Origin of the sequence: Shinella sp. HY16 (assembly GCF_028534175.1) — a bacterium.
Taxonomy (GTDB): Bacteria; Pseudomonadota; Alphaproteobacteria; order Rhizobiales; family Rhizobiaceae; genus Shinella.
Genome location: NZ_JAHYXL010000002.1, coordinates 619,572 through 675,934, shown reverse-complemented (window position 1 = coordinate 675,934; position 56,363 = coordinate 619,572). Strand labels below are relative to the sequence as shown.

At 64.3% G+C, this 56,363-nt stretch carries 53 protein-coding genes and 2 pseudogenes (2 of these 55 cut by a window edge); 44 read left to right on the top strand and 11 right to left on the bottom strand.

Annotated elements, in window-relative coordinates; translation table 11 throughout:
• The 6 genes in view from K0P03_RS23610 to K0P03_RS23585 are tightly spaced (at most 9 nt apart) and all read left to right on the top strand, a layout consistent with a single transcriptional unit that may run on beyond the window.
• Positions 1–428: the 3' portion of an ABC transporter ATP-binding protein gene (locus tag K0P03_RS23610; protein WP_023516973.1), read on the top strand. The gene continues 292 nt to the left of window position 1, outside the view; 428 of the gene's 720 nt are visible here — the last part of the coding sequence; the start codon falls outside the window, past its left edge; the stop codon is at positions 426–428.
• Complete coding sequence (locus tag K0P03_RS23605; protein ID WP_272790767.1) at positions 425–1,144, top strand: ABC transporter ATP-binding protein; 720 nt, start codon at positions 425–427, stop codon at positions 1,142–1,144. Before K0P03_RS23610 ends, K0P03_RS23605 begins: the two co-directional genes overlap by 4 nt.
• Complete coding sequence (locus K0P03_RS23600) at positions 1,131–1,994, top strand: branched-chain amino acid ABC transporter permease (protein WP_023516975.1); 864 nt, start codon at positions 1,131–1,133, stop codon at positions 1,992–1,994. The genes K0P03_RS23605 and K0P03_RS23600 overlap by 14 nt, the downstream gene beginning before the upstream one ends.
• A gap of 9 nt (positions 1,995–2,003) precedes the next feature.
• Positions 2,004–3,086, top strand: a complete 1,083-nt coding sequence (locus K0P03_RS23595) for a branched-chain amino acid ABC transporter permease (RefSeq protein WP_023516976.1) — start codon at positions 2,004–2,006, stop codon at positions 3,084–3,086.
• The gene (locus K0P03_RS23590) at positions 3,079–4,833 is read left to right on the top strand and encodes an FAD-dependent oxidoreductase (protein WP_130517545.1); all 1,755 of its coding nucleotides are present in this window, start codon (positions 3,079–3,081) and stop codon (positions 4,831–4,833) included. The genes K0P03_RS23595 and K0P03_RS23590 overlap by 8 nt, the downstream gene beginning before the upstream one ends.
• A gap of 8 nt (positions 4,834–4,841) precedes the next feature.
• The gene (locus K0P03_RS23585; RefSeq protein WP_023516978.1) at positions 4,842–5,741 is read left to right on the top strand and encodes an intradiol ring-cleavage dioxygenase; all 900 of its coding nucleotides are present in this window, start codon (positions 4,842–4,844) and stop codon (positions 5,739–5,741) included.
• Positions 5,742–5,853: 112 nt separating this feature from the next.
• Here K0P03_RS23585 and K0P03_RS23580 read toward each other — a convergent pair whose 3' ends face one another.
• Entirely contained in the window at positions 5,854–6,753 is a 900-nt protein-coding gene (locus K0P03_RS23580; RefSeq protein ID WP_023516979.1) for a LysR family transcriptional regulator, read from the bottom strand.
• A gap of 156 nt (positions 6,754–6,909) precedes the next feature.
• On the opposite strand from K0P03_RS23580, the gene K0P03_RS23575 reads away from it, so the two are divergent.
• Positions 6,910–7,599, top strand: coding sequence for a hydrolase (locus tag K0P03_RS23575; RefSeq protein ID WP_023516099.1), 690 nt, complete (start codon positions 6,910–6,912; stop codon positions 7,597–7,599).
• Between the two features lie 90 nt (positions 7,600–7,689).
• On the opposite strand, the gene K0P03_RS23570 is transcribed toward K0P03_RS23575, so the two are convergent.
• Complete coding sequence (locus K0P03_RS23570) at positions 7,690–8,106, bottom strand: MarR family winged helix-turn-helix transcriptional regulator (protein WP_023516098.1); 417 nt, start codon at positions 8,104–8,106, stop codon at positions 7,690–7,692.
• Positions 8,107–8,385: 279 nt separating this feature from the next.
• Between K0P03_RS23570 and K0P03_RS23565 the strand changes: the two genes are divergently transcribed.
• The 9 genes from K0P03_RS23565 to K0P03_RS23525 all read left to right on the top strand — a co-directional run bounded on the left by K0P03_RS23565 (position 8,386) and on the right by K0P03_RS23525 (position 17,544).
• Positions 8,386–9,456 carry a substrate-binding domain-containing protein gene (locus tag K0P03_RS23565; RefSeq protein ID WP_245462190.1) on the top strand — a complete coding sequence of 357 codons (1,071 nt, stop codon included), beginning with the start codon at positions 8,386–8,388 and terminating at the stop codon, positions 9,454–9,456.
• Between the two features lie 306 nt (positions 9,457–9,762).
• Positions 9,763–10,980, top strand: a complete 1,218-nt coding sequence (locus K0P03_RS23560) for an urea ABC transporter substrate-binding protein (RefSeq protein ID WP_023513740.1) — start codon at positions 9,763–9,765, stop codon at positions 10,978–10,980.
• Between the two features lie 65 nt (positions 10,981–11,045).
• On the top strand, positions 11,046–11,912 hold the full coding sequence (locus K0P03_RS23555; RefSeq protein ID WP_023513739.1) for a branched-chain amino acid ABC transporter permease: 867 nt from the start codon (positions 11,046–11,048) through the stop codon (positions 11,910–11,912).
• Positions 11,909–12,946: an ABC transporter permease subunit gene (locus K0P03_RS23550; protein WP_023513738.1), complete on the top strand. Its 1,038-nt coding sequence runs from the start codon at positions 11,909–11,911 to the stop codon at positions 12,944–12,946. Before K0P03_RS23555 ends, K0P03_RS23550 begins: the two co-directional genes overlap by 4 nt.
• Positions 12,943–13,665, top strand: a complete 723-nt coding sequence (locus tag K0P03_RS23545; protein WP_024269888.1) for an ABC transporter ATP-binding protein — start codon at positions 12,943–12,945, stop codon at positions 13,663–13,665. Before K0P03_RS23550 ends, K0P03_RS23545 begins: the two co-directional genes overlap by 4 nt.
• Positions 13,658–14,368: an ABC transporter ATP-binding protein gene (locus K0P03_RS23540; RefSeq protein WP_023513537.1), complete on the top strand. Its 711-nt coding sequence runs from the start codon at positions 13,658–13,660 to the stop codon at positions 14,366–14,368. The genes K0P03_RS23545 and K0P03_RS23540 overlap by 8 nt, the downstream gene beginning before the upstream one ends.
• Before the next feature lie 30 nt (positions 14,369–14,398).
• Positions 14,399–14,698: a putative quinol monooxygenase gene (locus tag K0P03_RS23535; protein ID WP_023513538.1), complete on the top strand. Its 300-nt coding sequence runs from the start codon at positions 14,399–14,401 to the stop codon at positions 14,696–14,698.
• A gap of 25 nt (positions 14,699–14,723) precedes the next feature.
• Complete coding sequence (locus tag K0P03_RS23530; RefSeq protein ID WP_023513539.1) at positions 14,724–16,223, top strand: aldehyde dehydrogenase family protein; 1,500 nt, start codon at positions 14,724–14,726, stop codon at positions 16,221–16,223.
• Between the two features lie 70 nt (positions 16,224–16,293).
• Entirely contained in the window at positions 16,294–17,544 is a 1,251-nt protein-coding gene (locus tag K0P03_RS23525) for a M20 family metallo-hydrolase (protein WP_272790766.1), read from the top strand.
• Positions 17,545–17,605: 61 nt separating this feature from the next.
• Here the strand turns inward: K0P03_RS23525 and K0P03_RS23520 are convergent, their stop codons facing one another.
• On the bottom strand, positions 17,606–18,580 hold the full coding sequence (locus K0P03_RS23520) for a phosphotriesterase family protein (protein WP_130517567.1): 975 nt from the start codon (positions 18,578–18,580) through the stop codon (positions 17,606–17,608).
• 159 nt (positions 18,581–18,739) lie between these two features.
• Here K0P03_RS23520 and K0P03_RS23515 point away from each other — a divergent pair, with 159 nt between their 5' ends.
• The 9 genes from K0P03_RS23515 (at position 18,740) to K0P03_RS23475 (ending at position 29,023) form a co-directional block, all read left to right on the top strand.
• Positions 18,740–19,654 (top strand): phosphotriesterase family protein, encoded by a 915-nt coding sequence (locus K0P03_RS23515; protein ID WP_023516392.1) that lies wholly within the window; start codon positions 18,740–18,742, stop codon positions 19,652–19,654.
• Between the two features lie 24 nt (positions 19,655–19,678).
• Entirely contained in the window at positions 19,679–20,407 is a 729-nt protein-coding gene (locus tag K0P03_RS23510) for a creatininase family protein (protein WP_130517569.1), read from the top strand.
• 44 nt (positions 20,408–20,451) lie between these two features.
• Positions 20,452–21,318: a MurR/RpiR family transcriptional regulator gene (locus K0P03_RS23505; RefSeq protein WP_023517521.1), complete on the top strand. Its 867-nt coding sequence runs from the start codon at positions 20,452–20,454 to the stop codon at positions 21,316–21,318.
• Positions 21,319–21,495: 177 nt separating this feature from the next.
• Positions 21,496–22,572 carry an ABC transporter substrate-binding protein gene (locus K0P03_RS23500; protein WP_023513249.1) on the top strand — a complete coding sequence of 359 codons (1,077 nt, stop codon included), beginning with the start codon at positions 21,496–21,498 and terminating at the stop codon, positions 22,570–22,572.
• A gap of 69 nt (positions 22,573–22,641) precedes the next feature.
• The gene (locus tag K0P03_RS23495) at positions 22,642–24,147 is read left to right on the top strand and encodes a sugar ABC transporter ATP-binding protein (RefSeq protein WP_272790765.1); all 1,506 of its coding nucleotides are present in this window, start codon (positions 22,642–22,644) and stop codon (positions 24,145–24,147) included.
• Positions 24,144–25,124 (top strand): ABC transporter permease, encoded by a 981-nt coding sequence (locus tag K0P03_RS23490; RefSeq protein ID WP_272790764.1) that lies wholly within the window; start codon positions 24,144–24,146, stop codon positions 25,122–25,124. The genes K0P03_RS23495 and K0P03_RS23490 overlap by 4 nt, the downstream gene beginning before the upstream one ends.
• A 5-nt stretch (positions 25,125–25,129) precedes the next feature.
• On the top strand, positions 25,130–26,050 hold the full coding sequence (locus K0P03_RS23485; RefSeq protein ID WP_272791097.1) for an ABC transporter permease: 921 nt from the start codon (positions 25,130–25,132) through the stop codon (positions 26,048–26,050).
• Positions 26,040–27,515, top strand: coding sequence for a xylulokinase (locus tag K0P03_RS23480; RefSeq protein WP_272790763.1), 1,476 nt, complete (start codon positions 26,040–26,042; stop codon positions 27,513–27,515). Before K0P03_RS23485 ends, K0P03_RS23480 begins: the two co-directional genes overlap by 11 nt.
• Complete coding sequence (locus K0P03_RS23475) at positions 27,512–29,023, top strand: FGGY-family carbohydrate kinase (RefSeq protein ID WP_272790762.1); 1,512 nt, start codon at positions 27,512–27,514, stop codon at positions 29,021–29,023. Before K0P03_RS23480 ends, K0P03_RS23475 begins: the two co-directional genes overlap by 4 nt.
• Before the next feature lie 18 nt (positions 29,024–29,041).
• Here the strand turns inward: K0P03_RS23475 and K0P03_RS23470 are convergent, their stop codons facing one another.
• On the bottom strand, positions 29,042–29,446 hold the full coding sequence (locus K0P03_RS23470; RefSeq protein WP_023513255.1) for a VOC family protein: 405 nt from the start codon (positions 29,444–29,446) through the stop codon (positions 29,042–29,044).
• Between the two features lie 218 nt (positions 29,447–29,664).
• On the opposite strand from K0P03_RS23470, the gene K0P03_RS23465 reads away from it, so the two are divergent.
• From K0P03_RS23465 to K0P03_RS23445, 5 genes are all read left to right on the top strand, one after another.
• Positions 29,665–30,768 carry an efflux RND transporter periplasmic adaptor subunit gene (locus tag K0P03_RS23465; RefSeq protein WP_272790761.1) on the top strand — a complete coding sequence of 368 codons (1,104 nt, stop codon included), beginning with the start codon at positions 29,665–29,667 and terminating at the stop codon, positions 30,766–30,768.
• Positions 30,765–31,466: an ABC transporter ATP-binding protein gene (locus K0P03_RS23460; protein WP_272790760.1), complete on the top strand. Its 702-nt coding sequence runs from the start codon at positions 30,765–30,767 to the stop codon at positions 31,464–31,466. Before K0P03_RS23465 ends, K0P03_RS23460 begins: the two co-directional genes overlap by 4 nt.
• Positions 31,466–32,608 carry an ABC transporter permease gene (locus K0P03_RS23455; RefSeq protein WP_272790759.1) on the top strand — a complete coding sequence of 381 codons (1,143 nt, stop codon included), beginning with the start codon at positions 31,466–31,468 and terminating at the stop codon, positions 32,606–32,608. Before K0P03_RS23460 ends, K0P03_RS23455 begins: the two co-directional genes overlap by 1 nt.
• A 5-nt stretch (positions 32,609–32,613) precedes the next feature.
• A complete protein-coding gene (locus tag K0P03_RS23450; RefSeq protein ID WP_272790758.1) occupies positions 32,614–33,825 on the top strand; it encodes an ABC transporter permease in 1,212 nt (403 codons plus the stop codon).
• A 224-nt stretch (positions 33,826–34,049) separates the two neighbouring features.
• The gene (locus K0P03_RS23445; RefSeq protein WP_272790757.1) at positions 34,050–34,943 is read left to right on the top strand and encodes a helix-turn-helix domain-containing protein; all 894 of its coding nucleotides are present in this window, start codon (positions 34,050–34,052) and stop codon (positions 34,941–34,943) included.
• Between the two features lie 3 nt (positions 34,944–34,946).
• On the opposite strand, the gene K0P03_RS23440 is transcribed toward K0P03_RS23445, so the two are convergent.
• Entirely contained in the window at positions 34,947–37,079 is a 2,133-nt protein-coding gene (locus tag K0P03_RS23440; RefSeq protein WP_272790756.1) for a TonB-dependent siderophore receptor, read from the bottom strand.
• Between the two features lie 287 nt (positions 37,080–37,366).
• On the opposite strand from K0P03_RS23440, the pseudogene K0P03_RS23435 reads away from it, so the two are divergent.
• The 5 genes and pseudogenes from K0P03_RS23435 to K0P03_RS23415 all read left to right on the top strand — a co-directional run bounded on the left by K0P03_RS23435 (position 37,367) and on the right by K0P03_RS23415 (position 42,313).
• Positions 37,367–38,359, top strand: a pseudogene (locus tag K0P03_RS23435) (iron-siderophore ABC transporter substrate-binding protein).
• Positions 38,356–39,396 carry a FecCD family ABC transporter permease gene (locus tag K0P03_RS23430; protein WP_272790755.1) on the top strand — a complete coding sequence of 347 codons (1,041 nt, stop codon included), beginning with the start codon at positions 38,356–38,358 and terminating at the stop codon, positions 39,394–39,396. The pseudogene K0P03_RS23435 and the gene K0P03_RS23430 overlap by 4 nt, the downstream one beginning before the upstream one ends.
• 2 nt (positions 39,397–39,398) lie before the next feature.
• Positions 39,399–40,433, top strand: a complete 1,035-nt coding sequence (locus K0P03_RS23425; protein WP_272790753.1) for a FecCD family ABC transporter permease — start codon at positions 39,399–39,401, stop codon at positions 40,431–40,433.
• Positions 40,430–41,251 carry an ABC transporter ATP-binding protein gene (locus K0P03_RS23420; RefSeq protein WP_023515878.1) on the top strand — a complete coding sequence of 274 codons (822 nt, stop codon included), beginning with the start codon at positions 40,430–40,432 and terminating at the stop codon, positions 41,249–41,251. Before K0P03_RS23425 ends, K0P03_RS23420 begins: the two co-directional genes overlap by 4 nt.
• Positions 41,248–42,313: pseudogene (locus tag K0P03_RS23415) on the top strand (DUF2218 domain-containing protein). The gene K0P03_RS23420 and the pseudogene K0P03_RS23415 overlap by 4 nt, the downstream one beginning before the upstream one ends.
• Before the next feature lie 162 nt (positions 42,314–42,475).
• On the opposite strand, the gene K0P03_RS23410 reads toward K0P03_RS23415, so the two are convergent.
• The 4 genes from K0P03_RS23410 to K0P03_RS23395 form a co-directional block, all read right to left on the bottom strand.
• Positions 42,476–43,933: a UdgX family uracil-DNA binding protein gene (locus K0P03_RS23410; protein ID WP_130517591.1), complete on the bottom strand. Its 1,458-nt coding sequence runs from the start codon at positions 43,931–43,933 to the stop codon at positions 42,476–42,478.
• On the bottom strand, positions 43,933–45,162 hold the full coding sequence (locus tag K0P03_RS23405) for a putative DNA modification/repair radical SAM protein (RefSeq protein WP_024269883.1): 1,230 nt from the start codon (positions 45,160–45,162) through the stop codon (positions 43,933–43,935). The genes K0P03_RS23410 and K0P03_RS23405 overlap by 1 nt, the downstream gene beginning before the upstream one ends.
• A gap of 135 nt (positions 45,163–45,297) precedes the next feature.
• Positions 45,298–46,500 carry an NAD(P)/FAD-dependent oxidoreductase gene (locus tag K0P03_RS23400; protein ID WP_272790752.1) on the bottom strand — a complete coding sequence of 401 codons (1,203 nt, stop codon included), beginning with the start codon at positions 46,498–46,500 and terminating at the stop codon, positions 45,298–45,300.
• Between the two features lie 22 nt (positions 46,501–46,522).
• A complete protein-coding gene (locus K0P03_RS23395) occupies positions 46,523–47,485 on the bottom strand; it encodes a 2-hydroxyacid dehydrogenase (RefSeq protein WP_023517026.1) in 963 nt (320 codons plus the stop codon).
• 217 nt (positions 47,486–47,702) lie between these two features.
• Here K0P03_RS23395 and K0P03_RS23390 point away from each other — a divergent pair, with 217 nt between their 5' ends.
• From K0P03_RS23390 to K0P03_RS23350, 9 genes are all read left to right on the top strand, one after another.
• A complete protein-coding gene (locus tag K0P03_RS23390) occupies positions 47,703–48,503 on the top strand; it encodes a creatininase family protein (RefSeq protein WP_272790751.1) in 801 nt (266 codons plus the stop codon).
• A gap of 1 nt (position 48,504) precedes the next feature.
• Complete coding sequence (locus K0P03_RS23385) at positions 48,505–49,329, top strand: ABC transporter ATP-binding protein (protein WP_130517595.1); 825 nt, start codon at positions 48,505–48,507, stop codon at positions 49,327–49,329.
• Positions 49,310–50,164: an ABC transporter permease gene (locus tag K0P03_RS23380; protein WP_023512615.1), complete on the top strand. Its 855-nt coding sequence runs from the start codon at positions 49,310–49,312 to the stop codon at positions 50,162–50,164. The genes K0P03_RS23385 and K0P03_RS23380 overlap by 20 nt, the downstream gene beginning before the upstream one ends.
• A 5-nt stretch (positions 50,165–50,169) precedes the next feature.
• A complete protein-coding gene (locus tag K0P03_RS23375; protein WP_272790750.1) occupies positions 50,170–51,384 on the top strand; it encodes an amidohydrolase family protein in 1,215 nt (404 codons plus the stop codon).
• Complete coding sequence (locus K0P03_RS23370) at positions 51,381–52,748, top strand: FAD-binding oxidoreductase (protein WP_272790749.1); 1,368 nt, start codon at positions 51,381–51,383, stop codon at positions 52,746–52,748. The genes K0P03_RS23375 and K0P03_RS23370 overlap by 4 nt, the downstream gene beginning before the upstream one ends.
• Before the next feature lie 22 nt (positions 52,749–52,770).
• On the top strand, positions 52,771–53,781 hold the full coding sequence (locus tag K0P03_RS23365; RefSeq protein ID WP_023512618.1) for an ABC transporter substrate-binding protein: 1,011 nt from the start codon (positions 52,771–52,773) through the stop codon (positions 53,779–53,781).
• Between the two features lie 73 nt (positions 53,782–53,854).
• The gene (locus K0P03_RS23360; RefSeq protein WP_024269882.1) at positions 53,855–54,478 is read left to right on the top strand and encodes a TetR family transcriptional regulator C-terminal domain-containing protein; all 624 of its coding nucleotides are present in this window, start codon (positions 53,855–53,857) and stop codon (positions 54,476–54,478) included.
• Between the two features lie 3 nt (positions 54,479–54,481).
• Positions 54,482–54,862, top strand: coding sequence for a RidA family protein (locus tag K0P03_RS23355; protein ID WP_023512076.1), 381 nt, complete (start codon positions 54,482–54,484; stop codon positions 54,860–54,862).
• 27 nt (positions 54,863–54,889) lie between these two features.
• Positions 54,890–55,213 (top strand): 2Fe-2S iron-sulfur cluster-binding protein, encoded by a 324-nt coding sequence (locus tag K0P03_RS23350; protein ID WP_023512077.1) that lies wholly within the window; start codon positions 54,890–54,892, stop codon positions 55,211–55,213.
• Between the two features lie 85 nt (positions 55,214–55,298).
• On the opposite strand, the gene fabI is transcribed toward K0P03_RS23350, so the two are convergent.
• Both fabI and K0P03_RS23340 read right to left on the bottom strand, forming a co-directional pair.
• Positions 55,299–56,045 carry an enoyl-ACP reductase FabI gene (fabI, locus tag K0P03_RS23345; RefSeq protein ID WP_272790748.1) on the bottom strand — a complete coding sequence of 249 codons (747 nt, stop codon included), beginning with the start codon at positions 56,043–56,045 and terminating at the stop codon, positions 55,299–55,301.
• Positions 56,042–56,363 carry the 3' end of an acetate/propionate family kinase gene (locus tag K0P03_RS23340; RefSeq protein ID WP_272790747.1) on the bottom strand. 791 nt of this gene lie beyond the right edge of the window, so only the last 322 of its 1,113 coding nucleotides appear in the window; its start codon lies off the right edge, out of view; it ends in the stop codon at positions 56,042–56,044. The genes fabI and K0P03_RS23340 overlap by 4 nt, the downstream gene beginning before the upstream one ends.

Here is a 56,363-nt window from a genome sequence, read left to right as displayed (position 1 = left end):
ACCTGCTCGTCGCCGGCAGTTTCGGCGCCAGGCGCAGCGAGGCGGAGGCCTATGACCATTGTGCCGAGATTCTCAGCGAAACCGGCCTTCTCGACAAGGCCAATGTGCCGGCCGGCGGCCTGACGCTGCTCCAGCGCAAACGCCTGGAACTCGCCCGCGCGCTCGCCACCGAGCCGCGCCTCCTGCTGCTCGACGAGATCGCCGGCGGGCTGACGGAGGGCGAATGCCTGTCGCTCGTCGCCACCATCCGCGCCATCCATGCCAAGGGCGTCGCCGTCATCTGGATCGAGCATGTTCTGCATGCGCTGACATCTGTCGTCGAGCGGCTGCTGGTGCTGAATTTCGGCCGGGTGATCGGCATCGGCGCGCCGGACGAGATCATGGCCTCACGCGAGGTCAAGGAAATCTATCTGGGGATCGAGATATGACCGCGCTCCTCGAAACCAGGGGGCTCACCGCCTTCTACGGCGATTTCCAGGCGCTGTTCGGCGTCGATATCCGCGTCGAGGCCGGCGAGACCATCGCCATTATCGGCGCCAACGGCGCCGGCAAGACGACGCTGATGCGCGCCATCTCCGGAGTGCTGAAGAGCGCCGCCGAGACCATCCATTGCCGCGGCGAGGCCATCGGCGCGCTCGCGGCGCCCGACATCCTCTCGCGCGGCGTCGCCATGGTGCCGGAAGGACGGCGTCTCTTTCCCTCGCTGACCGTCGAGGAGAACCTGCTCATCGGCGCCTATGGCAAGCGCCGCGGCGTCTGGACGCTCGACAGCGTCTACACGCTCTTCCCGATCCTGAAGGAGCGCCGCAACAACCCGGCGACGGCGCTCTCCGGCGGCCAGCAGCAGATGGTGGCGATCGGCCGGGCGTTGATGGCCAATCCGGATGTGCTGCTCTGCGACGAGATCAGCCTTGGCCTTGCCCCCGTCGTGGTGCGCGACATCTACGCCGCCTTCCCGCGCATCCGCGCCTCGGGCGCCTCCATCGTCATCGTCGAGCAGGATATCGGCCAGGCGCTGAAGGTGGCGAGCCGCGTCTATTGCATGATGGAGGGGCGCACCACCCTGTCCGGCCGGCCGGACGATCTGAGCCGCGACGCCATCCACGCCGCCTATTTCGGAGCCCAGCGCCATGAGCCTCATTGATACCATCGTCCAGGGCGTTTTGCTCGGCGGGCTCTATGCGCTGTTCGCGGCGGGCCTCAGCCTCGTCTTCGGCATCATGCGGCTGGTCAACCTCGCCCATGGCGACCTCATCGTGCTCGCCGCCTTCCTGCTGCTCGTGCTGGTCTCCACCCTCGGCCTCAACCCCTTCCTCGCCGCGCTCTTCGTGGCGCCGCTTATGTTCGCGCTCGGTTATGTCTTGCAGGAGGTGTTGTTCAACCGCACGCTCGGCAAGGACGTGCTGCCGCCGCTGCTCGTCACCTTCGGCCTGTCGATCGTCATCCAGAACGGCCTGCTGGAAGGCTTTTCAGCCGACAGCCGCCGCATCTCCGCGGGATCGCTGGAGACGGCCTCGATGGCGGCAGGCCCCGTCACCATCGGCCTGATGCCGCTCTTGGCCCTGCTCTCGGCCGTCGCCGTCATCGTTGGCCTCAACCTCCTCATCTACCGCACCGCGCTCGGCCGCGCCTTCCGCGCCACGTCGGACGACGCGGTAACGGCTGGCCTTATGGGCATCCGCCCGCGCAAAATCTTCGCCATGGCGACGGGGCTGGCCATGGTCGTGGTGACGATTGCCGCGCTCTATCTCGGCACACGCGCCAATTTCGACCCGACCGCCGGCCCGGCCCGGCTGATCTACGCCTTCGAGGCGGTCATCATCGGCGGCCTCGGCTCGCTGTGGGGCACGCTGGCCGGCGGCATCATCCTCGGGGTCGCGCAGACGCTCGGCGCGGCCATCAATCCCGAATGGCAGATCCTCTCCGGCCATCTCGCCTTCCTCGCCGTTCTTCTCGTCAAGCCGCGCGGCCTCTTCCCGCGCGCCGTCGATTGAGGTGTTTTCATGAGCATCGCCCTCCCCTCCCTCAAGGTCGAAACCCGCAACAAGGCCTCGTCGGTCTCGCTGCTTCTCGCCGCCGCCGTGCTGGCGCTCGGCCTTGCCGCGCCCTTCCTCGTCTCGCGCGGCGCGGTGCAGGACCTGTTCTTCATTCTCACCATGCTGGTGCTGGCGCAGAGCTGGAACCTGCTCGCCGGCTATGCCGGGCTGATCTCCGTCGGCCAGCAGGTTTTCGTCGGCTTCGGCGCCTATGCCATGTTCGGCACAGTCATCCTTCTCGGCGTCGATCCGCTGCTGGCGATCCTGATCGCCGGGCTGTTGTCGGTCCTCCTCGCCATTCCCACCGCCTTCTTCACCTTCCGCCTCTACGGCCCCTATTTCGCCATCGGCACCTGGGTCGTGGCGGAGGTCGTGCGCCTCAGCTTCGCCCAGTGGAAGGCGCTCGGCGGCGGCACCGGCACCTCGCTGCCGCGCGAGGCGGTGCGCGACATGGCCGGCGTCTCCCTCTTGCGCGACTTCTTCGGCATGAAACCTGCGCAGGCAAGCGACGCCATCACCTATTGGCTGGCGCTGATCCTTGCCGCCGCCACCATCGGTTTCATCTACCGTCTCCTGCGCAGCAAGCAGGGCCTCGGCCTTGCCGCCGTGCGCGACAACGAGCAGGCCGCCCGCGCCGTCGGCGTCGATGCGCGGCGCATGAAGGCGCTGGTCTATCTCGCCACCGCCTTCCTCACCGGCCTTGCCGGCGCGCTGATCTATGTGCAGAAGGCCCGCATCTCGCCCGACGCCGCCTTCTCCGTCACCGACTGGACGGCCTATGTCATCTTCATCGTCGTCATCGGCGGCATCGGCACCATCGAAGGGCCGATCCTCGGTGTCATCCTGTTCTTTCTGTTGCAGAACCTCATGGCCGATTACGGCTCCTGGTATCTCCTGATGCTCGGCCTTGCCGGCATCCTCGTCATGCTCTTCGCGCCGCGCGGTCTCTGGGGCGCCTTCTCCGACCGCACCGGCATCCAGCTTTTCCCGGTCCGCCGCAAACTCGTCGGCGGCCCCGCCATCCATCAGGGAGGAACCTCACATGGCTGACATCACCACGGACGTACTGATCATCGGCACCGGCCCCGCCGGCTCGGCCACCGCGGCGCTGCTTTCCAGCTACGGCGTCGAGAACATGGTGATCAACCGCTACCGCTGGCTCGCCAACACGCCGCGCGCCCACATCACCAACCAGCGCACCATGGAAGTGCTGCGCGATCTCGGCCGCGACGTGGAGGACGAGGCCTACATGTTCGCCGCCGGGCAGGAGCTGATGGGCGAGAACGTCTTCTGCACCGCGCTTGCGGGAGAAGAAATCGGCCGCATGAAGAGCTGGGGCATGCACCCCACCTCGCGCGCCGAGCACCAGCTCTCCTCGCCGACGCTGATGAACGACCTGCCGCAGACCTTCATGGAGCCGCTGCTCTTCCGCACCGCCTGTTCGCGCGGCACGCAGGCGCGTCTTTCCACCGAATATGTCAGCCATGAGCAGGACGGCGAGGGCGTCACCACCACCTGTCTCGACCGGCTGACCGGCAAGACGTTCACGGTGCGTTCGAAATATCTCGTCGGTGCGGATGGTGGCAATTCCAAGGTGGCGGAACATGCGGGCCTTGCCTTCGAAGGCCGCATGGGCGTCGCCGGCTCGATGAACATCCTCTTCGAGGCCGACCTGTCGCGTTATGTCGCCCATCGTCCCTCGGTGCTCTACTGGGTCCTCCAGCCGGGCGCCGATGTCGGCGGCATCGGCATGGGGCTGGTGCGCATGGTGCGCCCCTGGCACGAATGGCTGATCGTCTGGGGCTACGACATCAACCAGCCTGCCCCCGCCGTGGACGAGGCCCATGCGAAGAAGGTGGTGCGCGATCTCGTCGGCGTCGCCGATCTCGACGTGACGATCAAGTCGGTCTCGACCTGGACCGTCAACAACATGTACGCCACCACGCTTTCGAACGGCCGCGTCTTCTGCATGGGCGACGCCATCCACCGCCATCCGCCCTCCAACGGCCTCGGCTCCAACACCTCCATTCAGGACGCCTTCAACCTCGCCTGGAAGCTCGCCCATGTGCTGAAGGGCCAGGCCGGCGCAAAACTGCTCGACAGCTACCAGGCCGAGCGCGCGCCGGTGGCAAAACAGATCGTCACCCGCGCCAACAAGTCGATCGAGGAATTCGGCCCGATCTTCAAGGCGCTCGGCCTGCTGGATTCCGTCGATCCCGTGAAGATGCAGGAGAACATGGACGCCCGCTGCAACGACACGCCCGCCGCCGAGGCGCAGCGGGCCGCTATCCGCAAGGCGATCGCCGCGAAGGTCTACGAGTTCGACGCCCATGGCGTGGAGATGAACCAGCGTTACCGCTCCGACGCCGTCGTCAATGACGGCCAGCCGGAACCCGCCTTCGTGAAGGACCCGGAGCTGCATTTCCAGCAGACCACCTGGCCCGGCGCGCGCCTGCCCCATGCCTGGCTGTTTTCCGAGGACGGAAAAAAGGTCTCGACGCTCGACCTTGCCGGCCATGGCCGCTTCACCGTCCTGACCGGCCCCGGCGGGCAGGGCTGGATCGAGGCTGCAAGGACAGTCGGCCGGGCGCTCGGCATCGAGATCGCCGCCCATGCCATCGGCCCGCGCCAGCAATGGCAGGATTTTTCCGGCGACTGGGCCAATCTCAGCGAGGTGCGCGACGGCGGCGTGGTGCTGGTGCGCCCCGACCACCATGTCTGCTGGCGGCATGCTGAAAATTCCGCTGATCCGGCCGGCGACCTCAGCCGGGTGCTGACCGCCATTCTTGGAAAGTGAGACGCGTGATGGACGAGCATGAAAAGGGTTTCTTCACGGAGGAAAACTCCGTCGAGGTCGTCGCCGGCCGCAACCGCAACGCCAGGGACGCGCGGCTGAAGGCGATCATGGAGGTGGTGACGCGCAAGCTGCACGAGGCCGTCAAGGAGATCGAGCCGACGCAGGAGGAGTGGATGGAGGCGATCCTCTTCCTCACCCGCACCGGCCAGATGTGCAACGAATGGCGGCAGGAATTCATCCTGCTCTCCGATACGCTCGGCGTGTCCATGCTGGTCGACGCCATCAACAACCGCAAACCCTCCGGCGCTTCGGAAAGCACGGTGCTCGGGCCATTCCATGTGCAGGATGCGCCGGAACTGCCGATGGGCGCCAATATCTGCCTCGACCAGAAGGGCGAGGACATGGTCATTTCGGGCCGCATCCTCGACACGGCCGGCCGGCCGATCGCGGGCGCGGTGCTGGATGTCTGGCAGGCCAACGACGAGGGGTTCTACGACGTCCAGCAGCTCGGCATCCAGCCGGAATTCAACCTGCGCGGCGTTTTCCGAACGGGTGAGGACGGGCGCTACTGGTTCCGCGCCGTCAAGCCGAAATTCTACCCGATTCCGCATGACGGCCCGGTCGGCAGGATGCTCCAGCATCTCGGCCGCCACCCCAACCGTCCGGCACACCTGCACTACATCCTCAAGGCCGAGGGTTTCGAAACGCTGATCACCCACATCTTCGACCCGGACGACCCCTATATCAATTCGGATGCCGTCTTCGGGGTGAAGCAGAGCCTGCTCGCGGAATTTCGGCGCGTGGACGACCCGCCGCGGGCGAAGGCCTATGAATTCGCCGGACCGTTCTGGGAGGTGGAGTACGATTTCGTGCTGGCGCGGAAGGGTGAGGCCCGTGAAGCGCCCTGAAGCATCGTTCCCCGTTGACGTGACAATTGCAACACGCGGGGGCGATCCTGATCGCCCCCGCGCACCCTGCAAACGGAGCCATCGATCAAGGCCGTGATGGCATAAGCCTCCCCTATTGCAGCGCCGACATATAGGCAGGCACGTGCTGCTCGAAATATTTCGAGAAGGCGGCAATGCGTGGCGGCAGCGTCTGATACGGGGGATAGTACAGGGTCAGCCACAGCTCGGGCGGCGACCAGCGCGGCAACACGTGCACCAGCCGACCGGCCTTCAGATGCGCTGCGACGTGAAAGCGCGGCAGCAGCGTGACGCCAGCGCCCTCCGCCGCCATGTCGGCCAAGACGTCGCCATTGTTCGCGCTGAAGCTTCGGCCGGCGGAAATCTCGATGTTCGCGCTGCCGTCCGAGAGCACCCATGCTTCCCGACGGCTTTCGCCGCTATAGGCGAGGCACTCGTCGGGCGTCAGTTCGCCGGGATGGTCCATGGCGGCGAACCGGCTGTCGGGCGCTGCCACGAGCACGCGGGGGATGACGCAGACCTTTCGCCAGATCGTGAACTTGTCGGAAGGCGCCGAGGAGATTCGGATGGCAAGATCGAAATCCTGGTCGAGGATGTTGACGAAGCCATCGGCCAGGGAGATCTCGAAATTGATCTTCGGATAGAGCTTTCGAAACCCGGAGAGGATCGGCGGCAGAACGGCCTTACCGAACCATGTCGGTGCGCTGATGCGAAGCCGTCCCTGGTCCGTCTTATGGGCATCCATGATGTCCTTGCGCGCCGTTTCGAGCGCCTGGAACGCCGGCTGGATCTGCGCGGCGAAGATCGCGCCGTCCGTCGTCAGGGACACCTGGCGCGTCGTCCGCACGAAGAGCTGAAGACCGAGCTCCTCTTCCAGCGCGGCGATGGTGCGCGTGATGGCGGCAGGCGCCATGTTGAGTTCCCGCGCCACCTGGGCGAAATTTCGCTTCTCGGCAGCCAGCAAGAAGATGCGCAGGGCCTTGTAGTCATTCATCTCTATTATTTCTATAATCGCAATTCATTGCGAATTATTATTGCAATTTTCCAACACAATCAATGCCGCTACCTTGTCTCTATCGAAACACACCGACGCAAAACGGAAAGGGCAAGGGCGAGGAACCCTTCCCCCCAAACCAGAGAGGAGACAGACATGTCCAGGAAACTCGAAGTCCTGACCCCGGAAAACAGCCAGATCATCTTCATCGACCAGCAGCCGCAGATGGCTTTCGGCGTTCAGTCGATCGACCGCCAGGCGCTGAAAAACAACGTCGTGGGGCTTGCCAAGGCGGCCAAGACCTTCGGCATTCCGGCAACCATCACGACCGTCGAGACGGACTCCTTCTCCGGCCATACCTATCCGGAGCTGCTCGCCGTTTTCCCCGAAAACGATATCCTCGAGCGAACCTCGATGAATTCCTGGGACGACCAGAACGTCCGTGACGCGCTCGCTCGGAACGCTGCGGCCGGCCGCAAGAAGATCATCGTTTCCGGCCTGTGGACGGAAGTGTGCAACACCACCTTCGCCCTCTCCTGCCTGCATGACACCGACTACGAAATCTACATGGTCGCCGATGCATCCGGCGGCACATCGATGGATGCCCACAAATATGCCATGGATCGCATGGTCCAGGCCGGTGTCGTCCCGGTCACCTGGCAGCAGGTGCTCCTGGAATGGCAGCGCGACTGGGCCCACAAGAAGACTTATGACGCTGTCACCGCCATCGTGAAGGAACATTCCGGTGCCTATGGCATGGGTATCGACTATGCCGTCACCATGGTTCACAAGGGCGAGGAACGTACTCACCACGGCAAGCGCATTGGTCCCAATCCGGCCCGCTGAGCGTCAACCATACGTCGAACAGAGGTCGGTTCCCTCAGGAGCCGGCCTTCGCGTGTTCCGTCTTCTGCCGCGCGGGGGGAATGCTGCGCGTTATACGATCTGCTTGATAAAGCTTTCCAGCATGATTTTCAGGCGCTGGGCATCCTCGCTGCCGTAGTTGTCCTCGACCTTCGCCTCATGCTCCTCGACACGCTTGTTCTGCGAGGCAAGCATCGAGGCCCCCTTGTCGGAAAGGAACATTCGCACCTTGCGCCGGTCGGCGGGGTCGGGAACCCGATAGACGAGCGCATCCTGCACCATGCGATCCACCAGCTTTGTGAGCGTCGGCAAATTGAGCGCCAGCTCCTCGGCAAGCTTGCCCATCGGCAGCCCACCGGCCTCCGACAGAACCTTCATCAGCCGCCACTGATCCAGCGACACGCCCTCGGCTGTCAACTGGCGGCTGAGGTGCCGGTTCGCCTGAGCGAGCAGATGCGAAAGATGTTCGTTGAGCGAGCGTTCGGCCATGATTCTTTAATGAGCAATTGTTTAATCGGAAACTATATATATAGTGCTTCAGTCCCGCCGCATAGGCGGGGCCCAACGAAAACAAAAAAATCACAATCCGCCGTTGCGGAGCGTGTCGTCCAGGGTGGAGCGTAGAATAAAAGGGAGAACGCCGTGACGTTCGATTCTGCTCTGGCCGGCGGGGCCAGCGGCATCTGGATGCGCAACCCAGCCTCTTCGCGCCAAAGCCGGGTTCCCTTACGCCAGACCCTGCTTTCCAAACGCGCAGGTCACCAAAACATGTCCGTACCGCGCAAACGAGAGCCTATCCGGATCGGGTTGCTCGTCCCCTTCCAGGGGGCGGATGCGATCTGGGGGCCATCCTGCCAGTACAGCGCCGTTCTCGCCGCGGCCGAGCTCAACGAGAAAGGCGGCATCCTTGGCCGACAGATAGAGCTTCTGGCCGCCGATGCCGGCGGCAGCCCGCAAGCCGTTGTCGAGCGTGCCCGCGACCTTGTCGAGCGCCAGGGCGCCAATGCACTGGTCGGCGTCCACCTCTCCTCAGTAAGGGTCGAACTTGCCCGCGCCCTGGCCGACCGGGTACCCTATGTCTTCGCTCCACTCTTTGAAGGCGGTACGGAGGGCGAGAGGGTATTCAGCATCGGCGAGGTGCCGGAACGGCAGTTTTCCGGCGCCGTGAGCCATTTCATGGATCACCAGGGCGCGCAGCGTTGGTTTCTCGTCGGCAACGACTATGTCTGGCCCCGGGCTTCACACAACTGGGTGCGCAACTTCGTCCTGCAGCGGGGCGGCGAGATCATCGGAGAGGAATATGTCGGACTTGGCGACGACACGACGCACCTCATCGACCTGATCGGGGCAGCGGACCCTGATATCGTCTTTCTCTCTTTAGTCGGCTCGGAATGCGTGCCCTTCAACCGCATGTTTGCCGAGCGCGGCCTGTCCCGCCATATCCTCCGTCTCTCGGGTGCTGTGGAGGAAAACACGTTGCTGGCAATCGGCGCAGACAACACCGAGAACCTGTTCTGTGCCGCCGGCTACTTCAGCGCGCTGCAGACACCGGAGAACGACACCTTCCTGAAGCGCTACCGGGATGCCTTCGGCGTGACGGCGCCCGTGCAAGGTGTCTTGAGCGAGGCCTGCTATGAGGGCTTGCGCTTCTTCGGTGCCCTGGCCACCCGCGCACAATCACTGGAAATCGACGCTCTGTCACAGGCTTTCGAAGGCCTCAGCTTCGAAAGCCCCCGCGGCGTGACCACGATCCGAAACGGGGTCGTTTCCGGGCCGACCTACCTTGCCCGCGCCGACGGCACCGAGTTCGAGATTCTTCGCAGCTTCGACGCCATCTGACCTCCCCTCTCCGGTTTCGACAATCGGAGGCACGTTCCTCGCCCGCGATCAGAAGGCACGTCCCTGCGAAGGCGCCTTTCCAATCCTTCATATCCTGCTGTTTTGAAACAGGCTTTCCGGAAGCCACGGCTTGAAAACCGTTGCTGGCAAAAAATACTTGAAAAAGAAAATATTGAATATATAAATATTATTGACCGCACGAAGACCGCCTGCCCGTTCCCATCGGTTTGGGCCGACCCCGCAGACACCCGTCTGCCGGGACGAATTCGTACGTCCATTCGGATCTACTAAGAAGAGGGTGAACTCATGAAAATCAGCAGACGCCTGTTTCTCGGCGGTACGGCCGCCGCCTTGACCGCTCCTTGGGTCAATCGCAGCTTCGCGGCTGACGACATCACGATTGCGAGCATCTACGATCTTTCCGGCGGCCTCGAAATCTACGGCCAGCCGATCGACGCCTGCCTCGATCTTGCCGTTGCCGAACTGAACGAGGCCGGCGGCCTGCTCGGTCGCCAGATCAAGGTCCAGAAATACGATCCGCAGTCCAACATCCAGCTCTACACGCAGTTCGCGACGGAAGCGGCAACGAGCCTGCAGGCTGCGACCGTCTTTGGCGGCATCACCAGCGCCTCCCGCGAAGCCATCCGGCCGATCCTCGGTCGGTACCAGACACTCTACTTCTACTCGCCGCTCTATGAGGGCGGCGTCTGCGACCGCAATACCTTTTTGACGGGCTCGACCCCTTCGCAGACCATCGGCCAGCTGATGCCCTTTGCCATCAAGAACTTCGGCAAGAAGGTCTATGTGCTCGCTGCCGACTACAACTACGGTCAGATTTCCGCCAAGTGGGTACGCGACTTCACTACGCAAGCCGGCGGAGAAGTGATTGCTGCGGAATTCTTCCCGCTCGACGTCACCGATTTCAGCGCGGCAATCCAGAAGATCCAGCGCGAGAAGCCTGACGTGATCTATACGCTCCTGGTGGGCGGCAACCATATGGCCTTCTTCCGCCAGTGGGCGGCGGCCGGGATGACGGGCCAGATCCCGATCGTCTCCACGTCTTTCGGCGGCGGCAACGAACATATCGTCCTGACGCCTGCGGAATCCGACGGCGTCATGGCCGCATTCGGCTATTTCCAGGAGATAAAGTCGCCAGCCAACGAGGCCTTCGTGAAGCGCTACCACCAGAAGTTCGGCGACAAGGCGCCCTATGTGACCGAGCATGCCTCGGCGACCTATAACGCCGTCCACCATTGGGCAAACGGCGTCAGGAAAGCCAATTCCCTCGACCGCATGGCGGTCATAGAGGCGATCGAGAGTGGCTCAACGGTTGACGGGCCTGGCGGCCCCTCGACGATCGATCCCAAGACGCACCATTGCGCCACGGACGTCCATTTTGGCCGGGTCAAGACCCACAGTTTCGAAATCCTCGAAAGCTTCGCGAACCAGCCGCCGGCCGACACGGCTGCCGTTTGCGACCTGGTCGCCAACCCGAACGACAACCAGCAATACGTCATCCAGTAATCGCTGACGCATTGCCTCCCGGCGCGTGGCAGGCCGCGCACCGGGAGCCACCCGGGACAAATCCAGTGGACTATTTTCTTGTTGTGCTGCTCCAGATCGCTGGAGCGGTCGGCAACCTCGCGCTTGTCAGCGTCGGGCTTGCCGTCATCTTCGGCATGATGCGGGTCATTAACCTTGCCCATGGCGAGTTCATCATGCTCGGCGGTTTTGCAGCGATCTTCAGCGTGCAGGCCGGCGTCAACATCTGGCTTGCGATGCTGGTGGTCGCGCCGCTGAGCGTGGCCCTGCTCGGCGTGCTGGTCGAGCGCCTCATCATGCGCCGCCTTTATGGCCGCATGGTCGATACCATGCTGGCAAGCTGGGGCCTGAGCCTGCTGCTCATCGGCCTTGCCACCACTTTCTTCGGCAATCGCGTCGTCGGCGTCGCTGCCCCGGTCGGCAGTTTCCGTATCGGCCAATACAGTCTGGGCGCCTATGATTTCGTGCTGACGGGCATCGTCCTCGTCATCTTTGCCGCAGGCTATGCAGTGTTGCGCTTCACGCGCGTCGGCCTGGTTGCCCGGGCAACCATGCAGAACCGGGAAATGGCCTCGTCCCTGGGCATCGAACCCTCGCGGGTCTACGCCGTCACCTTCGCGATCGGCTCGGCCCTCAGCGGTTTGGCAGGCGGATTGCTGGCCCCGATATCCGGCGTGTTGCCCACCATGGGCGTCGCCTATGTCGCCAAGGCCTTCATCACGGTCATCACCGGCGGAGCCAGCGTCATCACCGGTACAGCGCTGAGCTCGACCTTGCTCGGCAGCATCAACACGGTGTCCACCTTCATCACCACACCGGTTCTCGGTGACGTGGCGCTGCTTCTTGCCGCCACCATCTTCCTGCGTCTCCTGCCGACAGGCATCACCGGCCGCATTTTCAGGGGGGCACCATGAGCTTGTCCACATTCTGCCGGGCCAGCGGCACGCATATCGCACTCGCAGCCATCGCCATGCTGGCAGCGATCATCATCTTCCCCACCGTCGCGCCGCTCTACACGCTGATCAACGTCACGCTCTACATGTCCATGGGCATCTTTGCGCTGAGCCTGGCGCTTCTCTGGGGCTATGGCGGCATCCTCTGCTTCGGCCAATCGGCGTTCTTCGGCCTCGGCGCCTATGCCTATGCCATTGCCGCCATCAACTTTGGCGACACGACGCTTGCAGCAGCCTTCGCCATAGGGATCCCGGCCCTGTTCGCGGCCGGCCTTGGTTACTTCCTTTTCTATGGCCGCCTCAGCGATGTCTATCTCGGCGTCATTACGCTTACCGTCACGCTCATCCTGTTCAAGCTGATCAACAGCACCGGCGGTGACGCCTGGCGGATCGGCGCGGCGCGACTCGGCGGCTTCAACGGCATTCCCAACACACCGCTGCTGACAATGCCGTTTACCGGCGCTCCGCTGTCCCCTGCGAACATGTTCGTGTTCGCCTGCATCGCCCTGTTTGCAACCTACACCCTCTGCAAGTGGCTGATCGCCACCCGCTTCGGCCGCGCGGTGATTGCCGTGCGGGAAAACGAGATGCGGGCGGAATTGCTCGGCTACAATGCCAAGCGCCTGAAGCTCGCCGTCTTTGTTATCTCTGCGGGCATTGCTGGGCTGGCCGGATTGCTGTTTGCCAACTCCGTCTTCGTCAGCCCGACCATGTTCAGCCTCTCCATGGCCGCGCAGGTGCTGATCTGGGTGGTGGTCGGCGGCCTTGGCACGCTCTTGGGCCCGGTCGCAGCCTGCTTCGCCCTGCAAATCGCGGCGGCAGCGCTCGGCAAACTCGGCTTTGTCGACCCAAACATCGTGCTCGGGCTGGTGCTGATCGTTTTCGTGGTCTTCGTCCCGGGCGGCATCCAGCCTGCTCTCGCCGCGCTCCTTGCCCGCATCAGTCTCCCCTTCAGCAAGTCCCAAGGGCACATGCGCAGGGAGGCCACACGATGAGCGACTATCTCCTCGAAGCGCAGGACGTCGCCATGCATTTCGGCGGTGTAAAGGCACTCGACGGCGTGGATCTACGCCTGAAGAAGGGCGAACTGCGTTGTCTTCTCGGCCCCAACGGCGCCGGCAAGAGCACCTTCTTTCGCTGCCTTACCGGCACCTACAAGCCAACCCGAGGGCGCATCCTCTTCAAGAGCGACGATATCGCCGGCAGGGAGCGGCACGAGATCGCCCGTGCCGGCATCGGGGTGAAGACCCAGGTGCCCAGTCTGTTCGACGGTCTCACCGCCCATGAAAACCTGTGGCTCGCCCTCCGCACGGTCCACAACACCGCCGCCCGGGAAGAGAAGATCGCTGATGTCATGGAGCGGGTGGGCATTTCATCGCTGCGGGGCAACGTGCTCGGTCGCATGGCCCATGGACAACGCCAACTCGTGGAACTGGCCATGGTTGTCGCCAGTGATCCGGACCTCGTGCTGCTCGACGAACCGGCAGCCGGTATGACCGACGGCGAGGTGGAGCGCCTTGCTTCCATCATCCGCGACCTGAACCGCACCCATACCGTCGTGGTCGTGGAGCATGACATGCACTTCATCCGCATGATCGCGGATCAGATCACAGTCTTCCATCAGGGTCGCATCCTGGCGGAGGGCCATGTGGAAAGCATCCTCGCGAACCAGACGGTCCGGGATGTCTATCTGGGGAAAAAACATGATGCCTGATCTCCTGACCGTCAAAAATCTCCAGTCCGGCTATGGCCGCATTCCGATCCTCTTCGGGATCAGCCTCTCGATCGCACAGGGCGAATTCGTCGGCATTCTCGGCCACAATGGCATGGGCAAATCGACGCTTCTGCGCACGCTGATGGGGCACATCGCCGCGACCGGCGGCAGCATCCATCTTGCGGGCCACGATGTGACCAAGGCCTCTCCCGCCGCCCGTTCCCGGGCCGGCATCGGCTACGTCCCGCAAGGACGCCAGATATTCCCGGCGCTCTCGGTGATGGACAACATGCGCGTCGGCGCCGCCCACCAGAGCCCGAGGCAGGCCAAGGCGATCATCGATCAGATCATCGAGGAACTGCCACGGCTGAAGCCGATCCTGTCGCGGGCCGGCGGGGTGCTCTCCGGTGGCGAGCAGCAGATTCTCGCCCTCGCCCGCTGCCTCTGTGCCGATCCGAAGCTGATCCTGCTCGACGAACCGACCGAAGGCATTCAGCCGTCCATCATCGAGGAAATGAAGGACACGCTGAAGGCCCTCGCCCGCTCACGCAACCTTTCGATCCTGCTCGTGGAGCAGAATCTCGACTTCATCAGCGATCTTGCCACCCGGGTCCTCGTCATCAAGCGCGGCCAGCTCTCCGGCGAGATCGACCCTGCCAAACTGCACGATGCCGATCTGGCGGGTGACTTCCTGCCCGCCTGATCCCCTTCAACACCCAGAAACGAGGTCACCATGATCACCATCACCGCCGTCATCCGTGCCCGCAAGGGCTACGAGCAGACCATGGCCCAGGCCCTACTCGAAGTTGCCGAGCATGTGCGCGCCAACGAGCCGAACACGATCGGTTTCCATATTTCCCAGGATGCGCAGGACCCCTGCCTGTTTGCCACATACGAGCGCTTTAACGATCGCGCCGCGATGGACCTGCATAACAATTCCGACGTCGTCGCCCGCTTCTTCGGCATCGCAAAGCCGATCCTCGACGGCGAGGTCATCCTGATCACCGCCAACGAAATTTCCGCCAAAGCCTGAAGATCGACAAGGGGAACAGAGCACCATGAACGCACCCGTAACTCTCCGGCGCCTTGGCGCGGATGCCGCCCGCTTCGTGGCGAAGGAAAAGAAGCTCTATATCGACGGCAAATGGGTTCCGTCCGCCGAAGGCGGCACCATAGAGATCATCGACCCTGCGACCGGCGAGGCCTTCGATCGTGTTCCGGAGGGCAAGGCCGCCGATATCGACCGCGCCGTTGCCGCCGCCCGCAAGGCGTTCGATGACGGCCCATGGGCAAACATGACACCGGCCGACCGCGGAAAGCTCGTCTGGACGCTTGGTGATCTCGTCGAAAGGCATGCGGACGAACTGGCGGAGCTCGAGGCGCTGGACAATGGAAAGCCGGTGACGGACGCCAGGAACGGCGACATTGCCTTTTCTTACGAGTTGCTGCGTTACATGGCCGGCTGGAGCACGAAAATCTGCGGCCAGACCATCCCGCTGTCGGCCGGTGCTCCGTTCCATGCCTATACGCTGCGGGAGCCGGTGGGCGTCTGCGGCCAGATCGTGCCGTGGAATTTCTCTTTCATGATGGCCGTCTGGAAAGTCGCGCCGGCGCTTGCTGCAGGCTGCACGATCGTCCTCAAGCCGGCCGAGCAGACACCGCTGACGGCCCTGCGCCTTGCCGAACTGGTCGAAGAGGCCGGCTTCCCGGCCGGCGTCTTCAACGTGGTGACAGGCTATGGCGAAACTGCCGGCGCGGCACTTGCCGCCCATCCCGACGTCGACAAGATCGCCTTCACCGGTTCCACGGAGGTTGGCAAGAAGATCCTCGACGCTGCCAAAGGCAACTTGAAAAAGGTCTCGCTCGAACTCGGCGGAAAGTCGCCGATGATCGTCTTTGCCGACGCCGATCCCGCTGTCGCGATCCCCGCCATCGCCTATGGCATCTTCTACAATATGGGCCAGACCTGCACGGCCGGAACCCGTCTTTATGTGCACAAGGACATCGCCGATACCATCCTGAGCGGCTTGAAGACCTTTGCCGAATCCATGTCGATCGGCGTCGGCCTCGACCCCACGACACAGATCGGCCCGCTCGTCTCCCAGGAACAGTTCGACCGCGTCAGCGCCTATGTGAAGGCGGGCCTTGCCGAGGGTGCGAAGCTCTATTGCGGCGGCAAACGCGCTGGCACGGAAGGATATTTCCTCGAACCCACCATCCTGACGGAAACCACTCCCGATATGTCCGTCGTCAAGGAGGAGATCTTCGGGCCGGTTCTGGTCGTCGCCACCTTCGATGACGACGGCATCGACGCTATCGTCAAGGAGGCCAACAACTCGATCTATGGATTGGCCGGCAGCGTCTTCACGCGCGATGTCAGCCGTGCCCACAAGGTCGCCAAGAAGCTGAAGGCGGGCACGGTGGGAGTGAACACCCACCATGTCATCGACCCCGCGCTTCCGTTCGGCGGCTTCAACCAGTCCGGCTGGGGGCGTGAACAAGGCTACGAAGCCATCCTCCTCTATACCGAGGTGAAGTCCGTCGGCATTGCGCTCTAGGACCGCCGATGCCGTGGCGGTTTCACCGCCACGGCATGTACTCTGGACAGGAAACACGAGACGACGACGCATGCACAATCTGACGATCGACGGTGAACGCCTCTGGCAAACCATCATGGAGACATCGGCCTTCGGCGCCATCGCGGGAGGCGGTATCGGCCGGCTGACGCTGTCTGAGGCAGACAGGAATGTCCGCGACTGGCTTTGGGAACAATGCGAGGCCATCGGCTGCAGCGTCAAGGTCGATACGGTTGGCAACATGTTTGCACTGCGGCCCGGTACCAATGGGAATGCGCTGCCAATAGCCATGGGCAGCCATCTCGACACGCAGCCGACCGGAGGGAAGTTCGACGGGATTCTCGGCGTGCTTGCAGGGCTGGAAGTGCTCCGCACGCTACATGACGCGGGCTACGAAGCGGAACATCCGCTGATGCTGGTCAATTGGACCAACGAGGAAGGCGCACGTTTTGCGCCCGCCATGGTCGGCTCAGGCGTTCATGCCGGCGTCTTCGACCAGACGTTTGCCGACAGCCGCGTGGATGCCGATGGCGTTTCGTTCGGCGAGGCCATCGACGCAATCGGTTATCGCGGCAAGGCCCCTTTGGGAGAAACTCGCTTTGCAGCAATGTTCGAGCTGCATATCGAGCAGGGGCCGTTGCTGGAGCGGGATACCACCGACATTGGCATCGTGACCGGCGTCCAGGCAATGCGATGGTACGACCTGGCCATCACCGGCCGGGAAGCCCATGCCGGCTCGACCCCGATGGACATGCGATGCGATGCGCTTGCCGATGCCGCGGCGGTCATCCTCGGTGCACAGGAGATCGCCCGCAGGTTCAAAGGCATGGCAACGACAGGCCAGCTATCGATTGCCTCTCCCTCTCGAAACGTCATTCCCGGCACGGTGACGCTCAGCCTCGATATGCGCCATCCGACGGATGACGGGCTCGACCAGATGGAAGCCGAGGTGGCAAAGCTTGTTTGGAGCCAGTGCCAGGAGCGGGCCCGGACTGACGTGGTGTGGAACAGCCCGGCCGTGCATTTCGATGCCGGTTGCCTAGCGACGGTTCGGCAGGCAGTGAAGCGCATCGGCGCGAGCGCGCGCGATATCGTTTCCGGCGCGGGCCATGACGCCGTCTATGTCTCGCGCGTTGCGCCCACGGCAATGATCTTCATCCCCTGCCGGGAGGGCCTGAGCCACAATCCTGCCGAGAGCGCGGAGAAAGGTCACTGTGTCCTTGGCGCCCAGGCACTGCTTGAGAGCGTGCTGTCCCACAAGGTTTCGCGCGGCCCTCAACAGGGTGCCACCGAAACACCCTAACCTCGCGCCTGCGGCGGCAGCCAGCCCGGCGTCGCGACAGGCGTCCGGGCTGTACGATCTATCAAAGCGTGAAGGCGAAGGCCCGCTGCGGGTTGGCGACCATGAACTTGTGGATGAGAGCCTTGCCGTCAAATCCCGCCTCACCGGCCTCCTCGACAAAACGCGGCACCCATTTTTCGAGGATGAAGCCCATGCCAAGCCCCCCTTCGCCATAGCTGGCAAACATCGTGCGCCGCGCGATATCGCCGCCGACCATGACCTGATCCTCGTGCCCGCGCCGCACAAGATCAAGGATGCAGCGCGTGCGCACGTCTTCGGAATAGTATTTGACGCGGGTAATGCCGTCGAAGCTGAAGAAGGCGCCGGTTTCGGCAACCTTGCGATGCAGCCAGGGATCGGGATTACGGTCGAGATGGGCGATCGTCAGGCGGGTGGGGTCGATCCCTTCCTGCTTGAGAAGGTCGAGTTGCTCGAGCGCCATCGTGCCGAGTTCCGTGTGCGAATGGATGGGCGCGCCGGTTTCCTTGTGCGCATCGAGCACGGAAAGAAGCACCTTGATCTCGGCCTCGCTCATCGTGTTGTAGCCCGTGCCGAACTTGACGACGCCGCCCCTGATATCCGTGCCATCCATGCCCTCGGTGACTTCGCGCCGGACATGATCGGCGAGTGCCGTGCGGCTCTTCGATGCGATCCACTGCGCGTAGGTCATGCCCTGGCCGGGCATCTGCGCCGGCCACATGATCGCCTTGTTGAACCCTGCCGTTGCGATCACCTGCACGCCCGCCGCCCCGGCAATGCGCTTCACCGTCCCCACATCCCGGCCATAGTCGATCGCCGTCGCATCGTAGATCGTCCGCCCGCCTGCCCTGGCGAAGATCTCCAGCTCCGCCTGAGACGCCTCCGGACTGTCGAGGAGCAGATCCGCATCACCCTTCTCCTTCCAGAGTGCCGGGACGCAATAGATATGGTCGTGGGCATAGGTCACACCCATCTCCGACGGATTGATATCGCCAGCCACGGTCCGCACGAAAGCCATTACACTCTCCATATGGAAAACATTTTCACAAAAAGAATTGCACAAATTCAATGAATAGGCACGAATAAAATGAATATACGAAAATAATTGCAATATGCCATCCGTCTGCTAAGCTAAAGCCATCGCGCCCCACGCTCACCCGCCTGATCAGGAATGCCCATGAGAAGAATCCGCACAGTGCTTGGAGATATCGGGACCGATGGTCTTGGCCTCGTCTACAGCCACGAACACCTGATCACCGATCCGCCCGCGATACAGAAGGATCGGGATCTCGAGCTTTCCAGTTATGAGTGCTCGCTGCGCGAGCTCATCATCTTCAAGGAGAGCGGCGGCACGCTGCTGGTCGAGGCAACGACGCTCGACTATGGGCGCAACCCCGCGGCGATGGCGCGCATGTCGCGCGAGGCCGGTGTACCGGTCGTCGCCGTCAGCGGCTTCAACAAGGCCGCCTATTTTCCGCTCTGGGTGGAAACGACCCCGCTCAACGCGATCGCCGACAAGCTGGTCCGGGACGTGTCGGAGGGCATGGATGGCGGCCCACACAAGGCAGGGCACCTCAAGTCCGGCGGCTCGTACAACTTCCTCCACCCGCTTGAGGAAAAGACCACGCGGGCCGTCGCACGCGCCCACAAGGAAACCGGCGCGCCGATATGGCTACATACCGAAGCCGGCACGATGGGCCTCGAAATGCTCGACATTCTTGAGAGTGAGGGCGTGGCGCTGGAGCGCGTGGTCGTTGGCCACTCCGACCGCAACCCCGACCCCTACTATCATGCAGCCATCGCCCGGCGCGGCGCGACCGTTCAGTTCGACGGCGTCTCGAAGGTAAAGTACCACCCGGACAGCACCCGCATTGCCTGCATCAAGGCCCTGCTGGATGCCGGCCATACCGAACGCCTGATGATATCGGGTGACATGGGCCGGGCCTCCTATCTTGCCGGCTACGGCGGCGGCCCGGGCTTTGCCTTCATCGCCAAGACGTTCATCCCGCGCATGCGGGAAGAGGGCATAGACGAAGGGGCAATCGAAACGATCTTCAAAAGGAACCCGGTGCGCTGGCTTGCCCAGTTCTGACCGTTCAAGCCGATACGAGACCCCATGACCGTCGAAGCAAAATATCTCAGCCGCGATGCCTTTGCAGAGCGCATCGCCAAGTTCCCCGCGGTCATCCTGCCGCTAGGCGCCACCGAGCAGCATGGCTACCATCTGCCGCTTGGCGTCGACATCATCCTTGCCGAGGCGCTCGCAACACGCATCGCCGAGGCGACGGGCGCGACAGTCATGCCGGCAATGCCTTTCGGCTATTCCTGGGTCTGGCGCGATGCGCCGGGTTCGGTAACGGTGGAAGCACGCACGCTCGAGGATGTGATCTGCCAGACGGCCGAAAGCCTTGCCCGGCACGGCGTCCGCCACGTCTTCCTTGTGAACGGCCACGAAGCCAACAGCGCCACCATGAAATACGCCGCACGGCGCCTGTGGGACCACCCCGACATCAAGGTCTGGCGCCTTTTCTACCCCAACCTCACTGCCGTGATGGCCGAGCACTGCGAAAGCCCGACCTGGCACGGCATCGTCCATGCCTGCGAATTCGAAACCTCGCTGATGCTCGCCGTGGCACCCAATCTGGTCGACATGGAAAAGGCCGTACGGGAATATCCCGATCGTGACCGCGGCTACTTCCAGGGCGGACGTCCCATGGGGGAACTCAGCCGAAGCGGCGTCTTCGGCGATGCAACGCTCGCAACGGCCGCCAAGGGTGAAGCGATGCTTGAAATCTTCACTCAGAGCATGGCCGACGCCGTGCGCGAGGTTTGCGCGGGGAAGTGATGTGCTTCATACCAGTTCATCGCTCCAGAATCGCGTGATGAACCATGAACGATATCTTCAGCCGCATCAGCAAACTCTATCCCGGCCTCAAGAAGGCGGAGAAGCGGATCGCCGACCTGATCCTGGCAGATGCGGATTTTTTCCTGCGCGGTTCAATCACCGAGATAGCCGAAACCGCCGGCGTCTCGGCCTCTTCGCTTACCCGCTTCAGCCGGCTCCTGGAGGTCGAAGGCTTTCGTGAACTCAAACTGTCGATCGCGCAGGCCAAGAGCGCGCAGAGCCCCTACTATCACCAGTCGGTCCAGGCGCTGAACGAGATCGAGATCGCGGAAGGCCGGCTGGAGTATCTCTATCTCCAGCAGATCGTCGCCGCTCTCAACTCCACCTTTACCCGCCTCGATGCGGAAGCGCTGGTCGACGCCATCCGCGCCATTCGCTCTGCCCGGCGCATACGCACGTTCGGCGTCGCCGTCTCGGGCCTGATCGCTGCCGAGACCGCCATGCGACTGATGCGGCTGGGGCTGGAAGCAACCCATGTCGCCGATCCGCACTTCATGCGCATCGCCTCCAGCCTGGTCGGACCGGAGGATGTGGCAATCTGCATTTCCCATACCGGACGTTCACAGGAGGTACTCGAAGCCGCCGACATGGCCCGCCAGCAGGGCGCGGCGGTCATCGGATTGACCGCGCCGCACACGCCGCTGTCGCGCAAGGCCGACATCCTGCTCGAACTCTCCGTCTTCGAGGAAATCGACATCTATACGCCTTCGATCTCGCACTTTGCCTATCACTACGTCATCGGCCTCATCACCTTCCATATCGGCCAGTCTGCGGATCTGGATCGCGACGGGCTCCTTGCAAAGATCAAGGCTGGCCTCGCGTCCGGCCAGACAGGCGACTTCAGGCAATGAAAATATTTTCAAAAAAATAAACACAATAAAAACATAATGATACAGAACACATAGCCACAAAGGAAAAACTTTACATTCTTTGTGGCAATGATAGAGTTCCCCCAACGAGACCGGATCGCCCCAAGTTAATGCAGCGCATGAAGACGGCGCGACCGGCCAACAAGAGGGAGAACGATCATGAGATTTCCTGCCATCTGCGCCGTGCTGACCGGCATACTTCTCGCTTCGACTGCTGGGGCCGAGAGCGTGATCGAGCTGAACTCGGGCCTCGGCCCGGCCGACGGTGCAAAACCGGTCGACGTGACGCGCTACGAGCCACGCCGCGACGGCAAGTACAAGATCGGCTTCTCCAACGTCTTTACCGGCAACAGCTGGGTCGTCCAGCTTCTGGAGGAAGCAAAATGGCGTGCGGCCGGCTTGCCCGAGATCGAGAGCTACATCGTTACCGATGCCAATTTCGACCCGGCCAAGCAGGTCGCCGATGTCGAGGACATGCTGGCGCAGGGCGTGGACGCCATCATCATCAATCCGACATCGCCGGTCGCTGTCGTACCGGTACTCGAAAAGGCCTATGATGCCGGCGTCGTCGTGGTGATCGTCGCCGCCGACGCGCAGACCGAAAAGGCGACGGTGCGCATCCTGGCCGACCAGGTGAAATTCGGCCGCGACGGTGGCGAGTTCCTGGCGAAGGCCATGGGCGGCAAGGGCAAGGTCATCGCCTTGCGCGGCATTGCCGGCATCTCCGTCGATACGGATCGCTGGGCCGGCGCTGCCGAAGCCCTCAAGGCCCACCCGGAGATCGAGGTGGTTGGTGAGGTCTACGCGCAATGGGCGTACGATCAGGGCCGAAAGGCATGCGAGAGCCTCGCCCTTGCCCATCCGCAGATCGACGGCGTCTGGTCTTCGGGTGGCGCCATGACACAGGCCTGCATCGAGGTCTTCAACGAGCTCGGCCGCCCTCTGGTGCCGATGACCGGAGAGGCCAACAACGGCTTCTTCGGCGCCTGGAAGGAAAACCAGGCCGCCGGTTTCGATTCCATTGCGCCACAGAACCCGACCTGGATGGTCGCCGAAGGCGTCGCGGCCGCCGTCGGCGTTTTGAACGGCCAGGAGATCTACACCCAGTACAAGGTGATCGCCGAACCTTACACCGCCAAGGATCTCGACACGCTCTATCGCTCGGACCTCAACGATTCCTATTGGGTCGGCTCCATCCTGCCGGATGAAAAGCTGAAGGAACTCTACGGCAATTGAGTTGACGCGGTCCGGCCCCCTGGGCCGGTCCGTCCGACCTCGGCAAACAGGCAGAACGCGAAAACCGACGTGACGGCAGTTTCCCATCCCCTGATCGAGGTCGAAAACCTCAGCAAGTCATTCGGACCGGTACACGCGCTGCGCCAGATGCAGTTGCGCGGGTTTGCCGGCAAGGTCCATGCCGTGATGGGCGAGAACGGCGCCGGCAAATCGACGTTGATGAAGCTGCTTTCCGGCGTCTACCGGCCCGACACGGGATCGATCCGTTTGAACGGTGCCGCCGTGGCGTTCGGTCATCCGCGCGACGCGCAGAAGGCCGGTATCTCCACCATCTTCCAGGAATTTTCTCTCCTGCCCAACCTCTCGGTCGCGGAAAACCTCTTTCTCGGCCGCGAGCGGGAAAACGGCCGCAAACTGGGTAGCACCGAAATCCATCGCCGGGCGGCGGCGGCCCTCGCGTCACTGGACCTGCCAATCGATCCGCGCCGCCGGGTCGGCGCCCTGAGCGTCGGGCATCAACAAATGGTGGAGATCGCCAAGGGCGTGCTGGCCGATGCATCGGTCTTCATTTTCGATGAACCGACCGCGGCGCTCGCCACGCATGAGGTCGACACACTGTTCAAGCTGATCTGGCGGCTGACGGCGGCCGGTAAGGTCGTCTTCTACATCTCGCACCGCCTCAGCGAGATCTTCGCCCTGTGTGACGACATCACGATCATGAAGGACGGGCGCTTCGTGCGCTGCGTGGCGACCGGTGAGACGACGGTGGACGACGTCATCCAGGGCATGGTCGGCCGCCCGATCGAGGAGTTGTTCGAACCGCGCGCCGAAACGCTGGGCGCCAGCCTGCTGAAGGCGGAAGGCCTTGCAGGCGACGGGCTCCCGTCTCCCCTTTTCCTCGATATCCGCGAAGGCGAGATCGTTGGAATTGCGGGCCTTGAGGGCCAGGGTCAACAGGAACTCATGCGCCTTGTCGCGGGCTTTGACCGTGCCCAGCGCGGTTCCCTGACGCTTGGCGGCAAGAACATCGAGGGCCATTCCGCGCGGCGCAGGATGGCTACGGGCCTCGGTTTCGTGCCCGAAAGCCGCAAGGACGACGGCCTTTTCCTATCGCTCGACATCGGCGCGAACATGGCGACGGCCGACATCGCCCGTCGCCGCCTGCTCTCCTGGCTGCCGGATTTCGGTGCGCGCATCGGCGAGGTCATGCGGCAGCTCGCGGTGAAGGCGCCCGATGCCAAGACCCCTGTCGTCGATCTTTCCGGAGGAAATCAACAAAAGGTGGTGCTCGGCCGCTGGCTGATGGCCGGCGCGCGCGTGTTGCTCTGCGAAGAGCCGACGCGCGGGGTTGATGTCGGCGCCAAACGGGAAATCTACCGCCAGTTGCGCCAGTTTGTCGGCGAGGGTCGTGCGATCCTCGTCACGTCCCGGGAGCTTCCCGAGCTGATCGGTCTCTGCGACCGGCTGCTCGTGATCCGTGACGGCCGGATCGTCGCCGAAATGCAGGCAAGGGGCGCCAGCGAAGATGCACTGCTGCGCGCCGCCCTGCCGGCCATGGAAGGAGACGAGGCATGAGCACCCAGCCAGCGGAGCCGGCAACATCAGGCGTCCTTTTCCGCTTCCGTGAGGATGCCTTCTGGTATCGCCAGCGGGGCGCTGCGCTTTCCTACGGTGTTTTGGCGGCCATGCTCGTCCTGCTCGCCCTCTCCGTACCGGCCACCTTCTATTCGCAGACGAACCTTTCCAACCTTGCCGGCCAGCTGGCACCGCTCTTCCTCGTCGCGCTCGGGCAGACCTTCGTCCTGCTGGGTGCCGGTTTCGACCTGTCGGTCGGCGCCGTCATCTCGCTCTCGTCGGCGATCCTGACGCTCGATCTTGCCGACCCGGTCAAGATCCCGCTCGCCCTTCTTGCCGCACTCACCGTCGGTCTGGTCAATGGCTGGGGATGCGTCGTCCTGCGCGTCCACCCCATCATCATGACGCTGGCCTCCAGCTCGATCGTGCAGGGCCTTGCACTGATTTTGCGGCCGACACCGGGTGGTGTCGCGCCCACCCTGCTCGTCCAGGCGGCATCAGGTTCCATTCTTGGTTTGCCGGCCGGCCTGTTCTGGATACTGGGCGGCATCGCCGGCACCGTCTGGCTGGTTCACGGCACAAGCTATGGCGTGCGCCTCTACGCCACCGGGCAAAATGCCCGGGCAACCTGGATGAGTGGCGTCGAGGCGAACCACATCCGCATCTCGACCTACATGCTCTCCGCGCTGATGGCGGCCGGTGCCGGCGCCTATCTGACGGGACGCCTCGCCTCGGGCGACCCCAATGTCGGCACAGCACTCGGCCTCGACAGCGTGCTCGGTGCAGCGCTCGGCGGCACCTTGCTGTCCGGCGGCATCGGCGGGCCGATCGGAACGGTCGCCGGCGTGCTGATCATCGGCGTTCTCAACAACGGGCTCAATCTCGCGGGTGTTTCTCCCTACTACCAGTTCATCGTGAAGGGCTCCATGCTGGTGCTCGCCGTCAGCCTTTTCCGTCGCAAGGAGGCCGGCCTGTGAAGCGCATGCTGCTCGCCCTGCCACCGGCCTTCTGGGGCCTGGTCGCCGTCTGCGCCTTCGCCGCGGCCACGCAACCACAATTCCTGTCGTTGCCCTTTCTCATGATCCTTCTGCGCCAGGCTGCGCCGCTCGGCATTGTCGCGCTCGGCCAGACCTTCGTCGTCGCGAACCGTTCGCTCGACCTTTCGATCGGCGCGACGATCGCCTTCGTCAACCTCATCGTCTCCCATGCGATGTGGAACGGCTATGCCCCGGTGCTCGTCATCTCGCTCGCCCTGTCGGCTGGTCTTGTCATTGGCCTCGTCAACGGCCTTCTCGTCACCCTGCTGCGGGCATCAGCCGTGGTGGTAACACTCGGCACAGCTGCCATCGTCACCGGCATCGGCTTTCTCTATTCCGGCGGTGCACCGGGCAATGCCATGCCGGAACTGGTGAAATGGCTCGGCCGCGGGCGGATCGGCATGCTGCCAGTCTCGGGCCTTGTCTGGCTCGGCCTCGGCATTGCGAGCTTCATCCTGTTGCGCCGCCTCACGCTCGGTCGCTACATCTTCGCCGCCGGTGACAACCCTTCCGCCGCGCTCTTTTCCGGTATCCCCGTCAACACCACGCTTCTGGCTTCCCACATTCTCAGCGGCCTGTTCGCCGCCGTCGGCGGTCTCGTTCTCTCCGGTCTCGTCGGCGTCGGCTCGCTCAATCTTGGCGCGGACTTTGTGCTGAGCTCCATTGCCGCGGTCATTCTCGGCGGCGCTGTCTTTGGCGGCGGTGCGGGCGGCGCGATCGGGACGATGCTCGGTACCGCACTCCTCACCATGGTGCTCAACCTCCTTACCGTCTTCGGCGTGGACCAACCCGGCAAACTGATCGTGCAGGGGCTTATCATCGCGGTCGCGGCGATCATCTACCAGCAGGGCAGGCATGGCAGCTGATACCCTCACCCTCGGCCTCGATTTTGGAACGTCCGCCGTCAAGGCCATAGTCATGGATGCGGACGGAACCGTGTGCAGCGCCGCAAGCGCAGCTTACGAAACGAAACGGCCGGCGGCAGATCACGCAGAACAGGACCCGGAGGCCTGGTGGCAGGCCCTGCGAGCCGTTTGCCGTGCCGTGATGACTGACATCGACGGGGCCACCATCGGTGCGATCGGTCTTTCAGGCCAACTGAACGGCATCGTGCTGATCGGCGCCGATGGAAAGGTGCTGCGGCCGAGCCTCATCTGGCTCGACCAGCGCTGCACGGAACAGGTCCGGGCGCTGGAGAACGAGCATTCTGCCCGGCTCGCCGCCGCAACATCGTCGCCGATTTCACCGATCGCCGTCCTGCCCAAGCTGCAGTGGCTCGCCGTGCACGAGCCGAAGACCATGCAACGCGTTGCCAGGGTCCTGCAGGTCAAGGACTACATCCTCTGGCAACTGACCGGTACCATTGCCACGGATGCCAACGAAGCCTCTGCGACGCTCCTCATGGATCTTGGCCGGCGGGCCTGGGCGCCGGATCTCGTGGCGCTCGCCGGGCTCAAGCCTACCCAGCTGTCGCCCATCCGTCCGTCGGCCGCCATTGCCGGCCGGATCCATCGCGTGGCCGCACGGGAAACGGGCTTGCCGCAGGGCATACCCGTCGTTCCGGGCGCAGGTGACACCGGCGCCCTCGCCGTCGGCTGCGGCGCCTATGCGCGCGGGACCGTTGCCGTCACACTTGGCACCGCCGGACACATCGTCGCTGCCATGCCCAATCGTGGCCCCGGTCCCATCGAGGGTCTTTGGCGTATGGCGCATGTCTCGCCGGACCGGGAACTGTGGCTGGGCCTCATTCCGGCTGGTGGATTGTCGATCGCCTGGCTTCGACGGTTGGTCGAAGGCTTCAGCGGCAGGCCGACAGGCTTCGATGACCTTGAGATCCTGTTGCAACAGGCGCCGGCCGGATCGGCAGGCGGGGCCTTTCTGCCATTCCTCGAAGGCGCCGGCACCCCCTGGAACGACCCGGGAAAACGCGCGGGCTTCGTCAATCTGAACGTGACTCACGGCGCAGCCGCCCTTGTGCGCGCGGTTTACGAAGGTGTCGCCTTCAACATCCGGGCTGCGATCGAGGCTTTCGAAATCGCCGGCGTCCCGCTCACCGACATCCGGCTTGCCGAAGGCGGGGCCCGCTCGTCCGCCTGGTGCCAGATCATCGCCGACGCGCTTGGGCGCAAGGTTCATGTGGTGGCCGAAGGAGATGCCTCGGCCGCTGGCGCCGCAATCCTGGCTCGCGCCGCCATCGCCGAGGCTGATCTTGCCGCATGCATTGCCCGAGCGGTGCGCATCGAGCGAACCCACAGCCCGGAGCCGGCCCACCGCACCGCGACGGAGCAGGCCTGGCAACGCTTCAGGCGCTATGCAGGACATGCTCGATGACAGGGCCGTATTTTCTCGGCCTCGACGCCGGAACGTCCCTCATCAAGGCCGCAATCTTTGATCTTGGCGGCCGGGAGCTAGCCGTCGCCGAAAGACCGACGACCGTGCACCGCCCCCATCCCGGCTGGAGTGAAATCGATCCGTCGGAGGCCTGGACCGCGACCACGGAGGTCATCGCGCGCGCGGTCCGCGAAAGCGGCCTCGACCCGGGCAACATCGCCGGCATCGGCCTTTCCGCCGCCATGGTCGGCGCCTGGCTTCTCGATGCAGACGGCATGCCGCTGCGCCGCGGTATCACCTGGGAGGACAGCCGCGCCCAGACCCTGATAGACGGGTACCTTGCGGAAGACCCGGCTTTCCTCAGCCGGATCTTCGCCTCATCGGGTTCGGTCATGCAGCAAGGCTGCACCTTGCCGGTGCTCGCCTGGCTCGTCCGGCATGAGCCGGACGTGCTGCGCCGTACCCGGCACATTCTGTGCTTTAAGGACTATCTGCGCTTTCGCATGACCGGCCGGATCGCGACGGACCGAAGCGAGGCGGCGGTCCTACCGGGCTCCGCCTGTGGACGGGCGCGGTCCTCCGACATGATCTCCCTTTTCGGCCTGGGCCCCTACGAACCGCTCCTGCCACCGATAGTGGATTCCGAGGCCGTTGCGGGAGGCCTGACGGCGGAAGTGGCGGTCGCGACCGGCCTTCGCGAAGGATTGCCCGTCGCCCTCGGCGCGGGCGATGTCGCCGCCACGGTCATCGGTGCCGGCGGCCTTGCCCACGGCACCGCGACGGCCGTACTCGGCACGGCCTGCCTTGTCGGTGTCGTGCATGAGCACCCGACCTTCGAACCGGCCGATATCGGCCTGCTCTTCACATTGCCCGGCCATCGCTGGTATCGCGCCATGGTCAATGTCGCCGGAACGCTCAATCTCGACTGGGCTTTCGAAACACTTGCGCCGGATCTTTCAGGCCGTGCTGATCGGTTTGCCGCACTGGACACGATGCTCTCCGCGACTCCAGCCGGCGCCCATGGTCTCACCTACCTTCCCTACCTGTCCGAGAGCGGCATCATCGCCCCACGCGTGAACCGTACGGCAAGGGCGCAGTTCAGCGGCCTGACGCCGCGCCATGACCGGGCATGCCTCTTCCGCGCCATTATCGAAGGCGTCGCCTTTGCCATGGTGGATTTGCTGGACGCTCTTTCGTTCGACGGGGAGCGCCTGCTTTTGACCGGCGGCGGCGCGCGAAACGATATCTGGGTCCAGATGATCTGCGACCTTGTCGGCAAGCCCGTCGAAGTCCCGCACGGCTCGCAATTCGGCGCCCGCGGTGCAGCCCTGCTCGCCGCAACGGCCACCGGTCATTTCGCCAGCATCAATGACGCCTCGAGCACCGTCAGCGGCGACAGCCGGCTCTTCGAGCCCCGTGCGACCGGCAAGCATGACCTTGCCGATGCGTTTCAGCGCTACCGAGCGGCGCGGGACAGGCTGCTGGCCGCCGGATCGCTGCCGTCTTGAGCAGGGACGGCAACTCCACTATGGCCTGCCATCCGTGAATTCGACCAGGTCCCACAGGTTTCCATAGAGATCCTTGAAGACGGCAACCACTCCGTAGTCGGCCTCTTTGGGTTCACGCACGAATTCGACCCCACGATCGACGAGCGCCTGGTAATCCTTCCAGAACGCATCGGTCCTCAAGAACAGAAAGACCCGCCCGCCGGCCTGATCGCCGATATAATCCGCCTGATGTTCGCTAGAGGCCCGGGCGAGCAGGACCGAGCAGCCCTGCTGCCCTCGCGGACCGACGACGACCCACCGTTTGTCCTGATCCGGCTGATAGGTATCCTCGATGAGGTCGAAACCCAACTTTCCGACGAAGAAGGCGATGGCCTCGTCGTAATCCCGGACCAACAAGGCGATATGGGCGAGCATCTGCGGCATGAAGCAATCCTGACCTGATGTAATCAGGTGCGATTATCACCGTGGATTCCGCGGCGACGCAAGCCGGGACAGTGCGAGAACATCCGGTTCACCGCGTGAGAATGTGGCTTCGGCTTTCGATGGAACGAGCAAGGACAGAATGTCCTCGATCGCGATCGAGCACGACCCTGAACACGTTTCAGGTCGAGTCTGTCCGCCAGCCGGCCACCATATCCGGCATGAACACTCATATCGACATCACCACCGACCACCAGCGCAAACGCGCCGAGATACTCAAGTCGCTTGCGCTTGATCTCTCCTGCGAAGACACGCCGCCGAAGCCGATGCTCAGGCGGCTCATCCTGCCGATCTGCCTCTTGGCGCTGGCTGTCGGAGCCGGCGGTCTCATACTCTATCGAACGGAGGTGGTGCGCCAGTTCGAAACCGCGCGATCAGAGCCGGAACGCGAAGCGGGCGACCTCGCTGCCGTGCCGCAGGCCGGGGCGCTTGATGCGGAGCAATCCGCCATCCGCGGCGCACTGCCGGCCAGACGCGAGATCACCGGCTCCGGTTTCGTCGTCGCACCCAACGCAACCACTGTCTTCGCCAAGTATGAAGGCAAGATCACACGGGTCGCCGTGGTGCCGGGCGATCATGTCGAAGCGGGCGAGGTCCTGGTTACGCTGGAGGATGCCGGCGCCCGTTTCGCACTCGACCAGGCAAATGCTGCAAAGGCCGAGGCCAAACTGATCCTCGGCGCCCGCGACATCGACCTTGCACAGGCCCGGGCACGGCTTGCCCGCACGGAAATCCTCGCAGCCCGCAACGCTGCCTCCACGCAGGTACTGGAAGAGGCGCGTTCGGCTGCAGAACGAGCGGCCAACGCCGTCGCGCAGGCGGTTCAATCCGTCGACAGTGCCGATCTTGCCATTCGCATTGCCGCGGAACGGGTCGGTGAACTGACCGTTCGTGCTCCACTGACGGGCACCGTCACGCGCCTCGATGCCCGCATGGGCGATACGGTGCTGGCGCGGGTTGACAGCGTTCGCGAAAACCAGAGCCTGCTCACGATTACCGATACGACAAGCCTCGTGATCGACGCCGACGTGGCGGAAACCACCATCGACGCGCTGAGGCCCGGCCTGCGCGGCGAGGCCGTGCTCGACGGTTTCCCCGACCATCCCTTCCCGGTGACGGTGCTGCGGCTGGCGCCCGTTGCCTCGGCCGAAAAAGGCACCCTCACGCTACGCCTGACGCTTGCCGGCCCGCCGGAAGGCATCCGGCCCAACATGGCGGCCCGCATCCGCATCACCCTCGACGAAACAGGAGACAAGACGCAATGACCCACGACCCGACCCCCTATATCGCCCTTGCCGGTATCAGGAAGGCATATCTTATCGGTAGCGAGAGGATCGCCATTTTTTCCGGCCTCGATCTTGCCATTCCGCGTGGCGATTTCGTTGCCGTCATGGGCCCGTCCGGATCCGGCAAGTCGACATTGCTCAACATGCTGGCCGGCATCGATCGACCGGATGCCGGGACCCTGCGCATCGGCACCAGCCACCTCGACCAGATGGGGGAAGCCGCCCGCTCCTCCTGGCGGGCACACAACATGGGCATCGTCTTCCAGTTCTACAATCTGCTGCCCATGCTCACCGCTGCCGAGAATGTCGAATTGCCCTTGCTGCTGAAGCCGCTGTCGCGCCAGGAGCGGCGCCTGCGCGTCGAAAGGGCTCTGGGTCTCGTCGGCCTCGCCGGACGGGAAAGGCAATATCCGGCGCTGATGTCCGGCGGCCAGCAACAGCGCGTCGGCATCGCCCGCGCTCTCGTCACCGATCCGGGCTTGCTGCTTTGCGACGAACCGACCGGTGACCTCGACCGCAAGTCCGCCGACGAGGTTCTGGACATGCTGCGCTTCCTCAATCGCGAGCTTGGAAAGACCATCGTCATGGTGACCCACGATCCGCAAGCGGCCCTCTACGCCCGCCGCACGTTGCATCTCGACAAAGGCGATTTCATCGAAGAGAAGAGGGCCGCCTGATGCGCTTTTTCGATCTCGCCCGCAGGAATGCCTGGCGCAAGCCGCTGCGTACCTTGCTGCTCATGCTCTCGATTGCGGCCGCCTTTCTCATTTACGGCCTGACGGCGAGTTTCCTTGCCGGAGCCCAGGGGGCAGTCGGCGCAAGCGACGACCTTCTCGGCGTCACCAGCGTGAGCGGCCGCACGGTCCCCCTGCCCATGGCGGCAATGTCGCGCATCACTGCAGACCCCGATGTCGCGGTCGTGGGATATGTCGCGCGCCTGCGCGGTTTCGTCGATGTCGAGAAGAACGTCGTCGCCGTCAGCGCCGCCGACCCCGACAGGCTGATGGCTGTCAATGGAAAGGAACTCGGGTTGACGCCCGCGCTGATGAAGGCGATCGACGGGGCGCGCGACCGGGTTCTGGTCGGCCGGGCCCTTGCCGAAGCACAAGGCTGGGCCGTCGGTCAGCGGATTACCGTCACTGCCTTCGATACACCGCGAGAAGATGGCAGCCGGGACTGGCGCTTCGAGATAGCCGGCCTCTTCGAGGGTGAAAGCGCTGCCACCGACACCTATTTCCTGATCGCACGCTACGATTATGTGAATGCTGCCCGTGCGCGCGGCAAGGAGACTGTGGATGCTTTCGTCGTCCGGCCCCGCGCCGGCATCGCCCCCGGAAAACTCGCTGCCCGGATCGACGCCCTCTTCGCCAATTCGCCGACGCCGACACGCACGCAATCGGAAAAGCAGTTCCTGGAAGCTTTCCTGCGCCAGTATGCCGATGTCGGCCTGATTGTGAATCTCGTCGTCGGCGCGGCGTTCATCACGCTGCTGATGATCGTCGTGAACACCATGGTCTTTGCCGTGCGCGAACGTACGTTCGAAATTGGCGTGTTGAAGACACTGGGTTTCTCCCGTCGCGCTATCGTTGTGCTCATCCTCGGTGAAACACTCTTCATCTTCGCCGTGGGCGGCGGTATCGGGCTCGCCCTGGCAAAGCTTGCAACCATGCTCGCCGGCCCGGCACTCGGCCTGGTCTTCTCCCTTCCCGTCCTCGCCAAGGCGCTGGCCATCATCGCTGCCCTCGGCCTCGCAACCGGCGCGCTACCGGCCTTCAACGCAATGCGCACACCGATCATCGCTGCTTTCAGAACGAGGTAACCGCCATGCTGAAATCCACTTCCGCCCATAGCCGACAAACACTTGTGATGATCCGCACGAATCTTTCCAGCCTGTCGCGCCGCCGCGCGATTTCGGCCTCCATGGCTCTGTCGGTCGCGCTCGTCGTCTGCGTGCTTGCCGGCTTCCTCTCCATGGCAAAGGGGTTCGAAACCGCGCTCGCCAGCGCAGGCTCACCATCGGTCGCAGTCCTTCTTGGCGGCGGTACGAACCAGGAGACGGGTTCGGACATTCCCGCAGCCGTCATCCGCACGCTCGACGCCATGACCGGCGATATCGGGGTCGTCCGTGATACCGAGGGCAAACTCGCTTCCTCCCGCGAGATCGTCGTCCCCGTCGATATGAAGCTTGAAGCGGAGGAGCCAGCCCGCACACTGGCACTGCGCGGCATGGATGCGGCCGGCCCGTCGATCCGCGATGGCATCGCACTGTCGGCCGGACACGTCTTCAAACCCGGCACGCGCGAAATCGTCGTCGGAGATCGCCTCGCCGAGGAATTCGGCCTCGATGTAGGCGACACGGTTCGCCTCGGCGCCGTCGACTGGACGGTTGCCGGTCGCTTTTCCGCCCATGGCAGCGCCTTCGAGTCCGAAATCTGGGCCGACCTCGATGCGGTGCGCGCCGCCTTCGACCGGCAGGGCGAAGTGCAGAGCCTGAAACTTCGCCTTACCGGGCCCGATGCGCTCGAGCGTCTGCGGAGGAGCCTCGTCACGATCACGCAGACACCGCTCGTCACGCTTTCCGAAGCCGATCTCTACGCAGCGCAATCCGGGCGCACCGCAAGCCTCATCCGCCTGTTCGGCTGGCCGCTGGCGTTGCTGATGGCGGTCGGCGCCACGGCAGGCGCCCTCAACACGATGATGAGCTCCGTTTCCGACCGCACCGTCGAGATCGCCACCGTCCGCGCGCTCGGCTTCAGCCGTCTCTCGGCCTTTTTCGGCACCTGGGTCGAGGCCGTGGTGCTCGCAAGCGCCGGTGTCCTTCTCGGCCTTTTTGCCTCATGGCTTGTCTTCCATGGATGGCAGGCGAGCACGCTTGGCGCGAACAATACACGGATGGCCTTCCAGCTCACCATCACGCCGGATATCCTTGCGATATCCGGCCTGCTTGGCCTCGCCATCGGCATCGTCGGTGGCGCACTGCCCGCCATCGCCGCCACGCGGCTGCCGATGACGGAGGCCCTGCGCGCGCGCGGCTAGGTCTGTTCCTGTTGGCAGGAAGGGTCTCGGATCTCGAAGCAGCGGGAGCTTCTGCTTCAAGATCCGAGATTCGCCCGCGACTTGCCCTGAGGAAAAAACATGATATTTTTAATCATATTTTTGTGCGATTGCTGCACGCCCAGGAGCGGTTGCCATCGCGTACCGCTTGGCCTTAAACGCATGCAGACATGCGAGGACTGCTCGATCATGGGTGGCTTTGAACGGTGAACTACCAGCATGCAATGACCTGCCATACGGAAGGCATCAAGGTGCTTGCCCCGGTAAAATGGCGCAGCCTCGACGGGCTGGTCGGCGTCTTCTGGGATGCGGAGGGCCATCCCGGTGCGCGGGGCTACTACCTTTCGCCCGATCCGCGCATCGTGATCTTCTTCAACGACGTGTCACCGCACATCCAGATGACCAACCGTGACGGCGGCATGCTCGCGCATTCGCGCCCGATGACCCGCGCGGTCTATGTGCCGGCCGGCGTTCCGCTCTGGACGAGTTTCACCTCCGCCCATCGCTTTTCCCATCTCGATCTGCATCTCCACAAGGACCGCATGCTGCGGTTCCTGTCGCCGACGGTCGGCACGTCGGCCGCGCTCGCGGCGCTCCGCCGCCCGGTGGAGATCCAGGATGTCGGCGCGATCGAGACGCTGGCGAGCCTGCTCGTCGACGAGGTCTCGAGCCCGACCAAACATGCACTCTATGCCGAAAGCCTGGTCGGAACCATCGTCAGCGGCCTGCTCGACATTCAGGATTTCACCAGCGAACCACAGAACGGCCGGCTGACGCAGGCGCAGATGAACCGGCTCACCGCCCGCATCAATACGCAAAGCGATGGCCGCCTGACCGTCGCCGAAATGGCTGAGACGGTCGGTCTTTCCGAAAGCTGGTTCGCCAACGTCTTCAAGCAGACGACCGGCAAGACGCCGCTGCAATGGCAGCTCGGCAAGCGCATCGACCTCGCGCAGAAACTGCTGGTGGAAAGCGAGCTGACCATCGCCGACATCGCCGCCCAGCTCGGCTTTTCCGACCAGGCGCACCTGACCAAAGCCTTTCGCCAGATCGCCGGCGAGACACCCGCCGCCTGGCGGCGGGTGCAGCAGGTCCGCTAGCGACTACCAGGTCTGGCGCAGCGTCGCCGAGATCGAGCGGCCTGGATTGTAGAAATCCGCGCCAAAACCGCCGTAGTCGACATGTTTGCGGTCGAACAGGTTGGAGACGTTCACCTCGAACGAGGTGTTCTCGAACACCTTGTAGCTGAAAGCCGCATCGACGAGGAAGTTGCTGCCCGTTTTCACCGTGTTTTCGTCGTTGAAGTAATAGGAGCCGGTGTAGCGCCCGCCGAGGCCGAAGGTCATGTCGCCGCGCTTGCCGTCGCCCTCGAGCATGTAGTTGACCCAGAGCGAGGCGGTGTGCTTGGGCACATGGTAGGGCCGGTTGCCCTCGTTGCCGGCCGTGCCGTTCTCGACGATCTCGGCATCGAGATAGGAATAACCGGCCGTCAGGCTCCAGTTCGGCGTCAATTCCGCCTTGGCCTCCAGATCGAAACCGCGCACGCGCACCTCGCCGATCGTCTCCTGCAGGTTCGTGGCAGGATTGGTGCGGGTGATGTTGTTCTTCGTCAGGTCGTAGATCGAGGCCGTGATAAGCGCCGGGAAAGCGTCCGGCTGGTATTTCACGCCGAGCTCGATCTGCTCGCCACGCTCCGGCTCGACGCCGATGGAGGGCGCGGCAACCGATTCGGCATAGCTGACGAAGGGCGCGATCTCATCGGTGACGCGATAGGTGAGGCCGATGCGTTTCGTCAACTCGCTGAAGTCGCCCTCGCTCTTGGCGCCTGTCAGCTTGTTCACCTCGCTGAGGTCGAGCCAGTCGTTGCGAAGGCCGGCCGTGACGATAAACTTGTCCCAGAAGGTCAGCTCCTGCTGGATGTAGAGCGCCTTGCCCGTCTGGTCGCCGCGCGTGCTGGCGATCAGCGGCAGGTCGGTGGGCCGGCCCGTATAGATCGGGTTCGTCCAGTCAATGCCGGGTGCCGGTCCCCACCAGGTATCGTTGTCGCCCTTCATGTCGTTGTACTCGGCGCCGACCAGGGTGCGGCTGTCGACGGCATCGAAATTCGCCTCGTATTGCAGATGCGCGTCGATGATGAACTGCCGGTTCGAGGCCTCGTTGCCGAAGAAGGCGCGCGAGGCGGTCGTGGAGCCGTCCGTTGGCGTTGCGGAAATATAGGCGTAGCCGAAATCGGTGTCGGATTTGCTGTAGCGCGCATTCGCGCCGAAGGTCAGGCCCGAGCCGAAATCGTGGTCGAACAGGACGCTGACCGTATCGCGGTTCGTACCGCGGAAATTATAGTCCGGCTCGCCGAAGAAGCGGCTGCGGTCGAAATCGGTGCCCACCGGATGCCCGCCGCTGCCGGGCACGCCGTCCTTGTTGAGGTGATCGTAGACGATGGTAAGGCTGGTGGCGTCCGTCGGCCGCCAGGTCAGCCCACCCATGAAGAATTTTTCATCATCGCGCGAATGATCGTACTCCGCATCGGCATCGCGCAGCTTGCCGGTAAAACGATAGGAGAGCGTGTCGTCGGCCGTCAGATTGTCGCCGAAGTCGAAGCCGACCTCCTTGCGGTCGAACGAGCCGCCCGTGACATAGGCCTCGCCGAATTTCTCGCTGCGCGGGCGCTTCGTCACATAGTTGACCGCACCGCCGGGATCGGAGACGCCGAATGTCGTGGAGTTCGCGCCCTTAAGCACCTCGACACGCTCGAAGGCATAGGCCTCTTCCCGCACCCCGCCGAAGGGGCGGCCGAGGATCAGCCCGTCGCGGTAGGTCGTCGCGTCGAAACCGCGGATCTTGAAGAAGTCGTAGCGGTCATCCGAACCGTAGAAATCCGTGGTGACGCCCGCCGTATATTGCAGGATCTCCTCGACGGTCTCGGCGCCGCGCTGCTGGATTTCCTTTGCCGTGATGACGGAGACCGTTGCCGGCGTGTTCAGGATCTCCGTCGCCATGCGCCCGCCGGCGGTCGTCTTCTTCGCGACGATCGACCGGGCATCGTTGTCGCCGCCCGTTGCAGAACCATCGCCTTCGACAGTGATGGTCTCAAGCACCGTGGTGGAGCCGGCATCCGCCTGCTGGGCGCGCGAGGCGGACGGCACAAGGGCGACGAGCGCGGTGCAGCCGAGCAGGACCGCAGTCCTCAAACGGATAGGAGGCTGCCTCGTATCGGCGCCGGTCGTCTTGATGTCCATCGTCGTGTTCCAGAAATTGAAGTTGCGCTCGCCGGCGGACGGCAGGTCCTACCGAATGCCAGCCGGAACAGGCGTAAACCTGCGCATCCCCCCTCAGGCCGATGCGACTGTCCCTTGAAGCCGGAATAACTTGAGATCTACTATCCAGTATTGGAGAATTCCATGGTTTTGTAGGAAACCCCGGAAACTTCGCCGCCACCTTCCAACAAGCCGTACCTTCGCCTTGACGCCGCGCGATGAACCTGAAACGGAAACTCCACTTTTAATCGCCCTGGAGGGTTTCGCCCATGTCGCGGCTTTTTCGCTTCCCGCTGGTTCTTGTTGCCCTCTGCCTCTGGATCACGCCGACCGCATGGGCCGCGGACGAAACCGCCTATCCCATCGTCATCGAGCATGCCTTCGGAACGACGACGATCACGAAGAAGCCGGCGCGCGTGGCGACCGTCGCCTGGGCGAACCATGAAGTGCCGCTGGCGCTCGGCATCGTGCCCGTGGGCTTTGCCGCCGCCAATTTCGGCGACGACGACGGCGATGGTCTCCTGCCCTGGGCGGCGGAAAGGCTGACGGAACTCGGCGGCGAAAAGCCCGTCCTGTTCGACGAGGGCGACGGTATCGATTTCGAGGCCGTCGCGGCGACGAGGCCGGATGTCATCCTCGCCGCCTATTCCGGCCTCAGCCAGGCGGACTACGAGACGCTGAGCCAGATCGCCCCCGTCGTCGCCTATCCGCAATCCGCCTGGTCGACGGACTGGCGCGAGACGATCCGGCTCAACAGCGCCGGGCTCGGCATGGCAAAGGACGGCGAAGCGCTAATCGCACGCATCTAGAAGGAAATCGCCGACACGGTCGCCGGCTATCCGGTCCTCAAGGGCAAATCGGCGATCTTCGTCACCCATCTCGACGCGACCGACCTCAGCATGGTGAACTTCTATACCGCCAACGACACGCGCATCAAATTCTTCCGCGACCTCGGCCTCGCCTCTCCGAAAAGCGTGCTGGACGCAACAAAGCCCGGACAATTCGCCGCCAGCGTCAGCGCCGAACAGGTCGACGCCTTCGACGATGTCGATATCGTCGTCAGCTACGGCGGCACGCCGCTGCTCGACGCCGTGAAGGCCGATCTCCTGCTCTCGCGCATGCCCGCCGTCAGCAAGGACGCGCTCGTCATGCTCGGCCGCGACCCGGTCGGCACGGCCGCCAATCCGACGCCGCTATCGATCTCCTGGGTGCTGAAGGACTATGTCGCGCTCCTCGCGGAAGCGGCCGGGAAAACGAAATGACATCACACGCCGCCACGGCACGAAATCCGGCGCCGACCGGGCGCCTCAAGCGCCTGCGCGGGCTCTGGCTGCTGCTGGTCGCCACCGCGCTGGTCGTGCTGATGGCTCTGTCGGTGGCGATCGGCACGCGGGATGTCGGCCTTGGCGATATGCTTTCCGCGCTTGGCGGCAGGGTCGAGACGATCGGCGAGGCGGCTGTGGCGATGCGCATTCCCCGCACGCTGCTGGCGCTGCTCGCCGGCGCCGCGCTCGGCCTTGCCGGCGCGGTCATGCAGGGCGTGACGCGCAATCCCCTCGCCGATCCCGGCATTCTCGGCGTCAACATGGGGGCATCGCTCGCCGTCGTGGTCGGCGTCGCCTGGTTCGGCATCGAAAGCGCCTATGCCTATATCGTCACCGCCATCCTCGGGGCGGGGGCGGCGGCGATCTTCGTCTACGTCATCGGCTCGCTGGGGCGGGGCGGGGCGACGCCGCAGAGGCTGGCGCTCGCCGGCGCCGCCACGTCCGTCGCCTTCTCCTCGCTGGTCATCGCCGTCGTCCTGCCGCGCGCCGACATTGCCGGCGGCGTGCGCGCCTGGCAGATCGGCGGCGTCGGCGGGGCGACCTTCGAACGCATCCTTCCCGTCCTGCCTTTCCTTGCCGCCGGCTTTGTCATCAGCCTTCTCTCCGCCCGCAAGCTCAACGCGCTCGCGCTTGGCGACGAGCTTGCCGCCGGCCTCGGCGAACATGTCGCGACCACCCGCGCCGTCGCCGCCTTCGGCGCGATCCTGCTCGCAGGCGCGACGACGGCTGTCTGCGGCCCGATCGGCTTTCTCGGCCTCATCGTACCGCATCTCGTTCGCCTCCTGACCGGCAGCGACCATCGCTGGCTGCTGCCCTTTTCCGCCCTCGGCGGCGCCTGCCTGCTGATCGCCGCCGACATCGTCGGGCGCATCGTGGCAAGACCGGCCGAACTGGACGTCGGCATCGTGACGGCGCTGATCGGCGCGCCCTTCTTCATCTGGATCGTCCGCCGCCAGCGGGTGCGGGACCTTTGACCATGCTCGCCCCCCTCGTCGATTCCATTGCGAGAAACCGCCATCGCCGCGCCCGCCGGCGCCACTGCGTCATCGGCCTCCTCTCCACGCTCGTCACCGCGACCTTCCTGCTGACCCTGCTGCTCGGCCAGTCCTTCACCCCGCCGCAGGACATTTTCCGCGCACTGATGGGCGAGGATGTGCCTGATGTCGCCTTCACGGTCGGCCAGCTCCGGCTGCCGCGCGCCATGCTCGCGATCCTCGCCGGCCTCAGTTTCGGCCTCGGCGGCGTCGCCTTCCAGATCATGCTGCGCAATCCGCTGGCGAGCCCCGACATTATCGGCATAAGCTGGGGGGCGAGCGCCGCCGCGGTCTTCGCCATCGTCGTGCTCGGGCTTTCGGGGCCGATCGTCTCGATCCTCGCCGTTATCGCCGGGCTCGGCGTGGCGCTCGTCGTCTACGCGCTCTCCTTTCGCAACGGCGTCGCGGGCACGCGGCTCATCCTCGTCGGCATTGGCGTTTCGGCCATGCTGGAGAGCGTCATCGCCTACATCCTCTCCACCGCCCCCGCCTGGACCCTGCAAGAGGCGCTGCGCTGGCTCACGGGCAGCGTCAACGGCGCACAGCTCGGCCAGAGCCTGCCGCTCGTCGTCGCGCTCGCCGTCTTCGGCGGCCTGCTGCTTTCCCGCGCCCGCGACCTCGAAGCCCTGCGGCTTGGCGACGACACCGCGGCCGCGCTCGGCGTCCGGGTCGGCCAGACCCGCGTGCTCGTCATCATCGCTGCTGTCGGCATGATCGCCAGCGCCACGGCCATTTCGGGGCCGATCGCCTTCGTCGCCTTCCTCGCGGGGCCGATCGCCGCCCGCATCGTCGGCAACAACGGCTCGCTGCTCGTCCCAGCGGCACTGACAGGCGCGGCGCTGGTATTGGTCGGCGATTATTGCGGCCAGTTCCTGCTGCCGAGCCGCTATCCCGTCGGCGTCGTCACCGGGGCGCTCGGTGCGCCCTACCTGATTTTCCTGATCGTGCGCGTCAACCGGTCCGGAGGCTCCCTATGAAACCGCACACCCTCCTCGCCACCGGCCTTTCCGCCGGCTACGGCGAAACACGCATCCTCGACGGGCTGGACCTTGCCGTGCCGCCCGGGAGGATCACCGTCATCGTCGGGGCGAACGCCTGCGGCAAGTCCACGCTGCTGCGCACCCTCTCGCGCCTACTGCCGGCCCAAAGAGGGCAGGTGTTGCTGGACGGCAAGTCGATCCATCGCATTCCCTCAAGAGATCTTGCCCGCACGCTCGGCCTCCTGCCCCAATCGCCCATCGCGCCCGAGGGCATCACCGTCGCCGACCTTGTCAGCCGTGGCCGCCATCCGCATCAGGGGGTCTTTTCCCGCTGGACGCGCGAAGACGACGTAGCGGTCGCCGCCGCCCTTGCGGCGACGAAGACCGACGACCTTGCGGAACGGCCGATCGACGAACTCTCGGGCGGTCAGCGCCAGCGTGTCTGGATCGCCATGGCGCTCGCCCAGCAGACGGACCTCCTGCTGCTCGACGAGCCCACCACCTTCCTCGACATCAGCCACCAGATCGAGGTGCTGGACCTCCTGACCGACCTCAACCAGACGCGCGGCACCACCATCGTGATGGTGCTGCACGATCTGAACCTTGCCGCGCGCTACGCCGACCACCTTGTCGCGATGGCGAACGGCCGACTGCATGTAGCCGGCCCGCCGGAGACCGTCCTGACGGAAGACCATGTGCGACAGGTCTTCGGACTCGAAAGTCGCATCATCACCGACCCGACCTCCGGTCGGCCGACCATGTTGCCGATCGGCCGCCACCGCATGATTTCCCCCGTAATCAAGGAGCCCGCATGAACGCCCTCCCGCAATTCAAGCTCACCGGTGTCGCGCTGCCGAAGGATGCGCTGAAAATGCTCGATGAGGTTTGCGAGCACTTCGTCGAGCACGCCGAGGTGCGGCGCACGGAAAATGCCGCGACGCTGACGAGCGAGATTGGCACAGCCGATATGCGTCTCGACGGCGGGCGGCTCCTCATCGATCTCGCCTGCCCGAGCGACGAGACGCTTCAGATGAGCCGCACGGTCATCGCCGAGCACCTCTTCTATTTCGCCGGCGAGGACCCGCTGGAACTCACCTGGTCCGAACCGGCGACGCGTTCGCGGCTCGCCAATCTTCATGAAGTGACCGTCGTCTCGGCCGAGGACGTGACGCCGCACATGCGGCGCGTCATCTTTGCTTGCACAGACGTGAAGCCTTTCATCGGCGAGGGCATGCATGTGCGCCTGCTGGTGCCGCCGAAAGGCCGGACGCCGGTCTGGCCGGGGCTGCGCGATGACGGCCGCATTGCCTGGCCGGAGGGCGAGGATGCGCTGCTCGTGCGCGTCTACACGATCCGCGCCGTCAACGCCGAGCGCGGCGAACTCTCGGTCGACTTCCTGCAGCATCCCCTGCCTGGCGTTGCGACACCCGGCGCGGATTTCGCCCGGGATGCGCAGCCGGGGGGACAGGCTCGCCCTGCTCGGCCCCGGCGGCGGCGACCTTCCGCAGGCCGAAACCATCTTCCTTGCCGGGGACGAAAGCGCCTTGCCCGCCATCGCCCGCATCGCCGCCGAAGCGCCCGAAGGCACGAGGATGCAGGCGATCATAGAGGTGGCGGATGCGGCGGAAGAGCAGCCGCTGCCGACCACCGGAACGCTCGACATACGCTGGCTGCACCGCGCCAGCTACCCGGCGGGCAACAAGAACATGCTCGCGCAGACGGTGATAGAGGCACTTGCTGCCGTGGATGAAGAAGCCTTCGTCTGGGTCGCCTGCGAGCGGGAGGATGTCCGGCTTGTCCGCGCATTCCTCAAGGGCCGCGGGCACGATCGCAAGCGCACCTATGCCGCCTGGTACTGGGAGCGCGACAACGCCTGACGGAACGGCACCTTTCCCCATCCAAAGACGGCTTCTCCGGGTCGCAACCGGTTGAGATCCCGGCTGGCATGAGGCAACCCATAAATTGCCGGGCAGGGAACGACTTTTATCGAGAAGGCGGCGCAACGCCCCCTGAAGCCAAACGCCGCACCACCGGTTCCTTCAGCAAAGGGAATGCGCCCGCTCGATCATAGCCCGGATGGCACGCAGATCCTCAACGAAAAGGGCATGCTGCCTCAACCGTTCCGCGCCGTCCGGAAGGCGCAGCAGATGGGATGGGTGGATTGTGGGGTAGAGCAACCGCGCGCCTTCCATGGCGATCGGCTTGCCGCGAACTTCACTGAGCGGGCGGCGCTCTCCGCTCAGCGCATGGAGGGCGGTCGCGCCGAGCGTGACGACAAGGCTCGGCTGGACAGCATCGATCTCCTTGGCAAGCCACCACCGGCAGTGCTCGATCTCGCCCCTGTCCGGTCGCTGGTGAAGACGGCGCTTGCCACGAGGGACATATTTGAAGTGCTTTACCGCATTCGTCAGATAGAGACTGTCGCGGGCGATGCCCGCCTCGTGCAGCGCGGCGTCCAAGACCCTGCCTGCCGGGCCGACAAAAGGACGGCCAGCAAGATCCTCCTGATCACCCGGTTGCTCCCCGACCATCATGATCCGTGCACCCTGTGGCCCCTCGCCAAATACGGTTTGCGTGGCGGCGCAATGCAGCGGGCACCGCGTGCACCGTCCTGCCTCTTCGCGCAGCGCATCAAGCGTGCCCGGGCTTTCCAGCCTGACCTGCGGCAATGTCGGGGCGGCATCCTGGAGACGATGGTGAAAGAGCGGCGGATCGCTGGCGGCGCGTTCGGCCATGGCGCGCACATTCGCCTCGGCATGGGCGATGAGGCCTGGAATCAGCGCCGCCTCCGGCAGGTTGCGCCAGTACTTCTTCGGCATCTCCGTCTGCATGGCCTTCACCTTGAGCCGGGCCGGATTGAAGATGCTCGCATAGTAGGTGCACCAGAGGTCATCCGTCGGGTCGTCATGGCCGGGATTTTCACAAGGGCGCGGATCGAAGGCCAGGGTCTCGCCATCCCAGCGCGCCGACCCGCGCGGGGTGGCGATCATCCAGTCCATATCGGCAAAGCGTCGACGGAAGAAAGGCGCCGTGCGGGCAACCACGAAATGCGACGGCTCGAACCAGGCGACGAACCGGCGGCGGCCCACCGCTTCTCCGAAAACCTCCTTGAAGCGTACGAAGGCCGTCATCTTGTGGCTATCGCGATGAACATTTCTGGCAAGCAGCCGTGCCCGGGCAACATCCTCGTCCGCCGGCAGCGCGAGAAGGTTCCTGTCGGATTGCAGGCGCCAGAGCAGCCTGTAGAGGAGATGGAAACGGCCGGGTTCGGTATGGCAGACGACCGCCTCGGCCAACTCCAGAAAACCGGCGGGAACGGTGAGCGCCCGCGCCCGAGGCAAGGCTTTCGGCAGGTTCTGCCCCGCCGCAAAGAGCTCGTTCTCCCCCGACGTCCGCCATTCCACCTCCCGCGGTGCAACACCGGCGGCAGCGAGTGCGCGGGCCGCATCCCGCCATTCGGCAAAGTCACCGCGGCCGAGAAGGAAGACCCTGTGCATCAGAGCAGCGAAAGCTGTACCGGCCTGGGTGCGAAGAACGCCTTCAGGTCGGCCCGGTCGGCAAGGCGGCGGGGCGTCCAACCGTCCGTTTCGATGAAGGCACGTACCTTGCGCAGCGAAACGCCGAGCCTTGCCAGGTCCTCCAGCCGCAGACGGCGGAGGCGGCGGCTGGAAAGAATGGCCTCCACGGTCTTCGTGCCGAAGCCAGGCACGCGCAGCAGCCGTTCCCGCTCGGCCCGGTTGACATCCACTGGAAACGCATCGCGATTGGCGAGAGCCCAGGCGAGCTTCGGGTCCATGTCGAGATCGAGCATGCCGCCGGTTGATGCCGTGATCTCGTCGACGCCGAAACCGTAGAAGCGATAGAGCCAGTCGGCCTGGTAGAGCCGGTGTTCACGAACCAGCGGCGGCTTGATCAGCGGAAGCGCACGGGAGGCGTCAGGGATGGGGCTGAAGGCGGAATAGTAGACACGCTTCAGTCCGTAGCTGCCATAGAGCCGGGCGCTGGTTTTCAGGATGGTTGCATCATCCGCACCGTCGGCCCCGACGATCATCTGCGTGCTCTGCCCACCCGGCACGAAGCGCTTGCGTCGTTTCGACTGTAAGGTCGGCTCATCCGCCGCTTCGATCTTGCGGCGCAGGTCGCCCATCGCACGGCGAATTCCCTCCGGGCGCTTCTGCGGTGCGAAGCGGCCGATGCCGGCATCCGTCGGAAGCTCGATGTTGAGCGACAGGCGATCGGCGTAAAGCCCCGCCTGCTCGATCAGTTCCGGCGCGGCATCGGGGATGGATTTCAAATGGATGTAGCCGCCAAATCCATGCACCGTTCGCAGCTCCCGCGCCACGCGCACCATCTCTCCCATTGTGTGATCGGGCGAGCGGATGATGCCCGACGACAGGAACAGCCCTTCGATATAGTTGCGGCGGTAGAACTCCAGCGTCAGCCAGACCACCTCTTCTGGCGTGAACCGGGCTCGTTCCACATTGCTGGACGAGCGGTTGATGCAATAGGCGCAATCGAAGATGCAGAAGTTGGTGAGAAGAATCTTGAGAAGCGAAATGCATCGGCCGTCGGGAGCATAGGCATGGCAAATTCCGGCTCCCTCCGTCGAGCCGAGCCCGCCGCTTTCCATGGAGTCCCGCTTCACCGTTCCACTCGAAGCGCACGAGGCATCGTATTTGGCGGCATCCGAGAGGATCGCTAAGCGCTGCTTCATCGATTTCTTCATAAATGTTCACTATATGTTCTTTTGCGCGCCGTCAAGCAACCGGCCCAGACGGCGCGCGCATGAATGCATCAGAACGCCGTACGGCCTGCACCACCGCGCCAGACAGACCGCACGGTGGAACACGGCTTGAACCCGTCATATCAGGGTTTTCAAATCGAAACCCGTATCGGCCACCTGCTCCGGCAAGGGTGAACGCCCGGCCTCGATCAAGCGCTTGCCCACCATATAGCTGCGCGGCTCGTTCATCGCATCGACGGCAAGCAGCACGCCCTTGCGAAAATACCAGTGCGAACGTGCCTTCTCGTTCGCTCCCGATCGCACCACAACCCGGTCAAATGTCGTGTTCAGGCCGGCGATCTGCAGCTTCACGTCATACTGGTCGGACCAGAACCAGGGCTTCGGCACATAATCCATCGCCGCACCCAGCATATTGGCCGCGACGGCTTCAGCCTGGTCGATGGCGTTCTGCACACTCTCCAGCCGGATCATGTCACCGCGATAGGGCAGGCGCGCGCAATCACCGGCCGCCCAGATGGCGGGATCTCCTGTCCTGCCATGCGCATCGACGATAACACCGCCATCGCAGGCGAGACCCGCCGCCGCCGCGAGCCCGTCATTGGCCGTCACGCCGATGCCGGCGATGACGAAGTCCACCTCCCGGCGTGAGCCATCCGCTAACACCACCGAGATCGCCTCCCCGCGTTCCAGCCCAGCCAGGCCGGTGCCCTCGAGGATTTCGACACCGTTGCCGGCATGAAGGCTCCGGAAATAATCGGAAGTTTCCGGCGCGGCGACGCGCTGGAGAATACGGGGCGCCGCCTCAATGAGTGTCACCTTGAGGCCGAGCCTGGCCGCCACCGCCGCGGCCTCCAGCCCGATATAGCCGCCCCCGACGACCAGCACCCGTCGCCCCTCGCGGAACTCCGGGGCCATACGATCGACATCGGCCAGATTGCGCACCACATAGACGCCGGACAGGTCGCCACCGAGCGCGGCCGGTAGCGAACGCGGCGTCGCGCCGGTCGTCAGCGCCAGCTGGTCATAAGATACGCGGTCGTCATCGAGACGGATCTGCCGCGCGGCGCGGTCGATCGCGACGATCCTTTCACCGAGCCGCAGGGCAATGTCGTTGTCCGCGTAGAACCGCTCGGGCCGCAGGTGCAGCTGCTCCAGCGTCATTTCCTTCATCAGGTATTTCTTGGAGAGTGGCGGGCGCTGGTAGGGCAGCGTGTCTTCTTCACCGATGAGCGTGATGCGCCCGCCAAAACCAAGGACCCGCAGTTTGGCCGCCAGCGACGACCCGGCCTGTCCTGCTCCCAGGATCGCTATGTGGTTCATGTCGTCCTCCCCTCGCTCCTGCTCACGCGACCCGGTTTTCCGGCGCATCGCCGCGGAAAAAGGCCTCCAGATTGTCGAGCGCCGTCATGCCCATCGCCGCGCGTGCCGCCTGCGTCGCCGAACCGAGATGGGGCAGCAGAACGACGTCGTCACGCTCGCGGAGGGCGGCCGGCACGGCGGGCTCGAATTCATAGACATCGAGCGCCGCCCCGGCGATCTGCCGGCATTCGAGCGCGCGGATCAGGGCCACCTCGTCCACCACCTCGCCGCGCGAGACGTTGACGAGATGCGCCTCAGGCCGCATCAAAGCGAAGGCACGCTCGTCGATCAGGTGGCGCGTCTCGCTGCCACCCGGCACGGTCAGAACGACAAAATCGGCGCGTTGCAGCAGATCGTCCAGGGGCACCTGTGTCGCGTCCATGCCGGACACGGTCTTCGGCGAGCGGTTGTGGAACAGCACCCGCATGCCGAAACCGGCAGCGGCGCGGCGGGCGACCTCCTGCCCGATACGCCCCATGCCGACAATGCCGATCGTGCTGCCGGAAACATCCCGGCCAAGAAGCTGTACGGGATGCCAGCCCTTCCATGCCCCGGACCGCACCAGCCGCTCCCCCTCGCCCGCACGGCGCGCGGTCATCAAGAGGAGCAGCATCGCAAGGTCGGCTGTCGGGCCGGTGACGGCCCCCGGCGTGTTGGTGACGGCAATGCCTGCGCGCGCCGCTGCCGCAAGGTCGATATGGCTGACCCCGGCGCCAAAATTGGCAAGGATGCGGCAGCGCGGCAATGCCCCATCGGCAAACACCGCCGGCGAGAAGACATCGCCGAGAGAAGGCAGGATCGCGTCGTGATCGCGGAGCGCGGCGGAAAGCTCTGCCGCCGTCGTGGCGCCGGCGTCCTTGCGGATCGTCAGGTCGAAGAGGGCGCCGGCCCGCTCGTGCACGGCGGCCGGCAAGGGACGGGTGATCAGCAGGCGCGGTCGTTTCATAAATCCCTCCCAGACTGCATTCCAACCACCCTCCCGGCGGCAGAAAGCCACGAATAAACATGATGATAATCAAAAGCTTACCGTAACATCCGGAAAGAACATACCAAATAGTTTGACCATTTGCTATGAGTTTGTTTATCTAACCTCGGAGGAAGAGGAGGAGCAAGATGGAACTTCTGTCATCAACGGGTATCCGTAACGGCATGGAGGCTTCCCGATGAAGCGCTTCTGGGCCGACTATTCCAGCCGTGATTTCGCAGCGCTCGATCGGGGACGCCTCATCGCCGTCCTGCCCATCGGAGCCATCGAGCAGCACGGACCGCACCTGCCGATGTCCGTCGACAGCTGTACCGTCGACGGGGTGGCGCGCCGCCTCGCAAAAGCCCTGCCGGAGGATAGTCCAGTGCTGTTCCTGCCCACGCAGGCCGTCTGCAAGAGCGACGAGCATATCGACTATCCCGGCACGCTCACCCTTTCGGCCGAAACGCTGATCCGCGTGCTGACCGAAATCGGCGCCAGCGTGGCGCGCTCGGGGGTCCGCAAGTTCGTCCTCCTCAACGGCCATGGCGGCAACATTCCGGTCATGGACGTCGTGACCCGCCAGCTGCGCGTTGCCCATGACATGCTGGCCTTCTCGGTCAACTGGTTCGGCTTTGGCATGCCCGAGGGCGTCTATTCCGATGTCGAGCGCACCCACGGCATCCATGCCGGCGACATGGAGACCTCCGTCATGCTGGCACTCGACCCCGGCAATGTAACCATGGCCGCGGCCCGTGACTTCCGCTCGCGCGGCCAGGACCTTTTCGAAAACTTCCGCCACCTCGGCCTCGGCCGGGGCGCAAAACCCGGCTGGAAGACACAGGATTTCAGCACGGCCGGGGCCTGCGGCGAGGCGCATCTCGCCACCGCCGAAAAGGGCGATGCGACCCTCGACCACGCCGTGGCGCGCCTCGTCGAGGCCATGGCAGAGATCGACAGCCTGCCAGCCGACTGGCTGGACAGAAAACCGGAGTGGTAGCATGAACGCGGCAAGCCCTCTCCCCAAGGCCGCCGGCCTGACCGGCGCGCCCGCCCTCATCGACATGAAGGACGTCTACAAGCGCTTCGCAAACGGTACCGTGGCGCTGCGCGGCATGTCGCTGACAATCCGCAACGGTGAGTTCGTGTCCTTCCTCGGCCCTTCGGGCTGCGGCAAAAGCACCGCACTGAAGATGATCTCCGGTCTCCTGTCCCTCTCCTCGGGTTCGATCACGGTCAACGGTCATCCGGCCGGCGAAAGTCCCCATGGCAGCGATATCGGCTATGTCTTCCAGGAAGCGACGCTGATGCCCTGGGCAACGGTCTTCGACAACGTCTTCCTCCCCCTGAAACTGCAGGGGCTCGGCAAGGGCGAGGCGAAAGCCCGCGTGGAAGAGGCCCTTTCCATGGTGGGCCTTGCCAATTTCGCCCGCTCCTATCCGCGCGAACTTTCGGGCGGCATGAAGATGCGCGTTTCCATTGCCCGCGCCATGGTGACGAAACCGAAGCTGCTCTTGATGGACGAACCCTTCGCAGCGCTGGACGAGATGACCCGATCCAAGCTCAACGACGAGGTGCTGGGCCTCTGGCGCTCGCACGGGCTGACAGTGATCTTCGTCACTCATTCGGTCTTCGAATCCGTCTATCTCTCCAGCCGCGTCGTGGTCATGGCCGCGCGCCCCGGCCGCGTGGTGCACGACATCGCGCTGCCCGGCGCCGAGACGCGCACGAGCGCCTACCGCATGACATCCGAGTACACCGAGAACTGCCGTCTGGTCAGCAACGCGCTCGAAGGGACCATGGACCATGTCGATCTCAACCATTGATCCGGCCGTTGCCGAAAGCGAAATCGTCGATCCGCGCATCCTGCTCGAACGCCGCGAACGGCGCCTGCGCGTCATCATGCCCATCATCTCGATTCTGGTGGTGCTTGGACTGTGGGAATTCCTCGTCTGGTACAACGAGGTTCCGCATTACCTGATCCCCGCGCCGAGCCTGATCGCAAAGACGCTGGTCGAGGACTGGTCGTCTCTGATGCAGAGCGCGGCGTTCACGGTGAAGCTGACGCTGCTGTCACTCAGCCTCGCCATCATCGGCGGCGTGCTGCTCGGCATGCTCTTTGCCTTGTCGCGCACGGTGGAAATGTGCCTCTTTCCCTTCGCCGTCATCCTGCAGGTAACGCCGATCATCGCCATCGCACCGCTGATCCTCATCTATGTCAGCAACACCTTCTTCGCGCTGCTCATCTGCGCCTGGATCGTCGCGTTCTTCCCGATCCTGTCGAACACTGCGATCGGCCTGCGCAGCGCCGACCATAACCTGCGCGACATGTTCCGGCTCTATCAGGCGACGCCCTGGCAGCGCCTGCGCCACCTGCTGATCCCCTCGGCACTCCCCTACTTCATGGCCGCGCTGAAGATCGCCGGCGGCCTGTCGCTGATCGGCGCGGTCGTCGCCGAATTCGTCGCAGGCACGGCGGGGCAGAACACCGGCCTTGCCTCACGCATCCTCGAATCGAGCTTCCGCAACGAGATCCCGCGCATGTTCGCCGCGCTGTTCCTCGTCTCGGTGCTGGGGGTCGGGATCTTCCTCGTCACGTCCTGGCTGTCGAACCTCGTGCTCGGCCACTGGCACGAAAGCGAAATCAAGCGCGAGACGTGAACCTCATGCGGACCATCGAGACCACCAGCCTCGCCGATGCCGGCGCCGCGGGCCTGCGCCTTGCAGGCGCCAGCCTCGCTGGCCGGGAGGGCCATTGGGACATCGCCATCAGCGGCGGCCGCATCACGGCCCTCGCCCCCTCGGCAAGCCGCGATGGCGGCCTCGTCCTGCCGCTCCTGGCCGACATTCACACCCATCTCGACAAGACCTTCACCGCCTCCCGGATGCCGGCCCGTGCCACATCGCTCTCCCACGCCATCGAAATGATGCAGGCCGATGCCGCACTCTGGGACGACGCCGATCTGCGCCGGCGGGCAGGCCGGGGACTGGGTCGCGCCTATCGGCACGGCACGGCGCTGATGCGCAGCCATGTCGACTGGTACGGCGCGACGCCGCCGGCAGCCTGGACCGTGCTGCGTGGGCTTGCCGACGAATGGCAGGGTCGCCTCCATCTGGAGCTTGCCTCGTTGACGCCGCTCGATCTCTTCGCCGATGTCGGCGAAGCCATCGCCGGTGAGGTCAAGGCGACGGGTGGGGTGCTCGGGGCATTCATCTATCGCAACAATGACCTCGAGGCCCGGCTCGCGCACGTCTTCGACCTTGCGGAAAAGCACGATCTTCTGCTCGACTTCCATGTCGATGAGGGGTTGGACATCGAGGCGCGCGGCATCGATGCCATCGTGGCGGAAACCGAAAGGCGTGGCCTTTCCGGCCGGGTGTTGTGCGGTCATGGCTGCGCGCTCTCGGTGCGTGATCCCTCGGAGGTGGCGGACATTCTCGCCCGAGCGGGCGCAGCGGGTGTCGGACTGACGGTACTGCCAGGCTGCAACGCCTACCTGCAGGACGCCAGGGCCGGCCGCACGCCGCGCCTGCGCGGCCTTGCGCCCCTGCATGAGGCGCGGGACGCAGGCCTTGCCGTGATGATCGGCTCCGACAACGTGCGCGACGCCTTCTTCCCCTTCGGCGACTATGACCTCTTCGACGCCTTTCGCAGCGCGACCCTGCTCGGCCACCTCCAGCCGGAGGACTGGCTGGACGCGGTGAGCGAGACACCGGCCCGCTGGATGGGCCGGAGCCTTGCGCTTGTCGAGGGCGGCCCCGCCGATTTCATCCGGCTCGACGCCGAGGATCTGACCGATGCCCTGAGCCGTCCCCGCGCCGACCGACAGGTCTGGCGGGGCGGCCGCATCCTGACCGACCACGAAGGAGAACAGACATGACCGGACACCGCGACTGGGCGTCGATCAAGACGGCGCTGAATGGGATCCGCCTGCATGACGACGAGAACTACATCGCCGCGCGTTCGCGCGACTACTTCTGGTATAGCCCCATCCTCAACGAGCAGCTGAAGGACAAGCTGGGCGAGCTGGTGGTCGTACCCCAGACCCTTGAGGAGGTCGTGCATGTCGCCTCCGTCGTCGCCCGCCATAAGGTTCCGCTTACACTGCGCGGCGGCGGCACCGGCAATTACGGCCAGTGCGTGCCGCTGGACGGCGGTATCGTCATGGACCTCACCCGCCTCGACAGAGTGATCGAGATCACGGACGGCCATGTGCGCGTGGAGGCGGGCGCCCGCATCTCGCGGCTCGATGACGCTGCGCACGAGACCGGGCAGGAACTGATGATGTATCCTTCGACCCGCCAGATGGCGACCATCGGCGGCTTCGTCGCCGGCGGCTCTGGCGGCATCGGCTCGCTGCGCCATGGCATGCTGCGCGACCCCGGCAACCTCACCTATGCCAAGGTCGTCACCGTCGAACCGGAACCGCAGGTCATCGAGCTCCACGGCGAAGACGTGCAGAAGGTGCAGCACGCCTATGGCACCAACGGCATCGTGGTGGAGCTCGGCGTCGGCCTCACCCGCGCAACGGACTGGATCCATACCGCCGCGCTCTTCGACGGCTACGACGCCGCGCTACGTTTCGCCTCGCTGGCGCAGCAGAAGGGGCTCGACTGCTACCTGCTGACCACCGTCGAGCGTCGCTTTGCGCCCTTCTACAACAAGCTCGGCGATCTCTTTCCCGCAGACCGGGACGCCGTCTTCGCCATGGTCGCGCCGCAGGAGATGGCCCGCTTCACCGCCGAGGCGGAGGCCCTTGGCGGGCGCATCTCGTTTGCCATGAGCAAGCCGGAGATCCGCGCCGCCGGCCTGCAACCGGCCTATGAATGCGGCTGGAACCACACCACGCTGCAGGCCCTCAAGGCGGACAAGAGCTGGACCTATCTGCAGGTCGCCTATCCGCGGCCCTTCGATCCCGACCTCGTGCTCCGCCAGATGGCCCGCTACGGCGAGGAGATCTACTGGCACCACGAAATGGCGCGTATGGACGGCGAGGTGCAGATCTTCGCCCTGCCGTTGGTGCGCTACCGCGGCGAAGAGGCCATGTACCGCCTGATCGCCGAACTGGAGGAGACGGACGGCTGCACGATCTTCGACCCTCATGTGGTGACCATCGAGGACGGCGGCATGAAGCAGATCGACCAGACGCAGATCGAGTTCAAGAAGCGCGCCGATCCATACGGCCTGATGAATCCCGGCAAGACCCGGGGCTGGACCGATGGCATGGCCCGCACCGACGCCTGAAACAACCAAAGGGGAAACGCGCATGAAACACATGACAAGTCTTTTCGCCGCCGTGGGCCTGCTGCTCGCCGCCGGCTCCTCCTGGGCCGCCGACAAGGTCGTCTTCGGTACCAACTGGCTGGCCCAAGGCGGCCATGGCGGCTTCTACCAGGCCGTGGTGGACGGCACCTATGCCAAATACGGCCTCGACGTCGAGATCAAGATGGGTGGCCCGCAGGTCAACACCCGCCCGATGCTGCCGGCCGGCCGGCTCGACTTTCTGATGGGCGGCAACCTGCTGCTCGCTTTCGACAATGTGCGCAACGGCATTCCCACCACGGTCGTGGCAGCGATCTTCCAGAAGGATCCGCAGGCCTTCATGGCGCACAAGGGCGAATATGCCGATTTTGCGGCGCTCACCAAGGCACCGTCCGTACTCGTTTCCAAGGACGGCCAGTTCAGCTTCTGGCAGTGGATGGTCACCCGCCTCGGTTTCCAGGATGAACAGCTGCGCCCCTACGGCTTCAACCTCGCGCAGTTCCTGAGCGACAAGAAGATGGTGCAGCAGGCCTATGGCACCGCCGAGCCGCTCTATGCCGCAAAGGAGGGCGCGGAGGTCGACGTGTTCCTGCTCGCCGATCAGGGCTGGAGCACCTATGGCTCGATCATCGAGACGCGCAACGAACTGGTCGAGAACAACCCCGACCTCGTGCAGCGTTTCCTCGACGCTTCCATTGAGGGCTGGAACAACTACCTCTACGGCGATCGCAAGGCGGCCTATGCAGCGATCATCGCCGCCAATCCGGAAATGACGGTCGAAAAGCTCGACGCCGAGATGGCGCAATTCGACAAGCTTCAGATCATTGATTCCGGCGAAGCGGTGGAAAAGGGCATCGGCGCGATGAGCCCCGAGCGCATCAAGGCCTTCCATGACCTTGCCGTCGAAAGCAAGATCATCGAGGCTGGCGCCGTCGATCTCTCGAAGGTCGCCGATACGCGCTTCGTCAACAAGGGCATGGGGCTCGACATCAAGGCCAAGCTGACGGGCAGGTAAGCAAAACCACGGACCGGCACCCACCCCGTGCCGGTCCGATCCCGACGCATCGCCAGGAAGGCCAGGACCGCCCATGAGCACCCTTCAGAAAAAGCGGCAGGAAATCCACGCCGCCATCCGCAACGCGGCCATCCAGGAGTTCGCGCGCAACGGCCTGTCAGGCACCTCCACCCAGGCGATCGCGCAGACGGCGGGCATCACCAAGGCCCAGCTACACTACTACATCTCCTCCAAGGAGGAGCTCTACCAGCAGGTCCTCAGCGACATCGTCGGAGCCTACAAGGACATCTTCTTCCTCTCCGCCTCGCGCGACGATCCGGCGCTGGCGATCACCCAGTATATCGAGCGCAAGGTACGCCATACGCTGGAATTCCCCGACCTCTCACGCTTCTTTGCCAATGAGATTGCCCGTGGCGCACCCGAGATGACGCCCCATTGGGCGGCGCTCAAGGCCGCGGTCGAGGAGGCGAACGCCGTGATCCAGCAATGGATCGACAGTGGCAAGATAACACCCGTCGATCCCCTGCTCTTCCAGATGAACATCTGGGCCGTGACCCAACACTATGCCGAATACGAGGCGCAGGCGCGCGTGCTGATGGACCGGCCGGAAAGCGAGGCACTCGATGCGGACCGCATCATCGCCGAAGCGACCGCGCTTTTCCTGCACCGCTGCGGACTTGCCGGCAAGGAGGCGTGACCCATGAAGGCACTGCAACCCGCCAGCCTGCCCGCACCTTTCGGCCGCTATTCCCACGGTGTCGCCTCGGGAAGGATCGTCGTTACCTCCGGCCAGCTCGCCCTTGCCGGCGACGGCACGATCCCCGAAGGGGTCACGGCCCAGGCGGAACTGTGCTTCGCCAATATCCGCGCGATCCTTGCCGAGGCCGGCGCGGACTTTTCCCATGTCCTGCGCTTCAACGCCTTCGTGACGGAACGCGTGCACATGGCCGACTATATGGCGGTGCGCGACCGCCTCGTCGCCGATCTCCCGGTCAAGCCTGCCTCCACGCTCATGATCGTTTCGGGCTTCACCCGACCGGAATTCCTGGTCGAGGTCGAGGCAACGGCGCTTCTGCCCTGAAGAGTTCCAAACGAAAGGAAAGCGACCATGGTCCAGATCACCTTTGTGGAACACGACGGGAGCCTCCATGTCGTGGAAGCCGCCGCCGGGTTGACGCTAATGGAGGCGGCCCGTGACGATGATGTGCGCGGCATCCTTGCCGAGTGCGGCGGGGCCTGTTCCTGTTCCACTTGCCACGTCTATGTCGCGCCCGAATGGGTGGACCGTCTGCCGGCCATCTCGGCGCTGGAACAGGACATGCTGGACTTCGCCCACGACCCGGACCCCGCCCGCTCGCGCCTGTCCTGCCAGATCAAGCTGACGGACACGCTCGACGGACTGCGCGTCGATCTTCCGGAGCGCCAGGGATAGACCATCTCCTGCCCGCCGGATATCGAACCATCCCTCGGTCCCGCTATGACGCGGGCTGGGCGACAGATGGCGTCGCCGCCGGGTTTCAAGCCCGAACATTGTAGCCGGCATCGACATAGATCGTCTGTCCGGTGATGAACCGCGCCTTGTCCGACAGCAGAAACGACGCAGCCTCCCCGACCTGTTCAAGGGTGACCAGCTGTTTGAGCGGCGTCTCTTCCGCAGCCTTTACCAACAGGTCGTCGAAATGCGAAAGGCCCGATGCGGCACGGGTCTTGACCGGCCCTGTGGAGAGCGCATTCACGCGGATCGCCTTGTCGCCCAGATCCACCGCCAGATAGCGCACCGTGGATTCGAGGGCTGCCTTGACCGGCCCCATGATGCCATAGCCGGGGACGACCTTCTCGGATCCATAAAAACTCATGGTGAGGATCGCACCACCATCGGACATCAGTGGCTCCGCGCGTTTGGCAAGCCGAACGAGCGAATGGCAGGAAACATCCATGGCAGTCGAAAACCCGTCCGGCGAGCTGTCGACGACCCGTCCGTGCAGATCCGCCTTGGGTGCGAAGGCAATCGAATGCAGCAGGAAGTCGAGCCGGCCCCAGTGGGCCGCGATGGCCTTGAAGACATCGTCCATCTGTTCCGGCCGGCACACGTCGAGCGGCAGGACGATCGGCGCCCCGAGCTCCCTGGCAAGCGGCTCCACATGCGGCCTTGCCTTGTCATTTTGATAGGTGACAGCGATTTCAGCACCGAGCGCCTTGAGCGCCACGGCACAGCCCCAGGCCAATGACTGGTCGTTCGCCAGACCGACGATCAACCCTTTCATCGCCGTGCCTCCAGCAGTGCGCGTGCATGGATCGCCATCATCATTTCCTCGTTGGCCGGGACTACAAGGGTCTGGAACGGCGGCAGAAACGCAAGCCTTGCAACGATCGCCTCCCGGATCGGGCTCGCGTTCTCGCCGATGCCGCCCGTGAAGACGAAGGCGTCGAGCCCGCCCATCGAAACCGCCATCATCGCGGCATATTGCGAGACCTTGAGCGTGAAATAATCGAGTGCAAATCGGGCAGCCGGTTCGCCGCACTCCAGCAACGTCTTCACGTCGTTGCTGATCCCCGACAGGCCCTTCAGGCCGGAATGCTCG

Excerpts from the sequence above, each read along its gene's own strand:
- K0P03_RS23575 (WP_023516099.1), top strand. The coding sequence starts at position 6,910 with ATGTCCAGGAAACTCGAAGTCCTGACCCCGGAAAACAGCCAGATCATC.
- K0P03_RS23385 (WP_130517595.1), top strand. The coding sequence starts at position 48,505 with ATGAACGCGGCAAGCCCTCTCCCCAAGGCCGCCGGCCTGACCGGCGCG.
- K0P03_RS23360 (WP_024269882.1), top strand. The coding sequence starts at position 53,855 with ATGAGCACCCTTCAGAAAAAGCGGCAGGAAATCCACGCCGCCATCCGC.
- K0P03_RS23425 (WP_272790753.1), top strand. The coding sequence starts at position 39,399 with ATGCTCGCCCCCCTCGTCGATTCCATTGCGAGAAACCGCCATCGCCGC.
- K0P03_RS23365 (WP_023512618.1), top strand. The coding sequence starts at position 52,771 with ATGAAACACATGACAAGTCTTTTCGCCGCCGTGGGCCTGCTGCTCGCC.
- K0P03_RS23485 (WP_272791097.1), top strand. The coding sequence starts at position 25,130 with ATGCTGCTCGCCCTGCCACCGGCCTTCTGGGGCCTGGTCGCCGTCTGC.
- K0P03_RS23480 (WP_272790763.1), top strand. The coding sequence starts at position 26,040 with ATGGCAGCTGATACCCTCACCCTCGGCCTCGATTTTGGAACGTCCGCC.
- K0P03_RS23430 (WP_272790755.1), top strand. The coding sequence starts at position 38,356 with ATGACATCACACGCCGCCACGGCACGAAATCCGGCGCCGACCGGGCGC.
- K0P03_RS23470 (WP_023513255.1), bottom strand. The coding sequence starts at position 29,446 with ATGCCGCAGATGCTCGCCCATATCGCCTTGTTGGTCCGGGATTACGAC.
- K0P03_RS23605 (WP_272790767.1), top strand. The coding sequence starts at position 425 with ATGACCGCGCTCCTCGAAACCAGGGGGCTCACCGCCTTCTACGGCGAT.
- K0P03_RS23510 (WP_130517569.1), top strand. The coding sequence starts at position 19,679 with ATGACCGTCGAAGCAAAATATCTCAGCCGCGATGCCTTTGCAGAGCGC.
- K0P03_RS23565 (WP_245462190.1), top strand. The coding sequence starts at position 8,386 with ATGTCCGTACCGCGCAAACGAGAGCCTATCCGGATCGGGTTGCTCGTC.
- K0P03_RS23600 (WP_023516975.1), top strand. The coding sequence starts at position 1,131 with ATGAGCCTCATTGATACCATCGTCCAGGGCGTTTTGCTCGGCGGGCTC.
- K0P03_RS23530 (WP_023513539.1), top strand. The coding sequence starts at position 14,724 with ATGAACGCACCCGTAACTCTCCGGCGCCTTGGCGCGGATGCCGCCCGC.
- K0P03_RS23355 (WP_023512076.1), top strand. The coding sequence starts at position 54,482 with ATGAAGGCACTGCAACCCGCCAGCCTGCCCGCACCTTTCGGCCGCTAT.
- K0P03_RS23405 (WP_024269883.1), bottom strand. The coding sequence starts at position 45,162 with ATGAAGAAATCGATGAAGCAGCGCTTAGCGATCCTCTCGGATGCCGCC.
- K0P03_RS23520 (WP_130517567.1), bottom strand. The coding sequence starts at position 18,580 with ATGGCTTTCGTGCGGACCGTGGCTGGCGATATCAATCCGTCGGAGATG.
- K0P03_RS23380 (WP_023512615.1), top strand. The coding sequence starts at position 49,310 with ATGTCGATCTCAACCATTGATCCGGCCGTTGCCGAAAGCGAAATCGTC.
- K0P03_RS23420 (WP_023515878.1), top strand. The coding sequence starts at position 40,430 with ATGAAACCGCACACCCTCCTCGCCACCGGCCTTTCCGCCGGCTACGGC.
- K0P03_RS23525 (WP_272790766.1), top strand. The coding sequence starts at position 16,294 with ATGCACAATCTGACGATCGACGGTGAACGCCTCTGGCAAACCATCATG.
- K0P03_RS23370 (WP_272790749.1), top strand. The coding sequence starts at position 51,381 with ATGACCGGACACCGCGACTGGGCGTCGATCAAGACGGCGCTGAATGGG.
- K0P03_RS23395 (WP_023517026.1), bottom strand. The coding sequence starts at position 47,485 with ATGAAACGACCGCGCCTGCTGATCACCCGTCCCTTGCCGGCCGCCGTG.
- K0P03_RS23455 (WP_272790759.1), top strand. The coding sequence starts at position 31,466 with ATGCGCTTTTTCGATCTCGCCCGCAGGAATGCCTGGCGCAAGCCGCTG.
- K0P03_RS23450 (WP_272790758.1), top strand. The coding sequence starts at position 32,614 with ATGCTGAAATCCACTTCCGCCCATAGCCGACAAACACTTGTGATGATC.
- K0P03_RS23505 (WP_023517521.1), top strand. The coding sequence starts at position 20,452 with ATGAACGATATCTTCAGCCGCATCAGCAAACTCTATCCCGGCCTCAAG.
- K0P03_RS23440 (WP_272790756.1), bottom strand. The coding sequence starts at position 37,079 with ATGGACATCAAGACGACCGGCGCCGATACGAGGCAGCCTCCTATCCGT.
- K0P03_RS23595 (WP_023516976.1), top strand. The coding sequence starts at position 2,004 with ATGAGCATCGCCCTCCCCTCCCTCAAGGTCGAAACCCGCAACAAGGCC.
- K0P03_RS23560 (WP_023513740.1), top strand. The coding sequence starts at position 9,763 with ATGAAAATCAGCAGACGCCTGTTTCTCGGCGGTACGGCCGCCGCCTTG.
- K0P03_RS23410 (WP_130517591.1), bottom strand. The coding sequence starts at position 43,933 with ATGCACAGGGTCTTCCTTCTCGGCCGCGGTGACTTTGCCGAATGGCGG.
- K0P03_RS23545 (WP_024269888.1), top strand. The coding sequence starts at position 12,943 with ATGAGCGACTATCTCCTCGAAGCGCAGGACGTCGCCATGCATTTCGGC.
- K0P03_RS23585 (WP_023516978.1), top strand. The coding sequence starts at position 4,842 with ATGGACGAGCATGAAAAGGGTTTCTTCACGGAGGAAAACTCCGTCGAG.
- K0P03_RS23490 (WP_272790764.1), top strand. The coding sequence starts at position 24,144 with ATGAGCACCCAGCCAGCGGAGCCGGCAACATCAGGCGTCCTTTTCCGC.
- K0P03_RS23500 (WP_023513249.1), top strand. The coding sequence starts at position 21,496 with ATGAGATTTCCTGCCATCTGCGCCGTGCTGACCGGCATACTTCTCGCT.
- K0P03_RS23535 (WP_023513538.1), top strand. The coding sequence starts at position 14,399 with ATGATCACCATCACCGCCGTCATCCGTGCCCGCAAGGGCTACGAGCAG.
- K0P03_RS23550 (WP_023513738.1), top strand. The coding sequence starts at position 11,909 with ATGAGCTTGTCCACATTCTGCCGGGCCAGCGGCACGCATATCGCACTC.
- fabI (WP_272790748.1), bottom strand. The coding sequence starts at position 56,045 with ATGAAAGGGTTGATCGTCGGTCTGGCGAACGACCAGTCATTGGCCTGG.
- K0P03_RS23465 (WP_272790761.1), top strand. The coding sequence starts at position 29,665 with ATGAACACTCATATCGACATCACCACCGACCACCAGCGCAAACGCGCC.
- K0P03_RS23515 (WP_023516392.1), top strand. The coding sequence starts at position 18,740 with ATGAGAAGAATCCGCACAGTGCTTGGAGATATCGGGACCGATGGTCTT.
- K0P03_RS23570 (WP_023516098.1), bottom strand. The coding sequence starts at position 8,106 with ATGGCCGAACGCTCGCTCAACGAACATCTTTCGCATCTGCTCGCTCAG.
- K0P03_RS23350 (WP_023512077.1), top strand. The coding sequence starts at position 54,890 with ATGGTCCAGATCACCTTTGTGGAACACGACGGGAGCCTCCATGTCGTG.
- K0P03_RS23475 (WP_272790762.1), top strand. The coding sequence starts at position 27,512 with ATGACAGGGCCGTATTTTCTCGGCCTCGACGCCGGAACGTCCCTCATC.
- K0P03_RS23390 (WP_272790751.1), top strand. The coding sequence starts at position 47,703 with ATGAAGCGCTTCTGGGCCGACTATTCCAGCCGTGATTTCGCAGCGCTC.
- K0P03_RS23540 (WP_023513537.1), top strand. The coding sequence starts at position 13,658 with ATGCCTGATCTCCTGACCGTCAAAAATCTCCAGTCCGGCTATGGCCGC.
- K0P03_RS23580 (WP_023516979.1), bottom strand. The coding sequence starts at position 6,753 with ATGAATGACTACAAGGCCCTGCGCATCTTCTTGCTGGCTGCCGAGAAG.
- K0P03_RS23590 (WP_130517545.1), top strand. The coding sequence starts at position 3,079 with ATGGCTGACATCACCACGGACGTACTGATCATCGGCACCGGCCCCGCC.
- K0P03_RS23460 (WP_272790760.1), top strand. The coding sequence starts at position 30,765 with ATGACCCACGACCCGACCCCCTATATCGCCCTTGCCGGTATCAGGAAG.
- K0P03_RS23375 (WP_272790750.1), top strand. The coding sequence starts at position 50,170 with ATGCGGACCATCGAGACCACCAGCCTCGCCGATGCCGGCGCCGCGGGC.
- K0P03_RS23400 (WP_272790752.1), bottom strand. The coding sequence starts at position 46,500 with ATGAACCACATAGCGATCCTGGGAGCAGGACAGGCCGGGTCGTCGCTG.